This is a genomic window from Phytoactinopolyspora halotolerans (assembly GCF_010550675.1).
Taxonomy (GTDB): domain Bacteria; phylum Actinomycetota; class Actinomycetes; order Jiangellales; family Jiangellaceae; genus Phytoactinopolyspora; species Phytoactinopolyspora halotolerans.
In genome coordinates, this window is record NZ_JAAGOA010000007.1 from 170,338 (window position 1) to 221,990 (window position 51,653).

A 51,653-nucleotide genomic window follows, 5' to 3' on the forward strand; every position below is an offset into this window, starting at 1 on the left:
CCAAGCCGCCCACGACGTCGACGAGTTGGTTCACCAGGTCTGCGACGAGCGGTCCGACGACGCCGGTCACCACGCCGGTGCTGTTGTCCACGATCTCCGCGTCACCGTCGACGAGGGCACCGAGCGTGGTCTCCATGCTCAGGTCGAGCATGTCATTGATGAGTGCCGCGCTGACCTCGGCCTGGATGCTGATGTTCAACCCGACCGACCGCAGCGCCTCGGTGACCGCCTCGACCAGCTGGTCGGTCAGGCCTTCCAGAAGCGCTGTCACCTTGTCCGTGAGGCCGGCTATGGCCTCCGGGCTGAGCAGATCGGTATTCGGTTCCTGTCCGTTGAGACCGCCCTCGACCAATTGGTCGAGATCGACGACGAGTGATCCATTGGCCAGGTCGAGCTCGACGCCCGTACCTTCACCGAGCGGCGTGCCGAGGATCTCGTCCAGCAGCGCGGCAAGGTCCGCGTCCACCTCGACGGTGACGTCCGGGCCGGTCACGGAGACCAGCGGCAACGCGGCCAGGCCGTCCAGGATCGCCGCGAGCGCGTCCAGCGACTCCAGCGCGCCGGCGATGGCCCCGTCCGGGCCGGCCAGCTGGTTGACCGTGTCCTCGACGGTCACCATCGCGTCCTCGAGACCGGCGACGAGATCACCGATGGCAGGTACGTCGATCACCAGGCTGCCACCCGCCACCTCGTAGGCGCGTTCCACTGCGGGCTCTGCCGAGGCCGACGCCTCCAGGTGTGCTTCAGACGAGATGGCGCCGAGCTCCAGTCGGACGTCGGCGATCGCCTCGGCCATCCCTTCCCCGATCAGGTCGCCGAGGTTCAACGTGGCGTCGCCGGGAAAGTCCTCGCCTCCGGAGCCGATACCCTCGCCGTCCATCACTGCCCCAGAGCCCGCGTGCGACGCGCCACCAGGGTCTGCGGACGCCCACTGATTGACCGCGCCGAGCTCGATCAGATCAGTCAGTGGAAGCTCAACTCCACCCAGGTCGAGCCCGAGTGTCTCCAGCACCGCCAGATCGAGTGGGTCGTAGGCGGCCACCTCTGCGTCTTCGCCGATGTTCTCGACTGCGGCGCCACCCAGCTCGGGCACCGCATCAAGGTCGAGGTTCAGGACTTGCCCGGCGAGGAACCGGGCGGCTGCCCGCGATTCATCCCCGTCCGCTGCCGTTGCCGGGACCAGAGATGTTCCGGCGACGACGGCCGGGACTGCGACGGCCACCGCCAATACCGTACCTGCTCGGGCCCATTTCCGTCTCGATGTTGCCATGGACATACTCCTCCCCCGTGGCCGTTCCCGGCATTCCAGGAACGACACAGCAAACCGTTACTTGACAGGGAAACTAACTGATTGTCGCTTCTTGTGACAACAACTATGAGAGAACTTCAACGGAGCATGTCCGTTATCTACACATAGATATGGAATTATCTACGTGTAGATACGCCGCAACGGCCGTATCCCGCGATATTTCCGCAACCGGCCACCGGATATATGTCGGGCTTACGCCACTCATGTCCTCAGCCGGACGGGGCGAGATCCTCCACCCGTTTCGCGACCCCTGCCGCTACCGCCGCGAAGACCGCGGCGCCTCGAGCGCCTGCCTCTTGGACGTCAGGCATGACGTAGGCACCGAGGATCTCCCGCTTCAGTACCTGAACAGCGACGCTGCGCAGACCACCGCCCGTGGCCACGATCCGTCCAGTCGGGCCCGCCACCGTCTCCAACATCTCTTTGACCTCGACGGCACGTCGCTGCACGGCTTCGATGGCCGCACGCCAGATCTCCGCGGCCGACGGCTCGTACCCGATGTTGGTCAGGACTGCACGCTCGGTCCAGATGCCCTCCACAGCCGGACCGTCCGACCGCGGCCGCACGGACAGTGCCTGATGATCCAGCTCAGTCAGGTCCGTCGTGTCACGGCCCATCAACTTGAGGAAACGCCACAACCCGATGCCCGAGCGCAGCCCGGTCATCACCTGCAGACGGTCGCCGCCCACATGACGGCCGACGCTGATGCCGCGCATCACGGCGTCCTCGACCTGCTCACGCGGGATCCGACGGTCGAGTATGCGCACCATCGCCTCACTGGTACCGCAGGAATCCAGCAGATCGCTGGACCGCGTGGCCCCGACGCCGATGCCGGCCACCAGGTGATCATGCCCGCAGACAGTGGTCACCGCCCCGGCAAGTGCGGGCACACCGAGGTCGCGGGCCCGGGCCGGGGTCACCCGCCCGGTCGCTTCTCCGGCGATCGCGATGTCTGCGAACAGATGGTCCGGTGCCTTGGCCCAGTCGAGCAACTCGGGCGCCGGGCTGCCGCCCAGAACGTCGAAGAAGCCGGTCCTCCCGGCCAGCGACGGCTCGGTGACCTGCGCCCCGCCGAGCTCGTAGGCGACCCATTCAGGAACGCTGAGCCAGCGCACACCACGACCACCCATATCCTCCTCACGCACCATCCACCGGTACTTGATGATGCTGGGCCGCCCGCTGAGCTTCAGCCCGGTCACGGCGGCGAAGGTCCGCACACCGATGTCTCGCTCCAGATCCCCGACCAGCTCGGCACCGCGTTCGTCGTACCAGGCGAACACCGGCGCCAACGGTTCCGCGTCGGCACCGAGCGGGACCCCCGCCTCGGCCAGGCCGGTGACACCGATGCCGGCCACGTGCACCGGCCCGTCGCCGCCTGACTCGGCCTCAGCGATCGCCGACGACGCCGCCTCCACGACCGCTGCGAGGATGCGGCGCGCGGGAGCCTCCGCCCCCGTCGCCGTCGTCCGCCACGGCGTGGCCACCTGCCCCAGTCCCCGGCAACGACCGTCCGGGTCCATCACCATCGCCTTACAGGTCGTGGTGCCGACATCTAGGCCGAGGAGGACGTCCCGGGATACAGGTTGCGGCAGCGATACGCTGCGTGCGCCGTTTTGGTCCATATACGCCAGGATGGTACCTGTATGTGCGGCTGCCCGGGCCGCGGTCTCGTCCGGAGTACCCCCGGCCGCCGATCCGTATGTAGGTAAGGCTATCCTCATATCTCACGCTGACGTTCAGCTCCGTTGTCGAGAGGTAGAGGAGTCTCCGTGTCGTTTCGCATCCGCCGCCCCGGCCACAGGTACGTCGGCCTGATCGCCGTCGTGGCGAGCGCGTCAACCCTGCTGCTCGCCTGCTCCGGGGACGATTCGGACGGCTCCGCATCCGCTGACGGCGGCGCGTCCGGCAGCCGCGACGTCGAGCACGCCCGGGGTGTCAGCAACGTACCGGACGAGCCCGAGCAGATCGTGGTCCTGGAGCCCGTACAGCTCGACACGGCCGTCGCGCTGGATGTCGTCCCGGTCGGCACGACGGTGCTCAGCGAGGAGACCGGCGTACCCGGCTATCTCGGCGACGAGGCGGCCGCCATCGAGATGGTCGGCACCGTACCGGAGCCCGACATCGAAGAGATCGCGTCGCTGGAGCCTGACCTCATCATCGGGACCGAGACCCGCCATTCGGCGCTGTACGACCAACTGTCCGACATCGCACCCACGGTGTTCATGCCGTCGCAGGCCGATCCGTGGCCGGAGAACGTGCGGCTCGTCGGCGATGCCCTGAACAAGGCAGACGAGGCCGAAGCGTTGCTCGAGGAGTACCAGGCTCGCTGTGACGATATCGCCGCCGAGTTCGATGTCGAGGGTCGCACGGCGCAGTTGATCCGCCCCCGCGACGGTGTGCTGTCCCTGTACGGTCCCACGTCGTTCGCGGGGAGCACGCTCGAGTGTGCCGGGTTCAGCACCCCCGAACACGACTGGGAGGACATCTCCGTAGACGTGTCCCCGGAGCGGGTCCTCCAGGCCACTGCCGACCTCGTCTTGGTCACCGCGGTCGACCCGGATGACCCGAACGCGGTCCCGGAGTCGATCACAGGCAACGCTTCGTCGTTTGAGAACCTCCACGTGGTGGACCAGTCGTTCTGGATCACAGGCGTCGGTCCGCTCGGCGGGCAGACCGTGCTCGACGACCTCGAGCGCATCCTGCGTGAAACCACCTGGTGACCTCGGCTGCTCCCGCTCGGTCGGCCTGGGCCGTCGCTCTGCTCGTCCTGCTGCTCGTGACGGTCGTGCTCTCGATCGGTGTCGGCGCGAACCCGATCAGCCCACGCGCGGTGCTCGACACGATCGCCGGTGGCGGCGACGACGAGTCCCAGTACGTCGTCTGGCAGCAGCGCGTCCCGCGCACCGTGATCGGCACTGTCGTCGGCACCGCGCTCGGAGTCGCGGGCGCGCTGATCCAGGCGTTCACCAGGAATCCGCTGGCCGATCCAGGAATTCTCGGCGTCAACTCCGGAGCGGCGTTCGCCGTCGCGGTCGGGATCGTGTTCTTCGGCGTCACCGGGATCTCCGGCTACGTCTGGTTCGCCTGCGCGGGCGCGCTCATCGTGACCCTTGCGGTATACGCGATCGGCGCGGCCGGCCGAGGCGGCACCGACCCGATCCGGCTGACTCTCGCCGGAGTGGCCGTCGGCGCCGTGCTGTCCGGGGCCACCACCGGGCTCACCCTCACGCATCCGGACGCCTTCGACCGGATGCGTGGCTGGAACGCCGGCAGCCTGCTGGAACGCGGCTTCGACGTGCTGACCCCCGTCGTGCCTCTTCTGGTGATCGGCCTGACGATGGCCATCGCGGTCTCGTCCGCGATGAACTCCGTCGCCCTGGGCGACGACATGGCCCGCGCCCACGGCGTGAATGTGGGCCGCACCCGTGTACTCGTCCTGATCGCGGTCACCCTGCTGGCCGGATCGGCGACGGCCATCGCCGGACCGATCGCATTCGTCGGCCTGATGGTCCCCCATGTGGTGCGGTGGACCGTCGGGCCCGATCAGCGGCGCATCGTCGTCGGTTCGCTACTCCTGTCGCCCATCGTCGTTCTGCTCTCCGACGTTCTCGGGCGGGTGCTGGTGCTGCCGAGCGAGATGCCGGTCGGCATCGTCACCGCGTTCGTCGGCGCGCCGGTACTCGTCGTACTGGTCCGGCGCCGCACCGCGAGCGCCCTATGATCACGTTTCGCCGCGACACGCCGTGACCGACACGTTGTAGTACAGCTCAGCCGGCACGACGCGGGCGACCGCCCGGTCCAGCGCGGAGAGCCGCTGCCAACCGTGGTAGGCGAACATCGCCCACCGCCAGCCGAGCCGCTCCGGCTTGATCGCATACTCCAGCGTGCGGACCGGCCATCCGAACCAGGCCGCGGTCAGCTCCTCGGTGACCGTCCGCACCTGCTCGCCGCCGGCCCGGTGAACCGTCTCCGCCAGTTCTCCCGGGTCGAAGGTGTGCAGGTCGACCACCGCCTCCAGGGCGGCCGCCCTGGATGATTCGTCCAGCTCGTGCTGGGGCCGGGACCACCGTCCGGCGAGCGGCGGCAGATGTGTGATCCGGGTGGCCGCCCACCACGTGGCGCGGGACAGCGCCCGCGCGATCCGGTCCCCGTATCGCGTGGGCTCGCCGCAGATCACCACCCGCCCACCGGGGCGAAGCACGCGCAACATCTCCCGGAACGCCAGCTCCACGTCGGGAATGTGGTGGATCACCGCGTGGCCGACCACCACGTCGAATGTCCCGTCGTCGTAGGGCAGCCGCTCCGCGTCGGCGACCCGGCCGGAGACCTCGAACCCGAGCTGGGCCGCGTTTCGCTGTGCCGTCCGCACCATCCCCGGGGAGATGTCGGTCACGTGGACCTCATCGAGCACGCCGGCCTGCTTGAGATTGAGCGAGAAGAAGGCGGTGCCGGCGCCGACCTCCAGCGCCTTCCGATACGGCCAGCCGCTGGTCCCGGCCACGGCGGCGAACCGGTCCCGCGCGTAGGAGATGCATCGCTCGTCGAACGAGATCGACCACTTCTGGTCGTAGGTCTCCGACTCCCAGTCGTGATACAGCACCTGGGCGAGCTTGGTGTCATGCCAGGCCCGCTCGACGTCCTCAGCCGATGCGGTCAATCCGTCCCCTTGTGATAGCGGCGCTCACGCGGCGATCAGCGCTTGTTCTGCAGTTCCTCGACATGCTCCTGATAGATCCGCGCCCGTGCAACCGCCTGCCGCCGGCTATCGAACACACTGCTCACGAATTCGTTCCGATGCCTATCGTAGATCCGCCAGCCGCCGTCGTCGTCCTTCTGAGTGACGAAGCGTCTCTCCTCCCCCATGTCCTGCACGCTCCTTCCGCATGGTTCTGACGGCTTCACACGTCGCCAGTGTCCCATCCACCCCGCCGGACTTCTCGCATTTCGAGATCGCCGAGCGTGATGGCGGTTCAACACCGGGCTGACCGCGTGGCCCATTGGGCGAGACGCCGATGTTGCTGGCAAAATGCTTCGGTGAGCGAAGCGACGACGCCTCGGCCGATGCAGACCATCCCGTGGCCCGGCCATTGGAATCCGCTCGGCGCGACCTACCGCGACGGTGCGACCAACTTCGCGCTGTGGGCACCCGACGCCGAACAGGTCGAACTGTGCTTCTTCGACGACGGTGACGACGAGACCCGGGTGCCGCTGCTGAACCGGACGTTCGACGTATGGCACGGCAGATTCCCGAACGTCGGCCCCGGCCAGCGCTACGGATACCGGGTGCACGGGCCGTGGGCACCGGCCAAAGGGTTACGGTTCAACCCGGCCAAGCTGCTGATGGATCCGTACGCGAAGGCGATCGACGGCGACTACATCCACGTCGACCCCGAAGGCGGCCCGGATGACCCGGACGAACGCGACTCGGCACCGTTCGTCCCGCGCTCGGTGGTGGTCGGCGACGACGGGTTCGACTGGGGTGGCGACGCGCCGCCCCGGGTGCCGTGGGACAACACCGTCATCTATGAGCTGCACGTCCGCGGTTACACGATGCGCCATCCGGACGTGCCCGAGGAGCAGCGCGGGACCTATGCCGGCCTGGCCCACCCGGCCGTCCTGGAGCATCTGACCGGACTGGGCGTCACCGCCGTCGAACTGCTCCCGGTACACCAGTTCATCAGCGAGTCGCACCTGCTCACGCAAGGCAGCGCCAACTACTGGGGCTACAACACGCTCGGCTTCTTCGCCCCGCACGCCGACTACAGCGTCAGCGGCACCCGGGGCGAGCAGGTGACCGAGTTCAAGTCCATGGTCAAGGCGATGCACGAGGTCGGCCTGGAGGTGATCCTCGACGTCGTCTACAACCACACCGCGGAACAGGGCGCGGGAGGACCTACCCTGTGCTTCCGCGGCATCGACAACTGGGCGTACTACCTTGTGGACCCCGACGATCCGTCCCGCTACCTCGACTACACGGGCACCGGGAACACCTTCAACGCCAGTCATCCGCACGCGCTGCGCCTGGTGATGGATTCGCTGCGATACTGGGTGACCGAGATGCACGTCGACGGGTTCCGGTTCGACCTCGCTTCGGCGCTGGCCCGTTCCATGCACGACGTGGACATGCTGGGTTCGTTTATGACCGTCATCGAGCAGGACCCGGTGCTGCGCGAGGTCAAGCTGATCGCCGAGCCGTGGGACGTCGGTCCCGGCGGATACCAGGTGGGCGAGTTCCCGCACCTGTGGACCGAGTGGAACGACCGGTTCCGCGGCACGGTGCGTGATCACTGGCGAGGCATGGCCGGCGGGGTGCACGACCTGGCGTTCCGGCTGTCCGGTTCGTCCGATCTGTACGCCGATGACGGCCGTCGTCCGTTCGCATCGATCAACTTCGTCACCGCACATGACGGGTTCACCCTGCGCGATCTGGTCTCCTACAACGAGAAACACAACGACGCCAACGGCGAGGAGAACCGCGACGGCACCGACGACAACCGCTCCTGGAACCACGGCGTCGAGGGCGTCGAAGGTGACCCGGATGCCGGTCCGGTCCCTGCCTCCGTGACCCGGCTGCGCCATCGCCAGCTGCGCAACTTCATGACGACGCTGCTGCTGTCCACCGGCGTGCCGATGATGACGGCCGGGGACGAGATGGGTCGGACGCAGTTCGGCAACAACAATGCCTACTGCCAGGACAACGAGACCACATGGGTGGACTGGTCGCTGCGGGACGAGTTCGCGGATGTGCACGGCCTGGTGCAGCGCTTGCTCGCGCTCCGCGCCGAACACCCCGTCTTCCGGCAGCGGCGGTTCTTCGAGGGACGGCCGATCGAGCCGGGAGGGCGGAAGGACGTCGGCTGGTTCGCTCCCACCGGCGAGGAGATGGACGACGCCGACTGGCACGACGAGAACCGGTGCACGCTCGGCATGTTCCTCAGCGGCGACGGCATCCGCTCCCGCGGTGAGCACGGTGAGCGGATCATCGACGATTCGTTCCTGCTGTGGTTGCACTCGGGCGCCGAGGACATCGACGTCGTCCTCCCGGGGCTGCCGTGGGCGTCGCGCTACGACGTCGTCGTCGACACCACCGACGACGGATCCGGCCACGACGCCACGACGACCGCCGGAACGACAACGTACCCGGCCGGCGCGACGGTGACGCTGCGCAGCCGCAGCTGCCTCCTGCTACGAGCAAGCTGAAGCCACGGAACGTCGTCTCAGTTGTAGGCCAGGCGACGGCACTCGACACCGATCCGCACGTCAGCGGATGCCGACGTAGAACCGGGACTCGCCGTTGCGATGCAAGCGCCGGGCACGTCGAGGCCAGTCCGCTCCTCCGGAATCACAGCTCTCTCACCATTATCCACAGGGAATCGGCCGTCATCGCCGCTCGACGCAAGATATCCACAACAAGAGTCCTTTCAAGGACGCGGACAGACGATTTCGGGAAACTCGTGATCGTGATCGAACATGGTGCACACTGGAGAAAGACCGGAGGAGGCATATGGTGGTTGAAATGGCAGCACCCGAAATGCCCGTCGAACGGCTTGAGCCGTGGACATTCGACGACCTCCTCGAGCTGCCCGAATCGCCGTGGCGATTCGAGATCGTCGACGGTGGTCTGATCATGAGTCCGCCGCCGGGAGTTTGGCACGAAGGCGTGTCCGACGCCGTCCGTACGGCCCTCAGGAACCGGTTACCTTCCGCCTACCGGGCGCTGGGGCCGCTCGCGGTCGATATGCACCCCACGTACCTGGTGCCCGACCTGGCTGTGCTTCGGGCCGAGGATGTACGGCGTCGGAAGAACCGACTGCGCCCAGCTGAGGTGCTACTCGTCGTCGAGGTCGTCTCCCCGGGCTCGGTGTCCAGTGACCGGATCCTCAAGCCCGCCAAGTACGCCGCCGCAGGCATTCCCGCCTACTGGCGGATTGAGACCGAGCCCGAGACGAGCCTCACGGCATATCAGCTCACCCCAGGTTCATCCGTGTACACAACAGTTGGAACATGGAGGGTGGGCCAGACGGCCCACCTGACGGAGCCGTTCGAGATGGACATCCCGATCGCCGATCTAGAGACGTAGATCAGCGGCCAAGCCGTTGTCGCTCTACACCTGCAGGTAGGTCGACGACGTCAGGACGGCAGGATCGCCAGGCCGAGCTCGGCGCCGCTGGCCAGCAGCTCGTGCTTCGGCACGATGCGTACCGTGTAGCCGAACGCGCCTGTGCGGTCAAGCATGACCTCTCCCTCGAACCGATGCCGGCCTTGCTCGTAGTCCTCCGTGACCTCCAGCGACGTGACCTCCGGGTCCCGCAGCTCGTCGGAGTCGTCCACCCGACCGTGCACGACCTGCACGTCGACGTCCCCCGGCGTCAGCTCGCCGAGCGAGACGAACACCCGCAGACGGAGCCGCTCGCCCATCTCGAACACGTCGGCGGTGGCGCTCTCCACGTGCTCGATCGCCACACCGCTCCACGCCGAGCGGACCCGCTGCTTCCACTTGGCCAGCGACACGGCACCGTCGTAGTCGGCGTTCAGTGCCCGTCCGGACTGTGCCGCGGGCCGGTAGAGCTGCTCGACATAGTCCCGCACCATCCGCGTGGCAAGGACCTTCGGCCCAAGCGAGGTCAGCGTGTGCCGCATCATCTCCACCCAGCGGGTGGGCACGCCGTTGTCGGAGACGTCGTAGAAGCGCGGCGCGACCTCTTCCTCGATCAGGTCGTAGAGGGCCGTGGCCTCCAGATCGTCGCGGTGGTCGGTGTCCTCGACACCCTGTGCCGACGGGATGTCCCAGCCGTTCTCGCCGTCGGACCACTCGTCCCACCAGCCGTCCCGGATGGAGAGGTTGAGGCCGCCGTTCAGCGCGGCCTTCATTCCCGACGTGCCGCACGCCTCGTACGGGCGCAGCGGGTTGTTCAGCCACACGTCGCACCCGGGGTACAGCGGGAAAGCCATGCCCATGTCGTAGTTGGGCAGGAACACGATGCGGTGCCGTACCTCCGGATCGTCCGCGAACCGGACCATCTCTTGGATGAGTCGCTTGCCGCCGTCGTCGGCAGGGTGGGATTTGCCGGCGATGATCAGCTGGATCGGCCGCTCCGGGTGCAGCAGCAGCGACTTGAGCCGCTGCGGATCGCGCAGCATCAGCGTCAACCGCTTGTACGACGGAACCCGGCGGGCGAATCCGATGGTCAGCACGTCGGGGTCGAGCGCGTCGTCGATCCAGCCGAGTTCAGCCTCACTCGCGCCGCGCTGCTGCCAGGACACGCGCAGCCGGCGCCGCGCGTCGGCGACCAGCCGCTCCCGCAGGATCCGCTTAGTGGACCAGATGTGCTCGTCCGAGAGGGCCGCGATCGCGGAGTCCCAGTCCGCGGCGTCCCGTACCGCGCCGTTCTCCTCGCGCAGCCGCATGATCTCCGGCGCCACCCAGGTGGGCCAGTGCACGCCGTTGGTGATCGAGCCGATCGGCACCTCGTTCGCATCGAACGACGGCCACAGCCCGCTGAACATGCCTCGGCTGACCACGCCGTGCAACCGGCTCACGCCGTTCGCGCGCTGCCCCAGCCGCAGTCCCATCACGGCCATGTTGAACACACTGGGGTCGCCGCCCTCGTAGTCCTCCGTTCCCAGGGCCAGGATGCGCTCCACGGGCACACCGGCGCTCGCGTTGTCCCCGCCGAAATACTGGTGCACCAAATCCCGCGGGAAGCGGTCGATGCCGGCCGGCACCGGGGTGTGCGTGGTGAAGACCGTACCGGAGCGGGCGGCCTCCAGCGCGGCGTCGAACTCCAGCCCTTCGCCTTCGGTCAGTTCCCGGATCCGCTCCAGACCGAGGAAGCCCGCATGCCCCTCGTTGGTGTGAAAGACCTCCGGAGCCGGGGCGCCGGTGATGCGGCTGTACGTGCGCAGCGCGCGGACCCCGCCGATACCGAGCAACATCTCCTGCACCAGCCGGTGCTCACCGGTGCCGCCGTACAACCGGTCGGTGACGTCACGCTCCACCGGTCCGTTCTCCTCGACGTTGGAGTCGAGCATCAGCAGCGGCACGCGACCCACTTGCGCCACCCAGACAGCGGCGACGAGGGTGCGCCCACCGGGCAGGCCGATGCGCACCCGAGCCGGAGCTCCGTCGGACTCCCGCAGCAGCGTCAGCGGCAGGTTGTCCGGGTCCACCACCGGGTAGCGCTCCTGCTGCCAGCCTTCGCGGGACAGCGACTGCACAAAGTAACCGTGCCGGTAGAGCAGGCCGACACCGATGATCGGCACACCGAGGTCGCTGGCGGCTTTGAGGTGATCACCGGCGAGAATTCCCAGGCCGCCGGAGTACTGAGGCAAGACGTGAGTGATGCCGAACTCGGGCGAGAAGTAGGCGACGGCGGCCGGGTTGTCGCCGTCGTTGTTCTGGTACCACCGCGGCTCGGTGAGGTAACGCTGCAGGTCATCGTGGGCCGCCTGGACGCGTCCGAGGAATACGGGATCCTCGGCCAGCTCCTTCAGCCGCGACGGGGGAACCTCGCCCAGGAGAGCGACCGGGTCGTGCTGGACCGACTCCCATACCAGCGGGTCTACCTCGGCAAACAGCTCTTGGGTAGGCAGGTGCCAGGACCAACGCAGGTTGGTCACCAACTCGCCCAGCGGAGCCAGCGGCTCGGGCAGGACGGTACGCACGGTCAGTCGTCGAATAGCTCGCACGACCGGCAACGTTAGTCGCATCTTCACCGCAAACAAACGCCCGAGGCCCCAGTGTGAGACGCGCCACGTCACAAGGCGGTCGGTGGTCGGGCATTCGCACACGCGCAGTGACAACCCGCCGCGGGCCGACTGCGGCGTCGGCCGAGTGGACCATCCTGACTACTTGACGTCGACCAGGGGTGAGACAGCCTGGCCGCGCCGTCAGTTGCATGCAGCGGCCCCACTGTGGGGTCGGTTCCGCCGTTCGGACTGGCGTCGTTCGCGGCGCCACGTGACGATGACCCGATTGGTCCCGCCTGTGGCGACAGCCGTGTGAAGAACCACCGCCCGACCACCAGTCGTGCCAACACCCGTGTGAAGAACCGCCGCTCTTCACCCTGTGTGGCGTGCCGAGTCAGGTGTCGTGTCACCTCGAGCCGCGCCGAGCGGTCAGAATCACCACGACCGGTCACACGAGTCCGAACCCCGGCCAGAATCCGCACGACTCTTCACACAAGCTAGGGCAACGGTGGAATCCCAGGGCTGTTCACACGCGCACACATAGACGCACGCAATGACCTCGATGAGGTGCGTGGCACATGTTCACCGCGACCAGGGAGTTGGCGTGGACGACGGTCCGTCTCGCGATCGTTTGCCCGCTCTTCAATCACATGCGGAGGCCGCCTTCAGTCGGTTCAACTACGGCATCGAGTTCCACGAAGCACGGCCCACCTGCACCAAGCCTCCATGAACCACTGTCCCCACCCGCACTAAGGAGACTTGAGGTCGCACAAACGACACCAAGCCTCCACGGAGCACGGCCCACCTGCACCATGCCTCCATGGAGCACAGTCCCACCGGCACCAAGGAGACTTGAGGTCGCACAAACGACACCAAGCCTCCACGGAGCAAGCCGCGCGGGGCGCCACGGGAGGTTCACCAGGCGGATTGCCCGCCGCCTGAAGTAGGGCGCGTCGTCAGTGACGGCGACGGGCTCGCGCTCCGCCAGACCCGCGTCCAGGCACATGGATCAACCCGACGGCGACGGGCTCGCGCGCTGATTCAGGTCGGCGTCCGGGCGCATTTTCAGCCCGAGATCGAGACCAATTCGCACACCCTGGTCAGGGCCGTGACGAGGAGGTAATGTCCCAGTGCATACCGCGATTCAGGACGTCGCGGACAAGTCGCTCCGCCGCAACATCAAATCCGCACAGTGGGTACCGTTATCCCCGATGACTGGACGAATCCCGATCCTCGAAGTCGCCCCTGTGATCGAGTGTGGGCGCTACCCCGCCAAGGCCGTCGTGGGTGAGACCTTCGAGGTCTCCGCGACCGTCTTCCGCGAGGGCCACGACGCCGTCGCCGCCACCGCCGTGCTGCTCGATCCCAAGGGGCGGGTACACCGCCGGATCCACATGAGTAGGTCCGGCCCGGCGCATCTCGACCGCTGGCGCACGGAGTTCGTCGCGGACACCCCGGGCAACTGGTCGTTCACCATTCAGGGGTGGGGCGATCCGGTCACCACCTGGCGGCACGACGCCCAGATCAAGATCGAGGCCGGCATCGACGTCGAGCTGATGCTGACCGAGGGCGCGTTGCTGCTGGAACGAGCCGCCAAGAACCTGCCCCGCGGGACAACCGAGGAGCGCAAGCGGCTGCGTAGCGCCGCCAAAGCCGTCCGGGACCGCTCCCGCCCGGCGGAGGTACGCCTCGCCGCCGCGCTGGATCAGGCGGTCAGCGCGATCCTCGCCACCCACCCGCTGCGCGAGCTGGTGACCGAGTCGGGTCCCTTCCCGCTGCTGATCGAGCGCGAGCGCGCCCTGTACGGCTCCTGGTATGAGTTCTTCCCCCGCTCAGAGGGTGCGGTGCGGCACGACGACGGATCGTGGACATCCGGGACGTTCACCACCGCGGCCAAGCGGCTGCCCGCGATCGCCGACATGGGTTTCGACATCGTCTACCTGCCGCCGATCCACCCGATCGGGACGACGTTCCGCAAGGGCCCGAACAACACCCTCGTCGCCGGCTCGAACGACCCGGGCGTGCCCTGGGCGATCGGTTCACCGGATGGCGGCCACGACGCCGTGCACCCAGACCTGGGGACCATCGAGGACTTCGACCAGTTCGTGCAGAGCGCCCGGGAACTGGGCTTGGAGGTGGCGCTCGACCTGGCGTTGCAGGCCTCGCCGGACCACCCGTGGGTCACCGCGCATCCGGAATGGTTCACCACCCGCGCCGACGGCAGCATCGCCTACGCCGAGAACCCGCCCAAGAAGTACCAGGACATCTACCCGCTGAACTTCGACAACGACCCGGAGGGCATCTACCGCGAGATCCGCCGGATCGTACGGCACTGGATGGCGCACGGCGTCCGGGTCTTCCGCGTCGACAACCCGCACACCAAACCGGTCAGCTTCTGGCAGCGGCTGCTCGCCGACGTGCGTCGCACCGACCCGGACGTGATCTTCCTGGCCGAGGCGTTCACTCGCCACGACATGATGCACACCCTGGCCAAGATCGGGTTCCAGCAGTCCTACACCTACTTCACCTGGAAGAACGGCAAGGACGAGCTCAGCGAATACATGGAAGAGCTGCGGGACGCGGCGGACTACATGCGGCCCAACCTGTTCGCCAACACCCCGGACATCCTGCACGCCTACCTGCAGTACGGCGGCCCGGCGGCGTTCAAGGTGCGGGCCACCCTGGCGGCTCTGCTCTCCCCCACGTGGGGCATCTATGCCGGCTTCGAGCTCTATGAGCACGTCGCCGTGCGCCCCGGCAGTGAAGAGTATCTGGACTCGGAGAAATACCAGTACCGCCCCCGCGACTGGTCCGCTTACGAACCGGGCGGTTACCTGGAAGGCCAGAGCCTGGCGCCCTACCTGCGCCGGCTGAACGAGATCCGTCGGGCGCACCCGGCCCTGCACCGGCTGCGCAACCTGCGATTCCACGCCGTCGACAACCCCGACATGATCTGCTTCTCCAAGCGGGAACCGGTAGATCCGCGGAACCCGGAGAACACGGTAGAGGACACGGTGATCACCGTCGTGAATCTCGATCCGCACACCCCTCGGGAGGCCACACTCTCTCTGGACATGCCCGGACTCGGCCTGGACTGGCACGAGCGGTTCGCCGCACACGACGAACTCACCGGGCAGACCTTCGACTGGGGCGAGCACAACTATGTCCGCCTGGACCCGGCCGTGGAGTCGGCGCACGTGCTCACGGTAAGGCGGTGGCGGTCATGACGGGAACCACGTTCAACGAGCCTGCCCTGCCCGCACGCGGCACCGATCCGGAATGGTTCAAGCGCGCCGTCTTCTACGAGGTGCTGATCCGTTCCTTCAAGGACTCCGACGGCGACGGCGTCGGAGATCTGCGTGGGCTGATGGAGAAGCTGGACTACTTGGAGTGGCTCGGCGTCGACTGTCTGTGGCTGCCGCCGTTCTTCCCGTCCCCGATGCGCGATGGCGGCTACGACGTCTCCGACTACAAGAACGTGCTGCCGGAGTTCGGCACGCTGGACGACTTCGTCGAGGTCGTCGAGAAAGCACACCAGCGCGGCATCCGGATCATCATCGACTTCGTCATGAACCACACCAGCGACCAGCACCCGTGGTTCCAGGCGTCCCGCGAGGATCCCGACGGCCCGTACGGCGACTTCTACGTCTGGGCCGACGACGACACCGGCTACCCGGACGCACGCATCATCTTCGTCGACACCGAGCCGTCGAACTGGACGTTCGACCCGGTGCGTAAGCAGTATTTCTGGCACCGGTTCTTCAGCCACCAGCCGGACCTGAACTTCGAGAACCCGGCGGTGCAGGAGGCGATCCTGGATGCGCTGCGGTTCTGGCTCAGCCTCGGGGTCGACGGTCTCCGGCTCGACGCCGTGCCCTACCTGTACGAGCAGGAGGGCACCAACGGCGAGAACCTCCCAGCGACGCATGAGTTTCTCAAGCAGATCCGCAAGGTCGTCGACGACGAGTACCCGGACACGGTGCTGCTGTGCGAGGCGAACCAGTGGCCGACCGACGTCGTCGAGTACTTCGGCGACCCAAGCGTCGGCGGCGACGAGTGCCACATGGCGTTCCACTTCCCGGTGATGCCCCGCATCTTCATGGCCGTGCGGCGCGAGTCGCGCTACCCGATCAGTGAGATCATGGCGCAGACCCCGGCCATCCCATCCGGCTGCCAGTGGGGCATCTTCCTGCGGAACCACGACGAGCTGACGCTCGAGATGGTCACCGACGAGGAACGCGACTACATGTGGAACGAGTACGCCAAGGATCCCCGGATGAAGGCGAACATCGGGATCCGCCGGCGGCTCGCCCCGTTGCTGGAGAACGACACCAACCAGACCGAACTCTTCACCGCTCTGCTGCTCTCCCTCCCGGGTTCGCCGGTGCTGTACTACGGTGACGAGATCGGCATGGGCGACAACATCTGGCTGGGTGACCGCGACGGCGTGCGCACCCCCATGCAATGGACGCCGGACCGCAACGCGGGATTCTCCACCTCCGATCCGGGCCGGCTCACATTGCCGGTCATCATGGACGCCGTTTACGGGTACCAGGTCACCAATGTGGAAGCGCAGATGACCAACTCGTCGTCGCTGTTGCATTGGATCCGGAGAATGATCGAGGTACGCAAGCAGAACCCCGCGTTCGGCCTGGGTGACTTCACCGACCTCGGCGGTTCCAACCCGACCGTGCTGTCGTACGTGCGGGAGTTCGGCGACGACATCGTCCTGTGCGTGAACAATCTTTCCCGCTTTCCGCAGCCGGTCGAGCTGGACCTGCGGCGTTACGAGGGCATGCAGCCGGTGGAGCTCATCGGCGGCGTCCGGTTCCCCCCGATCGGGGAGCTTCCCTACCTGCTGACCATCGGGTCGCACGGCTTCTACTGGTTCCGGCTGCAGCCCATGCCGGAGGAGGGGACGCCGTGAGCATCGAACAGCCGGACACAACGCTGGCGCAGGCCACCGAACTGCTGCGGGATTGGTTGCCGAACCAGCGCTGGTTCAGTGGGCGTTCGTCGGCGGACGAGGTCCGGCTGGTGGCGGCCACGCTGCTGCGCGAGAGCGATCCGGCGGTGTGGCACGTGCTCGTGGAGACCAGCCGGAACGGTCAGCGCGACGTGTACCAGGTTCCGCTGTCCATCCGGCCCGAGCTCGTCGAGCGACTGGAGTACGTGCACGTCGGACAGACCGACGGCGGACACGTCTATGACGCGTTGCACGATAAGGATGCGTCGACGGCCATCCTGGAGCATTTCACCGAAGGCGGGCGCGACCTCGGCGACCTGGTCTTCCGTGCCGAGGACGGGGCCGAGCTGCCGGTCGGTGAGACGGCGCTGGCGATGCCGGTGGAGCAGAGCAACACGTCGCTGGCCTACGGGGATGTCGCGCTGCTCAAGGTGTTCCGGCGTATCCAGCCGGGGTTGAACCCGGACGTCGAGGTGCACGCCGCCCTTACCCGGGACGGCTGCGCCTACGTCGCCCCGCTGCTGGGCTGGATCGACGGCCGGTGGACCGGGTCCGACGGCGTCACGCACGAGGCCAGCCTGGCCATGCTCCAGACGTATCTGACCACCGCATCGGACGGCTGGGCGCTCGCCGCCGCCAGTGTGCGGGACCTGTACGCCGAGGGCGACCTGCACGCGGACGAGGTCGGGGGCGATTTCGCCGCCGAGTCGCACCGGCTGGGCGAGGCGACCGCACATGTGCATCAATCGATGGCTCATGCGCTCCCCACCGGGCAGTTCGACGCTGCGGACCTGGCCACCCGGACCGACCGGCTGATCGAACGGCTGGACGAAGCGGTCACCGTCGTCCCCGAGCTGGAACCGTACCTGCCGAACCTGCGCGAGCAGGTGAACGAGCTGCGCCGGCTGGAACAGCCGGTGCCCACGCAGCGGGTGCACGGCGACTTCCACCTCGGACAGGTCCTGCGCACCGCCGTCGGCTGGAAGATCGTCGACTTCGAGGGTGAGCCGGCGAAGCCCCTGGAGGAACGGACCGCGCTGGATTCGCCGATCCGCGACGTCGCCGGGATGCTGCGTTCCTTCGACTACGCGGCGCGGTACCTGCTGATCACCGACTACGACCACGAACACCCGGCGTACGACCAGATCACCTACCGCGCCAACGAGTGGGCGAAGCGGAACCGGGAGGCCTTCTGCGACGGCTACGCCAAGACCGGCGCCGGCGATCCGCGCGACGTGCCCGTACTGCTGACGGCGTACGAGATCGACAAGGCCGTCTACGAGGTGGTCTACGAGGCGCGATACCGCCCCGCCTGGCTCCCCATCCCTCTGGCCGCCGTCGAACGTCTCGCGGAGGCCACCCCTAAATGATCATGTTAAGTAGGTTTTCTCTTGCCCCAACAGGTCTACAGACATGGTGCGGCACGAGGAACCCTGTTACGGCTCTGATGTGAGGACTGCCCGTGATCGGTGACGTTGACCTGCACCTGTTCGGCGAAGGACGACACGAGCGCCTCTGGGAGGTCCTCGGCGCACATGTCACCACCGACGACGGGCGAGACGGCACGTCGTTCGCGGTGTGGGCGCCGAACGCCCGCGAGGTGCGCGTCGCCGGAGACTTCAACCACTGGGACGGACTCACCACGCCGCTGCAGCACGTCGGCGGCGGCGTCTGGTCCGGCTTCGTCCCCGGAATCGGCGACGGCACGCTGTACAAGTACCAGATTCTCGGCGCCGACGGCGTCTGGCAGGAGAAGGCCGACCCGATGGCGCGGCGCACCGAGGTTCCGCCGTCAACCGCGTCCGTCGTGCATCGGTCCCACTACACCTGGAACGACGACGCGTGGATGCGCCAGCGCGAGACGTACACCGCGCATGACCGCCCCATGTCCATCTACGAAGTGCACCTCGGCTCGTGGCGGTACGGCCGCTCGTACCGCGACCTGGCCCACGAGCTGACCCACTACGTCAGCGAGCTGGGATTCACCCACGTCGAGTTGTTGCCGGTGGCCGAGCACCCGTTCGGCGGCTCGTGGGGGTACCAGGTGACCTCCTACTACGCGCCGACCGCCCGATTCGGCACGCCCGACGACTTCAAATACCTGGTGGACACGCTGCACCAAGCCGGTATCGGCGTCATCGTGGACTGGGTGCCCGCGCACTTCCCGAAGGACGCATGGGCGCTGGCCCGTTTCGACGGCACGGCGCTCTACGAGCACGAGGATCCGCGACGCGGCGAGCAGCCGGACTGGGGCACCTACGTGTTCAACTACGGGCGGCACGAGGTGCGCAACTTCCTCATGGCCAACGCGCTCTACTGGCTGATCGAGTATCACATCGACGGGCTGCGCGTGGACGCGGTCGCCTCCATGCTCTACCTGGACTACTCCCGCGAGGACGGAGCCTGGTTGCCGAACGTGCACGGCGGCCGCGAGAACCTGGACGCCATCACGTTCCTGCAGGAGACCAACGCCACCGCGTACAAGGCCGTGCCCGGCATCGTCACCATCGCCGAGGAGTCCACCGCGTGGCCCGGCGTCAGCAAGCCGACCCACGTCGGCGGGCTCGGTTTCGGCATGAAGTGGAACATGGGATGGATGCACGACTCGTTGCAGTACATGTCGCACGAGACCGTGTACCGGCAGTATCACCATCACCAGATGACGTTCTCGATGATGTATGCCTACAGCGAGAACTACGTGTTGCCGCTCTCCCACGACGAGGTGGTGCACGGCAAGGGTTCGCTGCTACAGAAGATGCCCGGCGACCGTTGGCAGCAGCTGGCCAATCTCCGGGCCTTCTTCGCCTACATGTGGGCGCATCCGGGCAAACAGCTGCTGTTCATGGGTGGCGAGATCGGCCAGGAGACGGAGTGGGCCGAGTCCCGGGAGCTGGATTGGTGGCTGCTCGACTCGCCGGACCATGCGGGGCTCAAGCGCCTGATCGCCGACATCAACCGGACCTACCAGCGCTCCCCTGCGCTCTGGACGCAGGACGCGGATCCACGGGGTTTCCAATGGATCGACGCGAACGACGCCGGCGGGAACGTGTTCTCCTTCCTGCGCTACGGCTCGGACGGGTCGGTGCTCGCGTGCATCGCCAACTTCTCACCGGTGCCGCACGAGCTCTACCGGCTGGGTCTGCCCAGCTCCGGCCCCTGGGACGAGGTGCTCAACACCGACGCCGAGATCTACGCGGGGTCAGGCGTCGGAAACCTTGGCCGCGTCAACGCCGTCGACGAGCCGTGGCACGGACGGCGGGCGTCGGCCACGCTCCGGCTCCCCCCGCTCGCCACGCTCTGGCTCTCCCCAGCCGAGCAGGACCGCTGACGTCGCTTCGACTCCACTCCACACGTTCGACGGCCACGAGGAGGTTTCGCGTGGATAGGAAGAGGTGGGGACGACCATGAGCGAGAACGGGCCGCGCATCCGGCTGCTGGGCTCGGTTGAATCGGGACCGTGGGAACGGCTGCGCGATACACGGTTCTACCTGCAGGACGTGGTGGACGACGCCCGCGACGGCTTACTCTCGGTGGGCTTCCTGCGTGGCGACGACGGAGCGACGATCGCCGACGCATTCCCCTACGACCTGGTCATCGTCCCGATCGCCGGCGCACTGACGTTCGACATCGACGACGAGACCGTGACGGCACGGACCGGCGACCTCGTCTACGGTCCTGCTGGTGCGCACATGCAAGGTCGTGCCGTGGGACGCACCGAGGCAGCCTATGTGTGTTTCCCACCGGCTTGGCGAACGACCCATCAGGCGACGGGCGCCGGACCGTCGGCGGGCGAGGCATCGGCCACTCGTCCGTCCGGATCGGCGCTGGTGCGCAGGTTCGACGACCAGCCGCTGGAACGGGTGGCCGACATCGACTACTTCTCCACCGCCGTCGTCGATGACCCCGAGTTCGAGTTGAGCGTCCGGTTCGAGCAGGTGGGCCGGGATGTGGCGGGTGACCACTTCTTCCCGTACGACGAGGTGCACATCGTGAGGGACGGGACGCTCGCCATCGACACGGACGACGAGACGATCCGGGTCCGCGCGGGTGAGGTCGTCCACTTGCCGCTGCGCGCGCGGGCACGCGTCCGGGCGGAGGAAGAGGTGTCGATGGTGTCGGTGACCTACCCGCCGCTCTGGCACATCAAGGTCGCGGCCCAGTAGGCGCGGCGCGGTGCTGCGCAGCCATCCTGCTCACTGACGCGTACGCGTACGCGTCCGCTCGTCCAACGCGAGCACATGCCGGGCCTGCTCGACCATGGCCAGGTCGAGGAAACTGCCGTCCGGCAGCACCGAGGTGCCGTCGCCGCGAGCCTGCGCACCGTCGACACTCGCGATCACTTCGCGGGCCCGCTCCACCTCGTCCGGGTCTGGAGCGAACGCCGCCTCGATGATCGGCAGCTGCCGCGGGTGGATCGCCGCTCGCCCGACGAACCCCCACCGACGTGCCTGCCGGGTGGACTCCGCCAGCCCGTCCAGATCATGGACGTTCGTATACACGGCCGCAGCAGGGGCCGGAAGCCCGGCAGCCCGGGCAGCTACCACCACGCGTTGCCGGCACCACATCAGCGCGGCGTCGTCGGTCACACCCAGGTCCGACGCCAGGTCAGCCTCACCCAGTCCCAACGACGCGACGCCGGGAGCCCTGGCGATCGCGGCCGCCGCCTCGATGCCGGACGCGGTCTCCAGCAACGCGTGCACCGGGCGCTCCCCGACGACGCCGACCGCCACCGCGACGTCGTCCGGCGACGTGACCATCGGCAGCCGTACCTCCACGTGCGGCGGCAGCCCGGCCACCATGGCCAGGTCATCGCGCCCCCACGACGTGCCCGGCGCGTTGACCCGAACCTGGACGGGCCGCTGGGGGTACTCGTCGATCAGTGCACCGATACCGGCTCGTGCCGACTCCTTGTGCGGCGCCGCCACGGCATCCTCCAGATCCAGGATCACCACGTCGGCGTCGCCGGACAACGCCTTGCGCGCCCGGTCCGGCCGGTCCCCCGGCACGTACAGCTGCGTCAACACGATGCTCATACATACAGCTTCTCGCACGTACACGGGCCGGTGAGCACCGGCTCCGGACCCGATGTAACGGAACTCAGTGGCTGCCTCGTCCCCGTCGTGTACGCCCATACCGCTACGGAGGCCCACATGAACACCACCACACGCAGCACTCGCCACCGTGTCGTCGTCCTCGGCGCCGGCTACGCCGGGATGTCCGCCGCCACCGGGCTGGCCAAGCGGCTGCATCCCGACACCGCCAGGGTGCACCTGGTCAACGCACGGGACCATTTCGTCCAGCGGCCGCGCCTGCATCAGGTCGCCACCGGCCAGCACATCCGGGAACGCTCCCTCGCGGAACCGTTCGGTCGCGCGCCCGTGAACCTCACCGTCGGCTGGATACACGAGATCGATCTGGACAACCGGCGGGTCGACATCGCCACCACCGGCGGAACGACCTCACTGCAGTACGACACGCTCGTCTACGCGCTGGGAACCAGCATCGACACCACGACGGTTCCGGGCATCGAGGAGTACGCGCACACCCTCGATCCGGCCGACGCCGCACGCATCGCCGGCAAGCTCGCGGACCTTGACCGGGGCACCGTCATCGTCTGTGGGGGCGGGCTGACCGGCATCGAAGCCGCCACCGAGTTCGCCGAGCGGTACCCGCAGCTCACAGTGCGACTGGTCTCGCGGGGTCGTCCCGGCGGTTGGTTGTCCGACCGGGCCCGCGCACACGTCGAGGCCGCGTTCGACCGGCTCGGCGTCGAGGTGCTCGCCGACCGCGAGATCACCGCCGTCGAGGACGGGGTCGTCCGCCTCGGCGACGGATCCGGGATCCCGTTCGATCTTTGCCTGTGGGCAGGCGGATTCCGGGTCTCCCCGCTCGCCGCGGATGCCGGGCTCGCCGTCGACGAGCGTGGGCGGGCGCTGGTCGACCAGACGCTGCGCTCGGTATCGCACCCGGAGGTCTACGTCATCGGCGACGCCGCGGCTGCCCGCGGCCCATGGGGCGACGCGATCGCCTACGGGTGCCGCACCGGCGGCTTCCTCGGCCTGTATGCCCCTGGCGCCGTCATGGCCGCGCTCACCGGACGCGACCCGAAGGCCTTCGGCTTCCGCTACATCCACCAGTGCATCAGCCTGGGCCGGCGGGATGCGGTGATCCAGTTCGTTCACCAGAACGACGAGTCGCCGCGACGGAGGATCCTGACCGGTCGTGCGGCGGTGTGGTACAAGGACATCGTGCTCAACAGCGGGACGTGGGTATTCCGTCGCCCCGGTCCGATCCTGCCGTGGCGGAAGACGAAGGTACCGACGACGCCCGGGAGGCCGGTCACCCATGTCTGACGACGTCTTCTCCCAACACCGGGCAACGTTGATCGGTGTCGCCTACCGCATCCTCGGCAGCCTCGCCGACGCCGAGGACGTCGTTCAAGACGCCTGGCTGCGCTGGCATTCGGCGATGCGCCGGCAGGTCGACGTCGAAGATCACCGTGCCTACCTTATTCAGATCGTGACCAGGCTGGCGCTCGACCACCTGCGCAGCGCCCGGGTACGGCGGGAGAACTACGTCGGCCCCTGGCTGCCGGAGCCCGTCCAGGGACAGGTGACCGGGGGCGCGGTCCGGGATGCGGTCGACGCCGACCCAGCCCACGAGGCCGAGCGCCGTGACACCGCGTCGTTCGGCCTCTTGGTCGTCCTCGAGACGCTGTCACCGTTGGAGCGGGCCGTCTTCGTCCTGCGCGAAGCCTTCGACCTGCCGTTCGCCGACATCGCGACGATCCTGGATCGCTCCGAGGAAGCCGTCCGGCAGCTGGCGCGCCGGTCCCGCGCCCACGTCGCCGAACGACGCGCCCGCTACGACGCCGACCCGGCCCGCCACCGTACCGTCATCGAGCAGTTCATGACCGCCACCACCAGCGGCGACGTGGCGGAGTTGCTCAGGCTGCTGGCACCCGACGTCACCATCACTGTCGACACCGACGGCAAGGTCCGGGGCATACCTCAGCCGGTCCACACGGCCGACAAGGTGGCACGGTTCCTGGGCGGCGCCGCCACGCGCATACCGGAAGGCATGGTCGTGACCTACGAGACCATCAACGGCATGCCCGGCGCCATCGCCTGGTCGGACGGCAAGCCGATCACAGTGATGTCGGTCGAACTCGCCGACGGCAAGGTCGCCGAGGTGTACTGGATCGCCAACCCGGACAAGCTCGCCCGCCTCGCTCAGACGACACCGGACTCGCGTAGCGCACGGACATCCACCTCGTCGTAGCCGAGTTCCGCCAGCACGTCGTCGGTGTCCGCGCCGTGACCTCGGCCGGCGAACCGGACCCGGCCCGGCGTGTCGGACAGCCGGAAGAGCACGTTCTGCATGGCCACCTCGCCTAGGTCCGGGTCGTCGACGCGGAGCACGGTGCCGAGCGCCTCGAACTGCGCATCGGCGGCGATGTCGGACGCGTCGTAAATCGGGGCGACGGCTGCCTCGGCCTTCTCGAACTCGGCCACCACCTCGTCCCGGGTGCGCGCCGCCACCCACGCCGCGACCGCGGCATCGAGCTCGTCAGCGTGTGCCACCCGCCCGGTGCCGGTGGCGAACCACGGCTCGTCGACCACGTCCGGCCGGCCGACCAGCCGCATCACCCGCTCGGCGATGTTCTGCGAACTGGTCGAGACGGCCACCCAGCGGCCGTCCGCGCATTGGTAGGTGTTGCGCGGCGCGTTGTTCACCGAGCGGTTCCCGGTCCGCGGCTGCACCGTTCCGAGTTGATCCCACTGGGTCAGCTGCGGACCCAGCATCGCCAGGATCGGCTCCACGATGGCCAGATCCACCACCTGCCCGCGCCCGGTCGTCTGCCGCGCATGCAGTGCCGTCATCACCGCATACGCCGCGGCCAGCGAGGCGATCCCGTCGGCCAGCCCGAACGGCGGCAGGGTGGGCGGCCCGTCCGGTTCCCCGGTCATGGCGGCGAATCCACTCATCGCTTCGGCCAGGGTGCCGAAACCTGGACGACGACGGTACGGCCCGATCTGCCCGAAGCCGGTGAGACGGGCCAATACCAGACCCGGGTTCTCCGCACTCAGCCGGTCATATCCCAGATCCCAGCGTTCCAGCGTGTCCGGGCGGAAGTTCTCAATGACGACGTCGGCACCCGCGGCCAACCGGCGGAACACCTCTTGCCCTCCCGATGAGGACAGGTCCAGGGTCATCGACCGTTTGTTCCGGCCGAGCGTCTTGGACCACAGGTTGTGCCCGTCTTTGGCGGCGCCGTGGCCGCGCGCCGGGTCGGGGCGGCGCGGGTGCTCCACCTTCACCACGTCCGCGCCCATGTCACCCAGGTGCATCGCGGTCAGCGGACCGGCGAACAGGGTCGACGCGTCGACGATGCATAGCCCTTCGAGTGGCCCTCGCGAGGCTGGCTCGCCCGTCATCGCTGATCTCCTCTCGCTAGGTCGACGGCGCAGCGGAAACCGACCGACGGCGAGCGGTCCAGGCCGGCGCCGCAGCGCAGGTACTTCACGGAGAAGTCCGGCGCCCGCACCCCGCCGTCGAAATACCAGTCCGACCCGTCCGCTCGCCAGCCGGACCCACCCTTGAGGATGAGAAAACGCGTCCGGCCGTCGGTGTGCTCGCTTTCGGTGAGGTTCCACACGGCCGGGCTTCCACGCTGCAGCAGTCCGGCCTCGCCGGCCACCTGCCACTCGTCCTCGGTGGGTAGCCGCAGCCCGGCCCAACGGGCGTACGCACGCGCGTCGTCCAGCTCGACGTGTGTCACCGGCTCATCCTCCCGCCCTGCGGGCGGTGCGCCGTCCACGAAATGCGAGAGGAACCGCTCGGCGCGCACCGGCCGGTACCCGGTGGCACGGACGAACGCCGCGAACTCGGCGTTCGTCACCTCACGCCGTCCGATCGCGACGTCGCCGATGGTGACGACGCGGTGCAGAGTGCCGGTGTGATGCAGCCGGGGCGGCAGCGGCTTCCACTCGTCGACGTACGGAGCCTCGCCGTACACGCCGGTCTCCCGTACCCGGTGGTGCACGACCAGCTCGTACCGGCCGGACGGCACGCGCTCCATGCCGTCCGGGACGGTCGGCGCGGTCCAGGTCGCGCGCGGCACCGACGTCCGCACGGCCGCCCGGGCGGGGAACGACACGTCATCGGCCAGCGACATCTCGCTCCCGCGCGGCGCCGCGCCGATCCCCACGTCGCCGGTGATGACCGCGGCGATCCCGCCGGCCGGCAACCGTCCACCGACGACGGTCCGCCCGCCCGCGTCCGCCGAGACGGTCAGGGCCGCGCCGGTGGCCAGCTCTGCGAAACCGGCATCGCCCGGCACCTCGGCCGCCAGCCAGGGCCCGTCGTAGTCACCACCGGTGTTGACCACCGTCCACAGCACCACACCTCGATGCTCCCACCGGGAGGCGTACACCGGCACGTCGCCGCCGGGATGGTCGGCCAGCGGCGTCCAGTGCTCGCTCTGCAGCCAGGCCCGGTGCGTGGCCTGGACGCGTCGCATCGCCCGCAGCACCGACCGGTCCCGTTCGCTCCAACCGACCCAGACGCCGAAGACGTTCTCCCACACCAGCATCCCGGAGCCGTTCAGCCAGGCGGAATGCAACTCTTCGAGGTGGCTGCGATGCCAGCGGCGGGTGTGGTGCAGGATGTGCCGCCGCTCGAACCACTTGGCCCGGAGCACCCCCGGCACCGGCGAGTCCGCGAACCACTGCGCCCAGGACATCGCGTGGTCGTGCACGCGGGCCAGCGGCAGCCGCGACTCGCCTTCCATCGTCAGGCCGGGCCGCACCGCGTCCAGGGCCGTGCGGACGTGGACGCTGCCTTCCTTGGAGCTGTCCAGGAAGACGCCGTCCGCGCCGGTGCTCGCCACCAGGTCCGCCACCCGTTCCGGCTCGCTTTCCTCCCACGGATAGTAGGCCAGGTACACCCGGACGTCGTGCTCGCGGAACGCTGTCACCACGTCCGCCAGCTCCGGCACGTCCGTGTAGTAGTCGAACTGGTCGCGGTCGTCGATCCCCTGGTTCGGGTACGCATGCCAGAGCACGACGCCGTCGAATCCGCCGAAGTCGCGCTCGGCCGCGGCCAGGAACGCGTCGACGGTGAACGCGCCGCGGTCGTGGTCGTACAGCAATTCGTCCCACAGCCAGGTCAGGCAGACCACGAACGCGTCCGCCGGCTCGTCGTCGTATCGGGAGCCGTTGTAGCCGACGCGCCGGCGGGCCTCGGCGCGCCAGCGCGCCAGCTGTTCCCGCCACGCCGGCCAGTCCGCTGGGTCGTCAGGCGCGGCGAGGATCTTCGCCTCGTCCAATACCGAGAGGTCCGCCGCCGGGTCCAGCGGCACCGTGGTGTACATGTCGATGGGCCGGGGCACGTACGGGTTGAGCATGGCGCGTGTCCTCACCGGGTTCGGTCCAGCAGAAAGCTGTCGATCTCCGCGCGGGTCGGCATCGACGACGACGCGCCGAACCGCTGGACCGAGATGGCGGCCGCCGCCGACGCCCGGCGCAGCGCGTCGTCGATCGGGAGGTCTTCGGCCAGCCCCACGGCGAGCACACCGACAAACGTGTCACCAGCGGCGGTGCTGTCCACGGCATCGACGGCGAACGCAGGGACGTGTACCGGCGCGGCACCTTCGGCCAGGTGGATCGCGCCGCGCGAGCCCAGCGTCACGGTCACCGCGCGCGACCGCTTCGCCAACTGCCTGGCCAGCGACCACGAGTCGTCCGTGACGTCGTCGCCCGTACCCGCACCCGTCCCTGGCGTCGGCGCCGGTGCCGGGGGCGGTGCCGGTGCGTGCGCGGCCACGCGACCGCGACCTCCACCGCGAGCGCCCGCGCCGTGGCCACCGGTCAGGATCGCGGCCTCGTGCTCGTTCGGGACCAGCAGGTCGATCTCCCCGAGCAGTTCATCCGGAAGCGGAACCGCCGGGGCAGGGGTCAGTACCGTCCGCACCCCCACCGAGCGGGCGAACGCGGCAGCCTCGGCGACGACGCTCAGCGGCAGCTCAAGCTGGAGCAGCAGCGTCCCGACGGACTCGATCGCGGTCCGGTGCGCGTCGGTCAACGCGGTCACGGTGCCGTTGGCGCCGGGCACCACCACGATGGAGTTGTCGCCGTCGCCGTCGACGACGATGTGTGCGGTGCCGGTCGGCTCGTCGGCGCTGATCAGGCCGCCGGTGTCGACGCCGTCGCCGCCGAGCACCGTACGGATCTGCCGGCCGAACTCGTCGTCGCCGACGGCGCCCAGGAACCGCACCGATCCTCCGGCCCGGGCCGCTGCGAGCGCCTGATTGGCGCCCTTGCCGCCCGGGATGGTGCGGAATGTCTGGCCGGTCACGGTCTCACCCCGCTCCGGCGCGCGCTCCGTGGTCACCACCAGGTCCATGTTGGCGCTGCCGAGGACCGCGATCCCCGTTCTCCTCGGCGTCTCGCCGCTCAACTCCCCTGGTCGCGCTCGACTTCTCGCCCGCTCCGCGGACGGCTCCGCCCGATCTCCGCCAACCCAACCCGGGAGCCGGCCACTCCGCTCGCTCGGCGTCTCGCCGCTCATCTCCGCCTCACGTCTCCTTCACTTCTCATTCGCCCAGCCACCGGCGGTACGTCGTGGGCTCAGGTAACGCTTGCGGGCCCGGATGCCGCTCCAAGCGTTACCTGAGCCCACGAGGCACGCCACATCTCGCACATTGCGCCGGACCTCACATGTCTCGGGCCACGGCAAGCGTGCGCCGCGCCAGCTCGTCGAACCCGATGCCGTCGAAGCCGCTGAGCGTGGACGACACCCGGTTGCGCAGCGGCGCGATCCAGTACTCCGGCAACGACGACGCTCCCAGCAGCCCGCCCAGCACCGAACCCACGGTGGCGCCGTTGGAGTCCGTGTCCCAGCCGCCGCTCACCACCAGGGTGATCGCGCGGCTGAACCGATCGCCGGTCACCGACGGCGGGGTCTGCCCCGCGTACACCAGGGCAGCCACCGTCAATGCGGCATTGTTCAGCACGTGTACCCAGTGCAGGTCCCCGTACCGCCGCTCGACCGCGTCCATGCCGTCCTCGAAATCCGGGTACTCGCCCGGTAGCGCACGCGCGAACCGTACCGCCTCCGCGTACCGGGACGACGCCGGGATCACTGACAGCCCCGCGTCGAGCACCTCGTCCACCGAGTCCGCCACCAGAGAGGCGGCGCAGGCGGCGGCGACGAACATCTCGCCGTACACGCCATTGCGGGTGTGGCTGAGCACGGCGTCGTGCCAGGCCAGTTCGGCGGCGCGCGCCGGATCGCCCGGATAGACCCAGCCGAACACGTCACCCCGGATCTGCGCGCCGATCCAATCCCGGAACGGGTTGCGCACCCGAGCCGTCCGCGGTGGCGTGATGCCGAGCAGAAGGTTGCGATAGGCGACCCGCTCCGCGGTGAACACCCGGCCGGCCGGAAGCTCCGCCAGCCAGGCCGCAGCCACGTCCTCGGTGCCCAGTCCCGCGCCGTGCGCCTGGAGCAGCGAGAGGTTCAGCATCGGGAAGTTCAGATCGTCGTCTTCCGGCATGCCGTCGATGTTCTCGGCGAGGCTGGTCACCGCGCTGCGCCGGTTCCACGGCCGGCGTGCCGCCACGTCGTCCGGCAATCCCTCCGCCGTGAACCAGCCCGCCAGCGGCCACCGCCCCGTGGCCTCCAGGATCTCCCGGATGCCGCGCCGCGGAATCTTCTCCACCGGCTTGCCGAGCAGGCAGCCCGCCGCCCGGCCGAGCCACGCACCGTGCACCCGATCGATGAGCTCGTCGGACGGCGACGGCGACGGCCACGGCGACGGCCACGGCGACGGCGACCGGGGCCTGGCGCCGGACGGCTCCGTGGCCTGTGCCCACGCCGGCGCAACCGCGCGGATCTCCGCCAGCCCGGTCGGCTCCACCGTGTCGAACGGTGAAGGCCGCTGATCGATCTCATCGAGGATCCTTACGGCGGTTGCGCGCAGCGGATCCGGCGCCGGCACATCGGAGGCACCGGAGTGCAGCGGCGCCGGGTCTCCACCCGCCGCCACCCACTGTTCCCGCAGGTCATCCACGTCCACGCGATCCTGGCGGGCCTGGTGCAGCGCATGTCCGACCAGATCCTCCGGCTGCACCCAGGTCAGACGCACGGTGCCGGCACCTCCTGCGCTACGGGCGTCCGGTTCATCGCTCGGTCAGCTCCCGCAGCGCCGCGTCCGCCGCGTCCCGACGTGCCCGATCCGCAGCGCGGATCTCCGCGGTCACCTCGGCGAGCCGGACTCCGGGCGCCACCAGGTCGGTCCTGCTCGCCGTGCTGACCGTGCTCGCCAGGTCCGTCGGTACGACGTCGCGCCCGCCCAGGGTGCCGGCGATGGCTCCGGCCATGGAGGCGATCGAGTCCGAGTCCCGGCCGTAGTTGACCCCGCCGAGCACCGCGTCGCGCCACTCGCCCTTGCTGATGACCAGCATCGCGAGCGCGATCGGCAACTCCTCGATGCTGTGCAGGCGGCTCGGCCGGCGGGCACCGAGGCCCTGGTCGCGGTAGTTCTCGCCCACGGTGTCGAACGGTCGCATCGCCGCGCGCAACACACCCGACTCGACGGCCTCCGCCCAATGCGACACTCCGGCCGCGGCCTCGGTGACCGCTTCGATCGCGCCTCGGGTGCCGTCCTTGGCCAGTCGTAACGCCGCGTCGATGACGTCGTCGACGCTCGCACCGGGCCGCGCAGCCGCGGCCACACATGCGGCCATCACCCCCGCCGCTTCCCGACCGTACGACGACTGGTGCGCCCCGGCCACGTCCAGCGCCTCGGCGTACGCGGCATCCGGATCGGCCGCGTTGACGATGCCGACCGGTGCGATGTACATCGCCGCGCCGCAGTTCACGGCGTTGCCCACACCGGCCTCGCGCGGATCCGCATGCCCCCAGTGCAGCCGCAAGGCCATGTACTTCTCGGCCAGGAAGACGCGCTGCAGCGGCAGCGCCTCCTTCTCCAGCTCCGGGATCCAGACCTGTTCGGAGAGCATCAGCGGAACGAACCGCTGAGCCATGTCATACGCCGTCAAATGAGCACGCGCCTGGGCGTAGACCTCGACCATCAGATGGGTCATCAGGGTGTCGTCGGTGATGTGTCCGTCGCCCTTGTGGTACGGGGCAATCGGGCGAGCTGTCTGCCAGTCCGCGTAGTACGGACTGACGATGCCCTCCACCCAGCCGCCCCACCGGTCCACGATCTGCGCCGGAGACCAGCCCTCCGTCGCTCCGCCCAGGGCATCGCCGACCGCGGCCCCGAGGAGACACCCCACGGCCCTGCTGGTCAGCCCAGGTTCATTGCTCACCCATACTCCCTTTCACCAGTTCTAGCAGGTCGGCACGCGCCAGCGACGGTGCGCAGCACCCGACCAGCGTGCGGCAGCGCTGCACCCAGCTGTCCGGGAACGACGACGCGCCTCGTGCGGCGCCGACCAGCGCGCCGGTCAAAGCCGGTGCACTGTCCGCCAGCGACGACAGGCACGCTGCCGCCGTCACCGCCTCGATCGACGGGGTGCCGGCACGGAGCGCGACGTCGGCGAGTGCCGCGGCGACGGCGACGGTCTGCGCGGCCGCGGTCCCGTACGAGTAGACCCGGTCGACGACGTCGTCGAGCAGGGGAATCGCCTCGGCGGGCGACGACGTGGTGGTGACCGCGTCGAGTGCGGTACGCGTGGTGCGCCCGATCAGCGTGTGCTCGGGCAGTTCGGACAGCAACGCCCGACGCGGGCGCATGGGGTCCACAGGGAGCGACGCGATGGTCCGGGCGATGGCGCGGGCAGCCAGCACACCGTCGCCGGCGTTCGTGACCTCGGCGTCCCACTCGGCGACGTCGGCGGCGTGGTCGGGGTCGGGGTCGCCGATCATCGCGCCGATCGCGACCGCGCGGATAGCGGCGGCGTCGTCGAAGTGATGCGGGTTGTCGTGGCCTGTGCGTGGCGGCAGGACGCCGCGGCGGAGCGCATCGACGGCCGTGGCCACGCTGATCCGGCCGCGGGGAACGCCATCGGACTCGGCCGCCTTGAGCCACATCGCGTGGACACGTTCACGGGACCAGTCGCTCTCGCCTGTCCCGGGTCGCTGCCCGAGCCCGCCGGCCGGACGCGCGGTGTTCAACCAGGTCAGGGTCCAGGCGGCCCATTCGGCGTCGTCGCTGGGGCCGAAACGGAGTGGCGTCACGTCCTGGTTCAAGGCGAAGGGCACCGGGAGTGAAGTGACGTTGTGCTCCTCGGCGAACGTGTCGAGTTCGCGGCGGAGACGCCGAGTCCAAGCCGGCAGCGCATGCGAACGGTGCTGACGCGCCGGCCAGCCGGCGGCGTCACCGATCGCGAGCCCGACGACCGCGCCGACCGCTCGGTCATCCTGCACGTGACGGCCTGCCGAGCTCGCGCCGTTCGGCTCGTCGTGCCGGGCATTGTGGTGTTCACCGGGCATCGCGTGCCTCCGCCAGTCGCTCAGCAAGGCCGGAAAGGTGCAGGCCGCGCACGACGTCGCCGAGGCAGCGGCCGGTGACCGGGCCGATGTCGGTCCAGTCCGCCGGGATCGCCTCGTAGCCGCCGAGTGCGCCGGCCATCGCGCCGGAGATCGCGGCCGTGGTATCAGCGTCCCGTCCCATCGACACGGCAAGCGGGACGGCATCGGCGAATCGGCCGCCGGCGGCGATGAAGGCGGCGACGGCGATCCCGACCGCCTCCGGCGCAAGGTCGGTCCACGGGTAGCGGCGGGTGACCAAGGTGTCGAGGAGCGCCGGGACGTCCAGTGGCCGGCCGGACCTACCCGCGTCGCCGGCGTGCTCGCGTGCCTGATGGATCGAGCGAGCGGTCCAGCTGTTGGCGGGGACGGTACGCGCGGCCGCGGCCACCACGTCATCGACGTCAGCGCCGGCCATGGCCGCGGCCACAGCGGCAGCGACGGCCTGGCCGGCGTAGATTCCCTCACCGGCGTGGCTGACGGCACCGTCGATCGCCGCCAGCCGTGCCGCTTCGGCCGGATCGCCGGCGGCGAAGACACCGTGCACTGCCGAGCGCATGGCCAGACCGTCACTCCACGAATGCAGGTGCTCGCCGCTGGCGGGTGGCCGGAGCCCGGCGCGGAGGTTCTCGACCGTGCCCAGCTCGCTGAACCCGGCGCCGGGGAAGCCCTCGGTGCGCCTGGTGAGGTGCTCGATCCAGGCGTCGGCGACATGATCGCTGGTCAGCGCCGATCCATGCTCCAGGAGCAAGATCGCGCTGAACGCAGCGTACTCGGTGTCGTCGGTGCCGGATCGCGCATCGGTGAGGAAGCCGGTCACCCGGCCCCAGCGGTGTGCGATCGCCTCGGCGGTCATGTTCTCCGCCGGGGCGCCCATCGCGTCACCGATGGCCAGCCCCACCAGGCAGCCGCGGGCACGGTCGAGGGAAGAAGTCACCGCCGGTACCGCTCCAGGACGTCGTTGCCCTCACCGGTCAACTTCGCGCCGAGTTCGTCCAGCGAGATCTCATCGGCGAAGAACTGCTGCAGACTCGGCTCGGAGACCTTGGCCTTCCATTCCTCGAACCCCTTCACCAGCTGGAACGGCGCGATCTCCAGCACGTCCGCGGTGGCGACGGCGACATCCCAGCCCGTCTCCGGGTCGTTGAGCTCGGGCGCCTCGGCGGCTTCCTGGCTGGTGGGGAGCAGCCAGTCACCGGCGGCCAGCTTCACCTGGTTCTCCGCGTTCAGGAAGTACTCGATGAACTGGACGGCGTACTCCGGGTACTCGGTGTCGGCGGAGACCGACAAGGTCTGCGAGACGGCTCCTTGCTGCTGGCTGTCCCCTTCCAGCGCAGGCAGGGTTACCCACTCGAAGTCGTCCGGCGCCTGCTCCATCAGCTGTTGACGCAGCCAGATCGCGCCCGGCAGCATCGCGTACTGGCCGTCGAAGAACGCCGGGAGCGCGTCCGTCGACGACATGCCCAACCCGTCCGGCGAGGCCGATTCGTCGGTGTAGATCATGTCGTGGATCCGGCCGAGCACCTCGGCCTCGGCGTCACCGAAGACCGCGGTGGCCTCGCCGCTGGGGTCCTCGAAGAACTCCGCGCCGTAGTTCCGGGACAGGTTGAGGATGCGGTTGGTCGGCGACTTCAACGGGTACACCGCGCCGTACCGGTCGTCGGTGGTGAGTTCCGCGGCCACCTCCGTGAACTCGTCCCACGTCCACGGGTCGTCGACGGTGGGGAGTTCGATCCCCGCGTCCTCGAGGATTGTGGCGTTGGCGAAGACCACCTGCGATTCCTGCAGGAACGGCACGCCGTACACGGCGTCGTCGTAGGTGACCGTGTCCCACGCACCCTCGCGGATGTCCGAGCGGATCTCGTCGGAGAGATATCCGGACAGGTCGAGAACGTTTCCGCGGTCGCCGAACTCTTGCAGCACGGTCGACTCGTAGTGGAAGACGTCCGGCGCGGTGCCGCCCTCGAATGCGGTGAGCAGCTGGTCGTTGACGTTGTTCCAGTCGCCCTGCAGCAGGTCGACCTGGATGTTGGGGTGTTCGTCGTTCCAGGCGTCGACGATCTCCTCGTTCGCCTCCATCGAGGCGGTCTGCCAGGCGAGCGTCTGGAATTCGAGCGTGATCGGCTCTTCCGGCTCCGCTGGCTCCTCGGCGGCGTCGCCGCCCGAGCCCTCGGCGCCGTTCGACTCGGTGGAGCTGTCCGAGTCGTCCGAATCGTCGCCGCCACACGCGGTCAGCAGCAGCGCGATACCGGTCAGGCCGGCGGCCACCGTGCTCCATCGTCTCTTGATGGTCATGCTCATCCTCCTTTGGTTGAACTCACGACTTGACGGCTCCGCCGAGCAACCCGCCGGTCAGGCGCCGTTGCATGAAGGCGAAGAAGATCAGGCTCGGAATCGTCGCGACCAGCGACGCCGCGGCAAGCGGCCCGAGGCGCGCCACCCCCTCGGCGCCGATGAACTTCACCAGCGTCAGCGAGATGGTCTGCAGATCCGGGTCGCGGATCAGCACCAGCGCGAACAAGAACTCGTTCCATGCGGACACGAAGGCGAACAGGCCGGCGGCGACGACGCCCGGCGCGAGCAGCGGGGCGACGACGCTGCGCAGCGCCCGCACCTTGGTGGCGCCGTCCATCGCCGCGGCTTCTTCCAGCTCATACGGGATGCTGGCGACGTAACTGCGGAGCATCCACAGCGCGAACGGCATGCTCCAGACGACGTAGACGATGATCAGTCCGAGGCGACTGTCATACAGGCCGGCGTCGCGCAGCAGCAGGAACAGCGGGATGATCACCAGCACCCACGGGAAGATCTGGCTGAGCAGCACCCAGACGATCACCGCCCGGCTGACCACGGACCGGTAGCGCGCCATCACGTAGGCCGCCGGGATCGACAGCAGGACGGTCAGCGTCGCCGACACACTCGCGACGAAGGCGGTGTTCACCAGGGACCGGGCGATCGGCTGCTCGTCGAACGCGGCGCGGAAGTTGGCGAAGGTGATGTCGTTCGGGATGATCGTCGGGTTGATCTGCGCGATCTCCTGCGGCGTCTTCAGCGCCGTGGACAGCAGCCAGAGCAACGGGAAGGCGAGGAAGACCAGGTAGGCGCAGAGCGCCAGATACTTCAGGCCAGTGACGGCGGACGACGTGGTGCGTTCCATCTACTTCTGCGCCTCCTTGAACCGCTGCCGGAGGTAGAAGGCGACGAAGACGGCGATGATCAGCACCATCACGTTGCCGAGCGCGGCGGCGTAGCCGTAATTGCCGTACCGGAACGCTTCCTCGTACGCGAACAGCATCGGCAACCGGGTAGCGCCGCCGGGTCCGCCCTCGGTCAGGACGTAGACCAGGCCGAACTGGTTGAAGTTCCAGATGAAGTCCAACGTGGTGATCGCGGTGACCACCGGCGCGATCGCCGGCCACGTGACGGCACGGAACCGCTGCCACGCCCCGGCGCCATCCACCGACGCCGCCTCCTGCAGCTCCTTCGACACACTCTGCAGACCGGCCAGGATGACCACCGTGGTCTGCGGCATGCCGGTCCAGACACCGACGACGATGATGGCCGGCAGCGCCAGCGAGAACGAGGACAGCCAGTCGACGTTGCTGTCGATGATCCGCAGGTCCATGAGCACGCTGTTCAGCAGTCCCGCGTTCGGGTGGTAGATCAGCCGCCACATGATCCCGATGACGACGGGCGGCATCGCCCACGGAACGAGGGACAGGGTGCGCGCCAGCCACCGCAACCGGATCTTCTGGTTCAGCAGCATGGCCAGCCCGAGGCTGGCGACGAACTGCAGAATGGTGACGGAGAACGCCCAGATCAGGCCGACCCGGAAGGATTCCCAGAAGTAGCTGTCGTCGAGCAGGTCGGCGTAGTTGGAGAACGCGGTGAACGACGTCTCGGTCGCCCGGCCTGCCTGCGCATCGGTGAAACCCAGGTAGATGCCACGCATCAACGGGTAGAGGCTGAACACGGCGACCGGGATGAGCGCCGGAACCGCCAGCAGCATGCCGTCCCGGTCCAGTCCCAGGAATCTGCGCCGAGACCGCCGGGGTTGCGGTTTCCTCGGCCGTCCCCGCGGTGCAGCGAGCACGCTCGTCGTCGCCTTTGGTCGCGCTTTGCTCATGCCGCGGCCTCCCTGGTGCTCTCCCGGACGGTCAGCGACGGCGCGACCGTGGCGCGCCGGGCCGGACCGGTCTCGCCGTGCAGCCGGGCCAGGAGCATGTCGGCGGCGAGCCGGCCACGGTCGCGGGAACCCAGCGAGACGCTGGTGAGCGGAGGGAAGCTGGTCTCGGCGAGCGTGGTGTCGTCCATGCCGACCACCTGGATCTCCTCCGGAATCGAGCGGCCTGCCGACCGGATGGCGTGCATCGCACCGAGCGCGATGAGGTCGTTGGCCGCGAACACGGCGTCCGGCTGGGTCCGGGCCAGGAGTCGTTGTGCCGCCTCCCGGCCCGCGGACACCTGGAAGCCCCCGAACTCCACCAACGAGTCGTCCACCTCAAGCCCGCAAGCGTGCAGGCCGTCCTGGTATCCGGCGTGCCGCAGCCGTCCCGGCACCGTATCCGCGGGGCCGTTGATGAACGCGATCCGCCGCGCTCCGGCCGCGTACAGGTGTTCCACGGCCAGCCGGGCCCCCTGCCGGGAATCGGTGCGGACGTTGTCGACGTCCGCCTCCTCCGGCAGTTGCCCGATCACGACGACGGGCACGGCAGGCGAGCGCAACGCGGCGAGATGCCGGTCGGTCACCCGGATCGGGCAGAGGATCAGACCGTCGACGTACTTCTGCGCCAGGCTCTCCAGCACCTCGATCTCGTCCTGAACGTCCGCCCCGGTGGCATGCAGCAGCAATCGGTAGCCGTCCTCGCGGAGGAGGGGCTGGATCTCGCGGACCATGGCCAGGTAGGCGGCGTTCCCGATGTCTTCCATAGCGAAGGCGACCTGGCCGGTCTGCTGCGTCTTCAGCGATTGCGCCACGGCACTGGGTACGTAGCCGACCTGCTTCACCGCGGCCTTCACCCGGGCGACCATCTCCGGATTGGACGTGTTGCCGTTCAGGGCACGCGACACTGACGAGATCGACACACCGGCAGCCTTCGCCACCTCGTGGATCGTCGGTCTGGACGACGCGGCCATGGACACCTCCGAACGGCTGGAATCGTTTCCGAGTATCGTCGCGACTCCCGCAGGAAACGTTTCCGGGAGTGCCCCCATTGGACGGCCTCGGACACGCGGCTGTCAAGCGGGCGTCATCAAACCGTCATCCGGGCGGCCGCCTACCGCCCGCCTCGTCGCCCTCGTGCCCTCGCCGCCCCGCCACCCTTGACATGGGCCGACACCTCGTGCTGAAGTACGTCCCACTTCCAGCCGTCGGCAGCCCTACCCGGTGGACTGGTTGCGGAAACGTTTCCGAATCGTCGCCCGAACCCGCACGCCCATCCCCCAGGGCGCGTTCGGAAACGTTTCCACCCTCCCGATGCCCCGCCATCCGGATCGAGGAGAACACCGATGTTCACCAGCTCATCCCGTCAGCGCACCCGGACCACCGGCATGCTCGCCCGCATCGGCACGGCCGCGATCCTGCTCTCCGCCCTGCACGCCTCGTCATCGGCGGCGGACGACGTCGCCACGGCCACGGCACCCACCGGTCGCCCCGACGGCACCGCCGCCGGAACCGTCGTCAACGGAACCGCCCCGGCTGGCGAGGCCGGCGTCGCCGTGGACTATGCCGCATATCTTCCGCCCGGATACCAGCAGAGCGACGAAAGCTATGCCACCATCTACCTGTTGCACGGCCGTGGCGACACCATGGACGCGTGGCAACGTATCGCCGCCGACCTCGACGAACTGATCAGCGACGGGACGATCGATCCGCTGATAGCTGTCATGCCGGACGCGCCGTGGAGCGACCGGGGCAACTGGTACGTGGACTCCGCGTACACCGGCGACGAAGCCCCGGCGGGAGCCGCAGTCGAGACCGCCCTCAGCTCCGACCTGGTGGCCCACATCGACCAGGAGTACCGAACCGTCGCCGACCGGGACGCGCGCGCCGTCGGCGGCTACTCGATGGGCGGCTACGGCGCTCTGCGCTACGCCCTCGCACACCAGGACGTCTTCGGCGCCGGCATGGTCCTGAGCCCAGCGGTCTACGTGCCACAGCCGCCCGCGGACTCGTCCGCCCGACACTACGGAGCCTTCGGGGTCGGCGACGCCCTGTTCGACGAGGACCGTTACGCCACCCTCAGCTACCCCGCGCTACTGCCGTCGATAGATCCGGAGCTGACGACGCATCTCTTCCTGGCCGTCGGCGATGACGAGTGGGCCAACCCCGACCCCGCCGAGGCCGAGCACGACATCGACTTCGAGACCGCGCGCATCTACAACCAGGTGCGACGCACTGGTGGGATCACGGCAGAGCTGCGGATCCTGGACGGTGGGCACGACTGGGACGTCTGGCGACCCGCCTTCCGCGAGGGCATCATTGACCTCGACGGCTACCTGCGTACCGTCGACCCGGAACCGCTCGCCGGGGATCTGTACGGCACCAGCGGGGATGATCGCGCCGGCGGCATGGTCCACACCACGGACGGCCCGGTCGTCGCGATCAACGCCGCCGATCAGATCTTCGGCACGACACATTCCGGCCGCCTGGACACGGTCGTGCTCCGGCGCGCCGACGACGGGACTCCCGCCTGGGCGACGTCGGTGGGCACGCCCGCGAACGACCGCGCCTACGGCATGCAGCCGGGTCCGGACGGTTCGGTCTATGTGGCCGGATACACCGGCGGCGACCTGGACGGCGAGCATCCGGGCAACGCTCGCGACGACGCATACGCTGCCCGCGTCTCGGCGTCCGGCGACGTGGAATGGGTGACGCAGTTCGGCGACCCGGACGCAGCGGACCGCATCTACGCGACGGCCCCCGCGCCCGACGGAGGTCTCTACGTCGGCGGCTACACCAGTGGCGAGGCCGCCTCCCCCAGCGCCGGCGACAAGGATGCGGTGATCGCCCGCATCTCCCCCGACGGCGAACTCGTGTGGACCCATCAGTTCGGCGGCTCCGGCGAGGACAAGACGCTGGCGCTGGCGGTGGACGACGCCGGGACCCTGCACGCAGGCGGCGTCACGTCACAGTCGATGCCGGGCGGAGAGTCGAGCGGCGGCCTGGACGGCTGGGTCGCTCAGTTCTCCGTCGACGGGGAACGGCAGTGGACCCGGCAGCTCGGGACCGCGGAGACCGACCAGGTGTCCGCTCTTCTGACACGTTCCGGCGGTGGTGTGATCGCCGCCGGACACACGGGCGGCGAGCTCGCGAGCACGTCCGCCGGCGGAACGGACGCGTTCGTCGTGGAGCTGCGGCCCAACGGGCGGACGCGCTGGAGCGTGCAAGCGGGAAGCGCCGGTGATGACCGGGCGGCCGGCGTCGTCGAGATGCCAGACGGCCGGCTCGTCGTCGCCGGGCACACCGACGGCGCCATCGGTATCAGCGCCGGCGGGCGGGACGTCTTCACCTACACGCTCGGCACCGCGGGCCATGCCGCCAAGGGCCGGGTAAGCATCGAGGACTCTGATCAGTTCGGGACGGCCGAGCGCGACGGCGCCGACGAGTGGGACGAGGGAAACCTGTACCTGACCGGCGACGCCGACGGCGGCGTGTGGGTCACCGGCCTGACCTTCGGTAGCACGACAGGCGGGTCGAACAACGGTGCCGGCGACGTCTTCGTGAGCCGTCTGTCGAGTACCGACGGATGATGCGGACGGCGGCGGTCGGCTTACCTGGTTCGGAACGGCCGCCGCCACGCGATCGCGATGTCGACGTTCTGCACCTGCTCACGTGCGGCCGCCATGGCGATGATGTGACCGTGCTGGTCCGCATTGATCCACCAGGTCCGACCGTCTACCACGACCTCTGTGATCAGCATGAAAGGTCCCGTTACCTCGGCATAAATCGAATATCCGTTCTTTTTGTATCACCTGTCGAGGGCAGGACAACACCCCCTGCGCAGGACGGTGCAGTGATAACGGTCACGTCGCCGTGGTATCGATCACGGCACAGGCAACAGCCGGTGGCACGCGGCAGGCCAGCGGTGCGACTCCGCATGCGAAGCCGCACCGCAACTGATCTGACTTAGAACAACGCGCTGGCCAGGGCGGCCCGAGCCTTGACCACCCGCGGGTCGGACGGTCCGATGATCTCGAAGAGCTCGACCAACCGGGTGCGCACCTGCTCGCGTTCGTCCCCCGCCGTGCGGCGGACCGTCTCAATCAGGCGATTGAAGGCGGCCTCGGCCTGCCCTTCCGCGAGCTCGAGATCGGCGGCGACCAACTGAGCGTCCACGTCCGCCGGATCGGCGTCAGCCGATGCGCGGGCCGCTGCCGCATCCACCCCATGGGTACGGCGCAATAGCTCCACCCGGGCCAAGCCCGCTTTCGCGTCGGCGTCGGCCGGCGACTCGTTCAACACGGCCTGGTAGGCGGCGGCCGCGGCGTCCAGGTCTCCCGCCTCGAGCGCCTCGTAGGCGGCGTCGAATCGGGTATCGGCGACCTCTTCCGCGGCTTCCGCCCCGTTGCCTTGGACCGGTTCGGCGCGGCCGGCAACGCCGTTCTGCGTCGCGACGTTCAGCAGTTCGTCGAGCACCCGGCGCACGTCGGCCTCCGGCAACGCGCCCTGGAACAACGGGATGGCCTGCCCCTTCACCACGCCCAGGACCGTCGGGATGCTCTGCACCTGCGCTGAAGCGGCGATCTGCTGGTTGGCGTCGACATCGATCTTGGCCAGGACGAACCGGCCACCGTACTCGGCGGCCAGCTTCTCCAAGATGGGCGACAGCTGCTTGCACGGCTGGCACCAGGTGGCCCAGAAGTCGATGACCACCGGCACCGAAGCGGACCGGTTGATCACCTCCGCCTGAAACGTGGCCTCGGTCACGTCGACCAGGAAGCCACCGCCCGCACCGGTAGAGGCGGCATCCGATGTGGGCGCCTGACCGGCAGCACCGGCGGGCGGCGCACTGGCAGAAGCACCACCCCGCGGCGCATTCTGCAACGACGACAAGTCAACAGCACCAGGACGGCTGAAGCTCTTCGAGTTCATACCCCCATCCTCTCCGAACGGCCACACATATGCGAGGCGGCCCCCCACCAACCCCGCCTGCCCTAAATGATCATGTGAAGTGGGTTTTCTCGTGCACCAACAGGTCTGCAGACATGGTAGTGCTGGAGAAAACCCACTTCACATGATCATTTAGGGCGAGGGTTAGAAGCGGGCGGGTTCGGTGTAGTCGCCCCACTCGTCGCGCAGGGCGTCGCAGATCTCGCCCAGGGTTGCCTCCGCACGGACGGCGTCGAGCATCGCCGGAATCATGTTGCCCTCGGTCCGAGCGACCTCGACCATATCGGCCAGCGCGGACCGGACGGCGTCGTCATCCCGCTCGGCGCGGCGGCGTGCCAGCACCTCGCGCTGCTCGTGCTCGACCTCGTGCGAGACGCGGAGAATGTCCAGCTCCCCGGAGACGGTGTCCTGATACGAGTTGACGCCGACGATCCGCTTCTCGCCCTTCTCCACCTTCTGCTGGTACTCGAATGCGGCATCTGCGATCTCCGACATGAACCAGCCGTCCTCGATGCCGCGGAGGATGCCGGCGGTCATCGGGCCGTACTGATCCCGCCAGCGCACGTCCCGCTCCCCCATCGTGCGGATCCGCTCGAAGATCTGCTCGGCTTCCGCCTCGATCCGGTCGGTCAGCGCCTCCACGTACCAGGAACCGCCCAGCGGGTCCGCGACGTTGGCCACGCCGGTCTCTTCATTGATGACCTGCTGTGTACGCAGGGCGATCTCGGCGGCGTGTTCGCTCGGCAGCGCGAGCACCTCGTCCAGCGCATTCGTGTGCAGGGAGTTCGTGCCGCCCAGGACCGCCGCCATCGCCTCCACGGCGGTGCGCACCACGTTGTTGTGCGGCTGCTGCCCGGTCAGCGACACCCCGGCGGTCTGGGTGTGGAAGCGCAGCCACTGCGCGCGCTCGGTCGTCGCCCCGTAGACGTCGCGCATCCAGCGCGCCCAGATCCGGCGAGCAGCGCGGAACTTGGCGATCTCCTCGAAGAAGTCGATGTGGGCGTCGAAGAAGAAGGACAACCCGGGGGCGAACACGTCGACGTCGAGGCCGCGCGACATCCCCAGCTCCACGTATCCGAACCCGTCGGCAAGGGTGAACGCCAGCTCCTGCGCGGCGGTGGAGCCGGCCTCACGGATGTGGTACCCGGAGACGGACAGCGGCTTGTAGTCCGGGATGGTGTCCACGCAGTACTGCATCAGGTCGCCGATCAGCCGCAGATGCGGCTCGGGGCCGAACAGCCATTCCTTCTGCGCGATGTACTCCTTGAAGATGTCCGTCTGCAGCGTGCCGTTGAGCACTCCGGGGTCGACGCCCTGCCGTTCGGCTGCCACCACGTACATGCAGAAGATCGGTACCGCCGGCCCGCTGATCGTCATCGAGGTGGTGACCTCGCCCAGCGGTATGCCGTCGAAGAGGATCTCCATGTCCGCGGCGGAGTCGATCGCCACCCCGCAGTGCCCGACCTCGCCGATGCTGCGTGCGTCGTCGGAGTCCCGGCCCATCAACGTGGGCATGTCGAACGCGACCGAGAGCCCGCCGCCGCCGGAGCGCAGGATCATCTTGTAGCGCTCGTTGGTCTGATGGGCGTTCCCGAAACCGGCGAACTGCCGGATGGTCCAGCTCCGCCCGCGGTATCCGGTGGTGTATAGACCGCGCGTGAACGGATACTCGCCCGGCCAACCGATCCGTTCGAACCGCGGATCGTCGACGCCGGGCTCCGGGCCGTAGACCGGATCGACCTCGACACCGGAGATAGTGGTGAAGTCGGCATCGCGGACCTGGCCCTGCTCCGTGGCCGTACGCATCCGCTCTTGCCAGCGCCGTCGCCCGTCCTCGATCTCGTCTTCTCGCACCGCTGCCTCCTGATGTTGGGATCGCCAACATGTACTAGGACGTCCGATTGTTTGACGTCCTAGTAAGTATGACAGCGCCCCGCCGGACAGTGCGAACCAGCCATCCCACCCATGATCATGAACACTTACCGTTCAAATGGCACGGGAAGTGTTCATGATCATGGAAGGGGGGTGGGCCGTTGGGCGCGTCCGGCGCCGATCGATGGCAGTATCTAAGCGTGCACGTCACCGCCCGCGCCGACTATGCCGTCCGAGCCGTGATCGAACTCGCTTCGCTCCGGCCGGCCACCGCGACCCGCCAGCAGCTGGCGGAGGCGCAAGACATCCCGGGGAAATTCCTGGAGACGATCCTCGGCGATCTGCGCCGCGCCGGGATCATCGATGCCCAGCGCGGAGCCTCGGGTGGCTACCGGCTGTCCCGGGACCCGGAGCAGCTGACCCTGGCCGAGATCGTCCGGGCCGCGGAGGGCCCGCTCGCCGCGGTCCGCGGCATGCCACCGGAGGACACGCTCTACCCGGGCAACGCCGCACCGCTCACCCAGGTGTGGGTGGCGGTGCGCGCGAGCCTGCGTGATGTCCTGGAGACGACGACCGTCGCCAGCATTCTCACCGGCGAGCTACCGGAGCAGGTCAGGAGCTTGCTGGCACGGCCTGATTCGTGGACCCGGCGGTAACCCGCTCCGTCTTCGCCCACCCGGCTGCGGCGAGCAGAAGACCCAGGACGAGCCACGACGCGAGCACCAGGACGGGTCCGCCGGCGGCGGCACCATCGAAGAACGCGGTCGAGCGCAGCAACGTACCGCCGGCGCCCGGCGGCAACAGCTGTCCCAGCGTCCCCCATCCCGAGGGGAGCATGTCGGGTGATGTCGTCACACCCGAGAGCGGGTTACCCAGCAACAGGATGACCAGAGCGCCCAGCCCGAGCCCGACCCTGCCCAGCAACGAACCCAGGCCGATGATGGTCAATGAGATCGCCGCGAAGGTCAGGCCGAAGACGCCGGCGTTCGCCAGGTACGCGCCGTCGAGCACCCCGAGCCAGGTCTGCGCCACCAGCGCGGCCACCAACCCGCCACCCACGGCGGCCACCAGTGCACCCGTGACCCGCCGCCAGACGCCCGTGATCGCCAGCGACATCGCGTAACCGATGGCCATGCCGCCCATCACCATCGGAAGGGCGGACGAGGAGAATCCGGAACCGCGTGCATCGTCCGCGGGATGCGCCACCACATCCTCCACCTGCGGCGTCGGCGCATCCGTCAGCTGCTGCGTCATCCGATCCGCCACCGTCTCGATCAGCTGCGACACCGCCGGGCTCGCCGCAGAGGCGACCAAGACCTGCGGTGGCCCGTCCGGGGTGACGGCGATGGCCCCATACACCTCCCGGTCTTCGATCAGCTGACGCGCGGCCCCGGCGTCCGCCGCCGGCTCGACGGCGAACGCGCCCGGCATAGCCGTATCGAGCTGCTGCTCCACCTCATCCACCGCACCGGCCGGCCCGACCACGGCGATCGGTACGTCGCGCGGTGCGACTTCCGAGTTCGGCCAGGCGAACATCGTCAGCAGGACGCCGACGAGCAGCGACACACCGACGCCCAACCTGATGACCAGATGCCAACCGGATACGGGCGCAGCAGCCTCCTTCCGATCCTCCGCCGCTGCGAGCTGGTCCACCTGCACGTCCGGGTCACTCATGCGCCCACGACTCATCGCAATCCTCCAAAACGAATGTCCGTTCTCTTTACAATGCCACACACCCTCTCGGCCGCGCAACACGACGCCGCCCGCCACGAGCGGCTAAGGTGACCCCGTGCCCCGCGTATCCGAAGCCCACTTGGTCGCACGACGCCAGCAGATCCTCGAAGCAGCCTGGCGGTGCTTCGCGCGCAACGGCTTCCACGCCACCTCTATGCAGGACATATTCGCCGAGTCGGGGTTGTCCGCCGGTGCGGTCTACCGGTACTTCCCCAGCAAACTCGAACTCGTCAAGGCGACCGCCGGCACGATCACCGAAGGCGTCGGGGAGATCTTCGAGACCATCGCACACGCCGACCCGGTACCGACCCCCGCGCAGTCGCTGGACATGGTGGTCGACACCATCAACCGGCTGACGATGGCACGAGAGCCCGACCTGAGCAAGATCGCCATGCACGCCTGGTCCGAGGCCATCCGCGAGCCCGAGGTCGGTGCGGTGGTCAAAGAGATCGCGAGCCGGATCCGCCAGGGCTGGCTGGACATCGTCGCACGCTGGAAAGCCGCCGGCTACATCCGTACCGACGTGGACCCGGACGACGTCGCCGGCTTCCTCTACGGCGTCATGGTCGGGTACATCGCCCAGCGAAACCTGGTCGGGGACATCTCGGCCGAACAGTACGTCAACGGATTCGCCGCGCTCGCCCACGGTCGTCGATAGTCGAACCGGCGATCGAGGCTGCTGCACCCGCCGGATCCGATGTGCCGAGCATGGCACGGTGGACGCCAGCGACGATCACGGCTACTCGCGGAAGTCGCCGGCGGCCAGCCGGATACCGCGGAGCAGGTCGAACACCGCCATCCGCTCGTCCTCGTCCAGCGCGCGCAGACCGAAGTCGGCGTCCATCAACTCCGAGGTCACCTTCTTCACCGCGTCCCGGCCGGAATCCGTGATCCGGGCCAGGGTGCCCCGCCCGTCCCGCGGATTGGGCTCGCGCACCACGAAGCCGGCTGTCTCCAGGCGCTGGATGGTGTTGGTCACGCTGGTGGGGTGGACCATGAGCCGCTCCCCGATCTTGGCCATCGGCAGCGCTCCGGTCCGGCTGAAGCTGAGCAGCACGAGGGCCTCGTAACGGGCGAACGTCAGGCCGTACGGCCGGCAGATCCGGTCATACTCACCGAGTAACAGCTGCTGGACACGCATGATCGAGGTGGCTGCGAGCATGGCCTCGGACGGGCCGAACCGTTCTCGCCAGATCAGTCCGGCTCGGTCGATCGGGTCGAAGCTCAGATCAAGAGGTTCCGGCATCGCGGGAACTCCTCACCGGTGCCGTAGCGTCGCCTGCCGGCGTGCCGTCACCGGGCGGTTGGTGGCCGGATGGTCGGGCCGGCGCGGATTGGGCTTCTTCTTCTCCGGGGGCTTCGGGCCGGCACCGGTCATCTCCCGCCGCCGCTTGTGAATCAGCCGGGCGATGTCCGCGGGCCGCGGCACATAGTGAATGTCACGGATGCCCTGTTGCTGTGCCGCGTTCTCCAGCACCAGGTGCCCGGAGTTGAACGGCCGTAGAAACCATGGCCGCAACACCGTGATGTCCAGCAGCCGGACGACCTCCATCTCAGCCTCCCGGAGCGAGAATAGACCCCACACCCGGAACACCCGGGTATCGGTCAGCACGAACCGGTCCCGGGACCAGTACAGCGACCTGAAGAAGGCGTAACCGATCAACCCCACCACGACGGCGATGGCGAACCAGGCGATCCGGGCGGAGACGAACGGCACCCACAAGACCGCCAGGGCCACTCCCACCAGCGCGATCAGGATCGACGGCACGTGCACGATCCAGCTGTGCGCCACCTCGATGATGACCCGTTCTCCGGAGACGAGCTTGCGCGCCACCATGCGGTGCCCGAACCAGGACTTGATCCTCCACCAGAGCAGCCGGATCAGGCCGTCCTCGGCGACGCGGTCCAGCCACCGGACAAATCGGTCGGTCAGTCCGTCGACCATCTCCTTGGGCGTGCGCACGCGAGACCGCCCTAGAAGAGTTCTTCGAAGAACAGGATGATGGCGTCGAAGAGGTCACCGAAGAAGTCGAAAATGGTCGAGAAGATGTCCGCCATCCCGTCCGGCTCGGCCAGCAGGAAGTACACCACGAAGGCAACGAGCAGGATGATCAGAGCCTTCTTCATCGCCGACCTCCTTTCCGCTGGCCCGTCATGGTGCGTTCCATCCTTCGCCGAATTCCGGGGTCATAGGACCGCCATCTTGTATTTGTACCCCATGATCCACCCGCGACCCTGCCGCCACGCCGATCATGACTACCTCGATCATGACACAGCATCCACGACTTCTTCAGCAGCAGCGTACGGATCGAGCCGACCGAGCAGCACCTTCTCGGCCAGCTCGTCGAGCCGTTCGTCTCCGTGCAGGTCAGCAAACCGCTCGCGCAACGTGCCCAGCGCGATGGCCTCGATCTCACCCCGGACCCGGGCGCGCCGCCGGCGTTCCAGCTCGCCGCTCTCGGCCAACCAGACCTGGTGTTTGTGCACCGCTTCGACCAGCTCATCGATGCCCTCGCCGCGCGACGCGACGGTCGCGACGATCGGTTGTCGCCAGTCGCCGGGGTCCCGCTCGACCATCCGCGTCATCGCTTTCAGGTCCCGGACGACGTGGTCGGCGCCGTCGTGGTCGGCTTTGTTCACCCCGAACACGTCCGAGACCTCGAGGATGCCGGCCTTGGCCGCCTGCACACCATCGCCCATCCCGGGCGCCAGCAGCACGATCGTGGTGTCCGCCAACGCCGCCACCTCCACCTCGGACTGCCCGACGCCCACGGTCTCGATCAACACGACGTCGCAGCCGGCCGCGTCCAGTACCCGTGCCGCCTGCGGCGTAGCCGCGGACAATCCGCCCAGGTGACCGCGTGCGGCCATGGACCGGATATAGACGTCGCGATCGGTGGCGTGCTCCTGCATCCGCACCCGGTCTCCGAGCAGCGCACCCCCGGTGAACGGCGACGACGGGTCCACGGCCAGCACGCCGACGCGTTTGCCCGCGGCCCGGTACGCCGTCACCAACGCGGACGTCGTCGTCGACTTGCCCACGCCCGGCGAGCCGGTGACACCGATCAGCGACGCCGAGCCGGTGTGCCGCACCAGCGCGGCCATCACCGCGCGCAACTGCGGGGAGTGGTTCTCCACCAGGGAGATCAGCCGGGCCACCGCCCGCGGGTCACCGGTCCGGGCGCGCTCGACCATCGCCTCGGCGGAGCTCGTCGCCACGGAGGAACCCAAGGTCAGACCCGGATCAGCAAGGCGTCGCCCTGACCGCCGCCACCGCACAGAGCGGCCGCTCCCACGCCGCCGCCCCGCCTGCCGAGCTCGAGCGCGAGATGGAGCACGAGCCGAGCGCCGGACATACCGATCGGGTGCCCCAGCGCGATCGCGCCGCCGTTGACGTTGACCCGGTCCGGATCGAGCCCCAGCTCGCGGGTGGAGGCGATGCCCACCGCCGCGAATGCCTCGTTGATCTCCACCAGGTCCAGCGCCGCCGGATCCATCCCGGCTCGCCGGCACGCGGCCTGGATCGCCGCCGCGGGTTGACTCTGCAGTGTGGAATCGGGCCCGGCGACGACGCCGTGGGCGCCGATCGACGCCAGCGGATGCAGTCCCAGCTCGCTCGCCTTGGCCTCGCTCATCACGACGACGGCGCATGCGCCGTCGGAGATCTGCGACGACGATCCCGCGGTGATGGTGCCCTCGGAGTCGAACGCCGGGCGCAGCCGGGCCAGTCCTTCGGCGGTCGTGTCCGCGCGGATGCCCTCATCCTGGCGGAACACCACCGGCTCCCCTTTGCGCTGCGGGATCTCGACCGGCACGACCTCGTCGTCGAAGACGCCGTCCTTCCACGCCTGCGCCGCGCGCTGATGCGAGCGGGCGGAGAATTCGTCCTGTTCGGCACGGCTGAGCCCGAGCCCGGCCGCGTTGCAGGATTCGGTGAGCGCGCCCATCGCCTGATCGGTGAAGATGTCGTACAGGCCGTCGTAGGCCATGTGGTCGACCAGGGCGGCATCGCCGTACTTGTGTCCCTCCCGCGATCCGGGCAGCAGGTGCGGCGCGCGGCTCATCGACTCCATGCCGCCGGCCACGACGACGTCGAACTCCCCGGCCCGGATCAGCTGGTCGGCCAGCGCGATCGCGTCGATCCCGGACAGGCACACCTTGTTGACCGTCAAGGCGGGCACCGTCATCGGGATTCCGGCGTGCACCGCCGCCTGCCGCGCCGGGATCTGGCCGCAGCCCGCGGTCAGCACCTGCCCCATGATCACATACTGGACCGAGTCCGGCGCCACGCCGGCCCGCTCCAGCGCGCTCTTGATCGCCATCCCGCCCAGCTCCATGGCGGTGAACCCGGACAGGGATCCGAGCAGCTTTCCGATTCCCGTGCGTGCTCCGCCAACTATGACCGACATGCGTCTCAGGGTAGCTCGGCAGCGGGCGGCGGCTGCACCACCTCGATCAGCACCCCGCCGGCGTCCTTCGGATGGACGAAGTTCACCAGCGAGCCACCGGTGCCGGTGCGCGGCTCGTCGTACAGCAGGCGCATCCCCCGTGCGCGCAGCGTCGCCGCCGCCGCCCGCACGTCGTCGACCCGGTACGCCACCTGTTGCACCCCCGGACCGGACCGGTCGAGAAAACGCGCGATCGCCGACTCATCCGTCAGCGGCGCCAGCAACTGGATCTGGGCACCGTCGTCGCCGGCGGACACCCGCAGCATCGCCTCGCGTACGCCCTGGTCCTCATTGGTCTCGATGTGCACGAGTTCCATACCGAGGTTCTCCCGGTACCAGGCGATGGCCTCGTCCAGATCGCGTACGGCGATACCGACGTGGTCGAGAGTGGAGAAAACGGACATGGCTACCATGATCCCTCAAGCTAAGAGCGGCCGGAGAACGCGTGAGATATTTACATATCTATCCCCTCAGGGGTGGTGAGCAGTGCACGCGGCACACTACGGTAGGCGAGTATTGTTGCCCTGGGCGGCGAGGCGACGAGCGACGGGGGCTCCCGGGTAGCACACTCAAGGAGATCAACACACACGTCGATCAGCAACTACGTGCGAAGCCGTACTCGAGGCCGCACGCCCGACGAGGGAGACCATGAGCGAGGTACAGGAAGCAGCCATGAGCGAGACAGGTTCGGACGGCCTGTCGATCTTCGACGGATCGCCCACGGGCGGGTTCACCATCGCGATGCGTGGCTACGACCGCATCCAAGTTGAGCAACACGTGCGGCAGCTCGAGGCGACGCTGGCGCAGGTGCGCAGCCGTGCGTCCGACCTCGACAAGCAGGTCGTCCGGCTGCGGCAGGAGCTGGCCGAGGCGACCACCGAGCTGCGCGAGGTCGAGCGTCCGTCCTACTCCGGACTCGGCGCCCGGATCGAGCAGCTGCTCAGACTCGCCGAGGAGCAGGCGAGCGAGCTGGTGGCGCAGGCCGACACGGAGGCCGCGGAGATGCGGGCCGCGGCGCAGGCCGAAGCCCAGGAGATGCGTACGGCGGCGGAGAGCGAGGCGTCCGAGCTGCGCGTCAACGCACGGCGCACCGCTGAGGAACTCGTCGACGACGCCCGGGTGGAGGCCGAAGAGCTGCGCTCCAGCGCGACCCGGGAGGCCGAGGACCTCGTGGAGAGCGCCAAGCGGGAGGCGTCCAAGATCCGTTCCCAGGTGGAGCACGAGGCCAGCGAGCGCAAGGCCAACGCCGAGCGGGAGCTGAACCGGATCCGCGCCGCCGGCGAGCGCGAGGTCGCCGAGCTGCGGGCCACGGCGAAGCGCGAGGCCGAGGAGCTGCGCGCGAACACCAAGCGCGACGTCGACGAGCTGCGCAAGACGACGCAGGCCGAGGTCGAGGAGATGAAGGCCGAGGCACAGCAGCGGCTGGACGACGCTCGCGCCCGCGCCGACAAGGAGCTCACCGATCTCGAACTCACCCTGGTCGCCAAGCGCGAGCAGCTGGAGCGGGAGATCAGCGAGCGGCACGAGACGGCCGTCAGCGAGACCCAGAAGCTGGTGGCCGACGCCGAGGCCCGCGCCGGCGAGGCCGAGGAGCGTGCCCGCTCCGCGCAGGAGCGTGCCGAGAAGGTCCGGCGGGACGCCGACGAGCAGGCGAAGGCGCTGCTCTCCAGCGCTCGCCGGAACGCCGACAACCTGATCGCGGACGCCAAGCACCAGGCCGAGAAGCTGCTCTCGGAGGCGAAGTCCGAGGCCAACCAGAGCGTGGCCGCGGCCAAGCGCGAGGTCCAGGAGCTGACCCGTCAGCGCGACGGCATCAGCTCGCACCTGAACCAGCTGCGCAGCCTGCTCGGTGGTGTCGGCGGTGCGGCCGGGCTGGATTCCACCCCGGCGGCGGTCGAGTCGAGCCGGAAGGACGACGACGTCGTGGACGCGGAACTGGTCGACGACGACAAGTAAGGCGCGTCGCACATGTGAAAGGTCGGGCGCCCGGGGCGGCCGGGCGCCCGACCTGTTTGGGGTGGC

General features: G+C 68.7%; 42 protein-coding genes (1 of these 42 running past the window's edge). 15 read left to right on the forward strand and 27 right to left on the reverse strand.

Features of this window, described 5'->3' with window-relative positions; genetic code table 11:
* A protein-coding gene (locus G1H10_RS12230; RefSeq protein ID WP_163737584.1) for a choice-of-anchor G family protein crosses the window boundary here: on the reverse strand, positions 1–1,222 show its 5' portion. The gene continues 494 nt to the left of window position 1, outside the view; 1,222 of the gene's 1,716 nt are visible here — the first part of the coding sequence; it begins with the start codon at positions 1,220–1,222; its stop codon lies off the left edge, out of view.
* Positions 1,223–1,518: 296 nt separating this feature from the next.
* A complete protein-coding gene (locus G1H10_RS12235) occupies positions 1,519–2,931 on the reverse strand; it encodes an FGGY-family carbohydrate kinase (protein WP_163737585.1) in 1,413 nt (470 codons plus the stop codon).
* 147 nt (positions 2,932–3,078) lie between these two features.
* Here G1H10_RS12235 and G1H10_RS12240 point away from each other — a divergent pair, with 147 nt between their 5' ends.
* The gene (locus G1H10_RS12240; RefSeq protein WP_216853192.1) at positions 3,079–4,029 is read left to right on the forward strand and encodes an ABC transporter substrate-binding protein; all 951 of its coding nucleotides are present in this window, start codon (positions 3,079–3,081) and stop codon (positions 4,027–4,029) included.
* Positions 4,026–5,030, forward strand: coding sequence for a FecCD family ABC transporter permease (locus G1H10_RS12245; RefSeq protein ID WP_312856574.1), 1,005 nt, complete (start codon positions 4,026–4,028; stop codon positions 5,028–5,030). The genes G1H10_RS12240 and G1H10_RS12245 overlap by 4 nt, the downstream gene beginning before the upstream one ends.
* Here the strand turns inward: G1H10_RS12245 and G1H10_RS12250 are convergent, their stop codons facing one another.
* Both G1H10_RS12250 and G1H10_RS12255 read right to left on the reverse strand, forming a co-directional pair.
* Positions 5,031–5,966, reverse strand: coding sequence for a class I SAM-dependent methyltransferase (locus G1H10_RS12250; protein WP_163737588.1), 936 nt, complete (start codon positions 5,964–5,966; stop codon positions 5,031–5,033). It abuts the gene before it with no gap.
* A 35-nt stretch (positions 5,967–6,001) separates the two neighbouring features.
* Positions 6,002–6,172, reverse strand: coding sequence for a hypothetical protein (locus G1H10_RS12255; RefSeq protein ID WP_163737591.1), 171 nt, complete (start codon positions 6,170–6,172; stop codon positions 6,002–6,004).
* Between the two features lie 198 nt (positions 6,173–6,370).
* Between G1H10_RS12255 and glgX the strand changes: the two genes are divergently transcribed.
* Both glgX and G1H10_RS12265 read left to right on the forward strand, forming a co-directional pair.
* Positions 6,371–8,509, forward strand: a complete 2,139-nt coding sequence (glgX, locus tag G1H10_RS12260; RefSeq protein ID WP_246219465.1) for a glycogen debranching protein GlgX — start codon at positions 6,371–6,373, stop codon at positions 8,507–8,509.
* 316 nt (positions 8,510–8,825) lie between these two features.
* The gene (locus tag G1H10_RS12265) at positions 8,826–9,389 is read left to right on the forward strand and encodes a Uma2 family endonuclease (RefSeq protein ID WP_163737597.1); all 564 of its coding nucleotides are present in this window, start codon (positions 8,826–8,828) and stop codon (positions 9,387–9,389) included.
* 50 nt (positions 9,390–9,439) lie between these two features.
* Here G1H10_RS12265 and glgP read toward each other — a convergent pair whose 3' ends face one another.
* Positions 9,440–11,998 carry an alpha-glucan family phosphorylase gene (gene glgP, locus G1H10_RS12270; protein ID WP_163737600.1) on the reverse strand — a complete coding sequence of 853 codons (2,559 nt, stop codon included), beginning with the start codon at positions 11,996–11,998 and terminating at the stop codon, positions 9,440–9,442.
* A gap of 1,211 nt (positions 11,999–13,209) precedes the next feature.
* On the opposite strand from glgP, the gene G1H10_RS12275 reads away from it, so the two are divergent.
* The 5 genes from G1H10_RS12275 (at position 13,210) to G1H10_RS12295 (ending at position 21,127) form a co-directional block, all read left to right on the forward strand.
* Positions 13,210–15,225: an alpha-1,4-glucan--maltose-1-phosphate maltosyltransferase gene (locus tag G1H10_RS12275; protein ID WP_163737601.1), complete on the forward strand. Its 2,016-nt coding sequence runs from the start codon at positions 13,210–13,212 to the stop codon at positions 15,223–15,225.
* Positions 15,222–16,925 carry a maltose alpha-D-glucosyltransferase gene (gene treS, locus G1H10_RS12280; protein WP_163737604.1) on the forward strand — a complete coding sequence of 568 codons (1,704 nt, stop codon included), beginning with the start codon at positions 15,222–15,224 and terminating at the stop codon, positions 16,923–16,925. The genes G1H10_RS12275 and treS overlap by 4 nt, the downstream gene beginning before the upstream one ends.
* Positions 16,922–18,334 carry a maltokinase N-terminal cap-like domain-containing protein gene (locus tag G1H10_RS12285; RefSeq protein ID WP_216853194.1) on the forward strand — a complete coding sequence of 471 codons (1,413 nt, stop codon included), beginning with the start codon at positions 16,922–16,924 and terminating at the stop codon, positions 18,332–18,334. Before treS ends, G1H10_RS12285 begins: the two co-directional genes overlap by 4 nt.
* Before the next feature lie 86 nt (positions 18,335–18,420).
* The gene (glgB, locus tag G1H10_RS12290; protein ID WP_163737943.1) at positions 18,421–20,292 is read left to right on the forward strand and encodes a 1,4-alpha-glucan branching protein GlgB; all 1,872 of its coding nucleotides are present in this window, start codon (positions 18,421–18,423) and stop codon (positions 20,290–20,292) included.
* 76 nt (positions 20,293–20,368) lie between these two features.
* On the forward strand, positions 20,369–21,127 hold the full coding sequence (locus tag G1H10_RS12295) for a EutQ-related cupin domain-containing protein (protein ID WP_163737607.1): 759 nt from the start codon (positions 20,369–20,371) through the stop codon (positions 21,125–21,127).
* A 30-nt stretch (positions 21,128–21,157) separates the two neighbouring features.
* Here the strand turns inward: G1H10_RS12295 and G1H10_RS12300 are convergent, their stop codons facing one another.
* Entirely contained in the window at positions 21,158–21,997 is an 840-nt protein-coding gene (locus tag G1H10_RS12300) for an HpcH/HpaI aldolase/citrate lyase family protein (protein WP_163737610.1), read from the reverse strand.
* A gap of 117 nt (positions 21,998–22,114) precedes the next feature.
* Between G1H10_RS12300 and G1H10_RS12305 the strand changes: the two genes are divergently transcribed.
* Entirely contained in the window at positions 22,115–23,317 is a 1,203-nt protein-coding gene (locus G1H10_RS12305; RefSeq protein ID WP_163737613.1) for an NAD(P)/FAD-dependent oxidoreductase, read from the forward strand.
* Positions 23,310–24,245, forward strand: coding sequence for an RNA polymerase sigma factor SigJ (sigJ, locus tag G1H10_RS12310; RefSeq protein WP_163737617.1), 936 nt, complete (start codon positions 23,310–23,312; stop codon positions 24,243–24,245). The genes G1H10_RS12305 and sigJ overlap by 8 nt, the downstream gene beginning before the upstream one ends.
* Here the strand turns inward: sigJ and G1H10_RS12315 are convergent.
* The 11 genes from G1H10_RS12315 to G1H10_RS12365 form a co-directional block, all read right to left on the reverse strand.
* Positions 24,197–25,402 carry a CaiB/BaiF CoA transferase family protein gene (locus tag G1H10_RS12315; RefSeq protein ID WP_163737619.1) on the reverse strand — a complete coding sequence of 402 codons (1,206 nt, stop codon included), beginning with the start codon at positions 25,400–25,402 and terminating at the stop codon, positions 24,197–24,199. The genes sigJ and G1H10_RS12315 overlap by 49 nt on opposite strands.
* A complete protein-coding gene (locus G1H10_RS12320; protein WP_163737945.1) occupies positions 25,399–27,372 on the reverse strand; it encodes a formylglycine-generating enzyme family protein in 1,974 nt (657 codons plus the stop codon). Before G1H10_RS12320 ends, G1H10_RS12315 begins: the two co-directional genes overlap by 4 nt.
* A gap of 11 nt (positions 27,373–27,383) precedes the next feature.
* On the reverse strand, positions 27,384–28,535 hold the full coding sequence (locus G1H10_RS12325; RefSeq protein ID WP_163737622.1) for a ribokinase: 1,152 nt from the start codon (positions 28,533–28,535) through the stop codon (positions 27,384–27,386).
* 145 nt (positions 28,536–28,680) lie between these two features.
* Positions 28,681–30,114 carry an ADP-ribosylglycohydrolase family protein gene (locus tag G1H10_RS12330; RefSeq protein WP_163737626.1) on the reverse strand — a complete coding sequence of 478 codons (1,434 nt, stop codon included), beginning with the start codon at positions 30,112–30,114 and terminating at the stop codon, positions 28,681–28,683.
* A gap of 34 nt (positions 30,115–30,148) precedes the next feature.
* A complete protein-coding gene (locus tag G1H10_RS12335) occupies positions 30,149–31,303 on the reverse strand; it encodes an ADP-ribosylglycohydrolase family protein (protein ID WP_163737629.1) in 1,155 nt (384 codons plus the stop codon).
* Entirely contained in the window at positions 31,293–32,429 is a 1,137-nt protein-coding gene (locus G1H10_RS12340; protein WP_163737632.1) for an ADP-ribosylglycohydrolase family protein, read from the reverse strand. Before G1H10_RS12340 ends, G1H10_RS12335 begins: the two co-directional genes overlap by 11 nt.
* Positions 32,419–33,402, reverse strand: a complete 984-nt coding sequence (locus G1H10_RS12345; protein ID WP_216853196.1) for an ADP-ribosylglycohydrolase family protein — start codon at positions 33,400–33,402, stop codon at positions 32,419–32,421. Before G1H10_RS12345 ends, G1H10_RS12340 begins: the two co-directional genes overlap by 11 nt.
* On the reverse strand, positions 33,399–34,760 hold the full coding sequence (locus G1H10_RS12350) for an ABC transporter substrate-binding protein (protein WP_163737636.1): 1,362 nt from the start codon (positions 34,758–34,760) through the stop codon (positions 33,399–33,401). The genes G1H10_RS12345 and G1H10_RS12350 overlap by 4 nt, the downstream gene beginning before the upstream one ends.
* A gap of 22 nt (positions 34,761–34,782) precedes the next feature.
* A complete protein-coding gene (locus tag G1H10_RS12355) occupies positions 34,783–35,622 on the reverse strand; it encodes a carbohydrate ABC transporter permease (RefSeq protein WP_163737638.1) in 840 nt (279 codons plus the stop codon).
* Positions 35,623–36,591, reverse strand: coding sequence for a carbohydrate ABC transporter permease (locus G1H10_RS12360; RefSeq protein WP_163737641.1), 969 nt, complete (start codon positions 36,589–36,591; stop codon positions 35,623–35,625).
* Positions 36,588–37,601: a LacI family DNA-binding transcriptional regulator gene (locus tag G1H10_RS12365; protein WP_163737645.1), complete on the reverse strand. Its 1,014-nt coding sequence runs from the start codon at positions 37,599–37,601 to the stop codon at positions 36,588–36,590. Before G1H10_RS12365 ends, G1H10_RS12360 begins: the two co-directional genes overlap by 4 nt.
* 372 nt (positions 37,602–37,973) lie before the next feature.
* On the opposite strand from G1H10_RS12365, the gene G1H10_RS12370 reads away from it, so the two are divergent.
* Complete coding sequence (locus G1H10_RS12370) at positions 37,974–40,217, forward strand: alpha/beta hydrolase-fold protein (protein WP_163737647.1); 2,244 nt, start codon at positions 37,974–37,976, stop codon at positions 40,215–40,217.
* A gap of 20 nt (positions 40,218–40,237) precedes the next feature.
* Here G1H10_RS12370 and G1H10_RS12375 read toward each other — a convergent pair whose 3' ends face one another.
* From G1H10_RS12375 to icmA, 3 genes are all read right to left on the reverse strand, one after another.
* On the reverse strand, positions 40,238–40,387 hold the full coding sequence (locus G1H10_RS12375) for a hypothetical protein (RefSeq protein WP_163737650.1): 150 nt from the start codon (positions 40,385–40,387) through the stop codon (positions 40,238–40,240).
* A gap of 206 nt (positions 40,388–40,593) precedes the next feature.
* Entirely contained in the window at positions 40,594–41,559 is a 966-nt protein-coding gene (locus tag G1H10_RS12380) for a tetratricopeptide repeat protein (RefSeq protein WP_163737653.1), read from the reverse strand.
* A gap of 162 nt (positions 41,560–41,721) precedes the next feature.
* Positions 41,722–43,431: a coenzyme B12-dependent isobutyryl-CoA mutase large subunit gene (icmA, locus tag G1H10_RS12385; protein ID WP_163737656.1), complete on the reverse strand. Its 1,710-nt coding sequence runs from the start codon at positions 43,429–43,431 to the stop codon at positions 41,722–41,724.
* 218 nt (positions 43,432–43,649) lie between these two features.
* On the opposite strand from icmA, the gene G1H10_RS12390 reads away from it, so the two are divergent.
* Positions 43,650–44,105 (forward strand): RrF2 family transcriptional regulator, encoded by a 456-nt coding sequence (locus G1H10_RS12390; protein WP_163737658.1) that lies wholly within the window; start codon positions 43,650–43,652, stop codon positions 44,103–44,105.
* Here the strand turns inward: G1H10_RS12390 and G1H10_RS12395 are convergent.
* Positions 44,062–45,123, reverse strand: a complete 1,062-nt coding sequence (locus tag G1H10_RS12395; protein WP_216853197.1) for an ABC transporter permease — start codon at positions 45,121–45,123, stop codon at positions 44,062–44,064. The genes G1H10_RS12390 and G1H10_RS12395 overlap by 44 nt on opposite strands.
* Positions 45,124–45,238: 115 nt before the next feature.
* On the opposite strand from G1H10_RS12395, the gene G1H10_RS12400 reads away from it, so the two are divergent.
* Positions 45,239–45,841 carry a TetR/AcrR family transcriptional regulator gene (locus G1H10_RS12400; RefSeq protein WP_163737663.1) on the forward strand — a complete coding sequence of 201 codons (603 nt, stop codon included), beginning with the start codon at positions 45,239–45,241 and terminating at the stop codon, positions 45,839–45,841.
* Between the two features lie 81 nt (positions 45,842–45,922).
* On the opposite strand, the gene G1H10_RS12405 is transcribed toward G1H10_RS12400, so the two are convergent.
* The 6 genes from G1H10_RS12405 to mce all read right to left on the reverse strand — a co-directional run bounded on the left by G1H10_RS12405 (position 45,923) and on the right by mce (position 50,035).
* Positions 45,923–46,429, reverse strand: coding sequence for a MarR family winged helix-turn-helix transcriptional regulator (locus G1H10_RS12405; RefSeq protein WP_163737665.1), 507 nt, complete (start codon positions 46,427–46,429; stop codon positions 45,923–45,925).
* 12 nt (positions 46,430–46,441) lie between these two features.
* Positions 46,442–47,146: a PH domain-containing protein gene (locus tag G1H10_RS12410; RefSeq protein WP_163737667.1), complete on the reverse strand. Its 705-nt coding sequence runs from the start codon at positions 47,144–47,146 to the stop codon at positions 46,442–46,444.
* Between the two features lie 11 nt (positions 47,147–47,157).
* Positions 47,158–47,310 carry a hypothetical protein gene (locus tag G1H10_RS12415; protein WP_163737670.1) on the reverse strand — a complete coding sequence of 51 codons (153 nt, stop codon included), beginning with the start codon at positions 47,308–47,310 and terminating at the stop codon, positions 47,158–47,160.
* Between the two features lie 138 nt (positions 47,311–47,448).
* On the reverse strand, positions 47,449–48,378 hold the full coding sequence (meaB, locus tag G1H10_RS12420) for a methylmalonyl Co-A mutase-associated GTPase MeaB (RefSeq protein WP_163737951.1): 930 nt from the start codon (positions 48,376–48,378) through the stop codon (positions 47,449–47,451).
* A 38-nt stretch (positions 48,379–48,416) separates the two neighbouring features.
* Positions 48,417–49,592, reverse strand: a complete 1,176-nt coding sequence (locus G1H10_RS12425) for an acetyl-CoA C-acetyltransferase (RefSeq protein WP_163737672.1) — start codon at positions 49,590–49,592, stop codon at positions 48,417–48,419.
* Positions 49,593–49,597: 5 nt separating this feature from the next.
* Positions 49,598–50,035, reverse strand: coding sequence for a methylmalonyl-CoA epimerase (gene mce / locus G1H10_RS12430; RefSeq protein WP_216853199.1), 438 nt, complete (start codon positions 50,033–50,035; stop codon positions 49,598–49,600).
* A gap of 268 nt (positions 50,036–50,303) precedes the next feature.
* Here mce and G1H10_RS12435 point away from each other — a divergent pair, with 268 nt between their 5' ends.
* Positions 50,304–51,587, forward strand: a complete 1,284-nt coding sequence (locus tag G1H10_RS12435) for a coiled-coil domain-containing protein (protein ID WP_163737678.1) — start codon at positions 50,304–50,306, stop codon at positions 51,585–51,587.
* Positions 51,588–51,653 lie beyond the last annotated feature (66 nt).

Bases quoted from the DNA above. Each gene is read 5' to 3' on its own strand.
- G1H10_RS12325 (WP_163737622.1), bottom strand. From the start codon at position 28,535: ATGAGCGGCGAGACGCCGAGCGAGCGGAGTGGCCGGCTCCCGGGTTGG.
- G1H10_RS12415 (WP_163737670.1), bottom strand. From the start codon at position 47,310: ATGAAGAAGGCTCTGATCATCCTGCTCGTTGCCTTCGTGGTGTACTTC.
- G1H10_RS12235 (WP_163737585.1), bottom strand. From the start codon at position 2,931: ATGGACCAAAACGGCGCACGCAGCGTATCGCTGCCGCAACCTGTATCC.
- G1H10_RS12320 (WP_163737945.1), bottom strand. From the start codon at position 27,372: ATGCTCAACCCGTACGTGCCCCGGCCCATCGACATGTACACCACGGTG.
- G1H10_RS12340 (WP_163737632.1), bottom strand. From the start codon at position 32,429: ATGCCCGGTGAACACCACAATGCCCGGCACGACGAGCCGAACGGCGCG.
- G1H10_RS12370 (WP_163737647.1), top strand. From the start codon at position 37,974: ATGTTCACCAGCTCATCCCGTCAGCGCACCCGGACCACCGGCATGCTC.
- G1H10_RS12295 (WP_163737607.1), top strand. From the start codon at position 20,369: ATGAGCGAGAACGGGCCGCGCATCCGGCTGCTGGGCTCGGTTGAATCG.
- G1H10_RS12315 (WP_163737619.1), bottom strand. From the start codon at position 25,402: ATGACGGGCGAGCCAGCCTCGCGAGGGCCACTCGAAGGGCTATGCATC.
- G1H10_RS12365 (WP_163737645.1), bottom strand. From the start codon at position 37,601: ATGGCCGCGTCGTCCAGACCGACGATCCACGAGGTGGCGAAGGCTGCC.
- G1H10_RS12305 (WP_163737613.1), top strand. From the start codon at position 22,115: ATGAACACCACCACACGCAGCACTCGCCACCGTGTCGTCGTCCTCGGC.
- G1H10_RS12265 (WP_163737597.1), top strand. From the start codon at position 8,826: ATGGCAGCACCCGAAATGCCCGTCGAACGGCTTGAGCCGTGGACATTC.
- sigJ (WP_163737617.1), top strand. From the start codon at position 23,310: ATGTCTGACGACGTCTTCTCCCAACACCGGGCAACGTTGATCGGTGTC.
- glgX (WP_246219465.1), top strand. From the start codon at position 6,371: ATGCAGACCATCCCGTGGCCCGGCCATTGGAATCCGCTCGGCGCGACC.
- G1H10_RS12380 (WP_163737653.1), bottom strand. From the start codon at position 41,559: ATGAACTCGAAGAGCTTCAGCCGTCCTGGTGCTGTTGACTTGTCGTCG.
- G1H10_RS12435 (WP_163737678.1), top strand. From the start codon at position 50,304: ATGAGCGAGACAGGTTCGGACGGCCTGTCGATCTTCGACGGATCGCCC.
- G1H10_RS12300 (WP_163737610.1), bottom strand. From the start codon at position 21,997: ATGAGCATCGTGTTGACGCAGCTGTACGTGCCGGGGGACCGGCCGGAC.
- G1H10_RS12395 (WP_216853197.1), bottom strand. From the start codon at position 45,123: ATGAGTGACCCGGACGTGCAGGTGGACCAGCTCGCAGCGGCGGAGGAT.
- G1H10_RS12275 (WP_163737601.1), top strand. From the start codon at position 13,210: ATGACTGGACGAATCCCGATCCTCGAAGTCGCCCCTGTGATCGAGTGT.
- G1H10_RS12255 (WP_163737591.1), bottom strand. From the start codon at position 6,172: ATGGGGGAGGAGAGACGCTTCGTCACTCAGAAGGACGACGACGGCGGC.
- G1H10_RS12350 (WP_163737636.1), bottom strand. From the start codon at position 34,760: ATGACCATCAAGAGACGATGGAGCACGGTGGCCGCCGGCCTGACCGGT.
- G1H10_RS12360 (WP_163737641.1), bottom strand. From the start codon at position 36,591: ATGAGCAAAGCGCGACCAAAGGCGACGACGAGCGTGCTCGCTGCACCG.
- treS (WP_163737604.1), top strand. From the start codon at position 15,222: ATGACGGGAACCACGTTCAACGAGCCTGCCCTGCCCGCACGCGGCACC.
- mce (WP_216853199.1), bottom strand. From the start codon at position 50,035: ATGTCCGTTTTCTCCACTCTCGACCACGTCGGTATCGCCGTACGCGAT.
- meaB (WP_163737951.1), bottom strand. From the start codon at position 48,378: ATGGTCGAGCGCGCCCGGACCGGTGACCCGCGGGCGGTGGCCCGGCTG.
- G1H10_RS12355 (WP_163737638.1), bottom strand. From the start codon at position 35,622: ATGGAACGCACCACGTCGTCCGCCGTCACTGGCCTGAAGTATCTGGCG.
- G1H10_RS12405 (WP_163737665.1), bottom strand. From the start codon at position 46,429: ATGCCGGAACCTCTTGATCTGAGCTTCGACCCGATCGACCGAGCCGGA.
- G1H10_RS12425 (WP_163737672.1), bottom strand. From the start codon at position 49,592: ATGTCGGTCATAGTTGGCGGAGCACGCACGGGAATCGGAAAGCTGCTC.
- G1H10_RS12375 (WP_163737650.1), bottom strand. From the start codon at position 40,387: ATGCTGATCACAGAGGTCGTGGTAGACGGTCGGACCTGGTGGATCAAT.